37 protein-coding genes are annotated in these 47,277 nt (G+C 69.9%); 13 read left to right on the top strand and 24 right to left on the bottom strand.

Annotated elements, in window-relative coordinates; translation table 11 throughout:
* Window positions 1-971: hypothetical protein (locus BLR02_RS24660; protein ID WP_143018295.1), on the bottom strand; the 971-nt coding region annotated here is incomplete at its 3' end.
* 602 nt (window positions 972-1,573) lie between these two features.
* Here BLR02_RS24660 and BLR02_RS24655 point away from each other — a divergent pair.
* From BLR02_RS24655 to BLR02_RS24610, 11 genes are all read left to right on the top strand, one after another.
* A complete protein-coding gene (locus BLR02_RS24655; RefSeq protein ID WP_090665032.1) occupies window positions 1,574-2,092 on the top strand; it encodes a hypothetical protein in 519 nt (172 codons plus the stop codon).
* A gap of 68 nt (window positions 2,093-2,160) precedes the next feature.
* Window positions 2,161-2,730, top strand: a complete 570-nt coding sequence (locus tag BLR02_RS24650) for a hypothetical protein (RefSeq protein ID WP_090665031.1) — start codon at window positions 2,161-2,163, stop codon at window positions 2,728-2,730.
* Window positions 2,731-2,866: 136 nt separating this feature from the next.
* A complete protein-coding gene (locus BLR02_RS24645; protein ID WP_090665030.1) occupies window positions 2,867-3,430 on the top strand; it encodes a hypothetical protein in 564 nt (187 codons plus the stop codon).
* 81 nt (window positions 3,431-3,511) lie between these two features.
* Window positions 3,512-4,465: a DNA N-6-adenine-methyltransferase gene (locus BLR02_RS24640; RefSeq protein WP_090665029.1), complete on the top strand. Its 954-nt coding sequence runs from the start codon at window positions 3,512-3,514 to the stop codon at window positions 4,463-4,465.
* Between the two features lie 246 nt (window positions 4,466-4,711).
* Window positions 4,712-6,769 carry an AAA family ATPase gene (locus BLR02_RS24635; protein ID WP_143018294.1) on the top strand — a complete coding sequence of 686 codons (2,058 nt, stop codon included), beginning with the start codon at window positions 4,712-4,714 and terminating at the stop codon, window positions 6,767-6,769.
* A gap of 333 nt (window positions 6,770-7,102) precedes the next feature.
* Window positions 7,103-7,801 carry a hypothetical protein gene (locus tag BLR02_RS24630; RefSeq protein WP_090665027.1) on the top strand — a complete coding sequence of 233 codons (699 nt, stop codon included), beginning with the start codon at window positions 7,103-7,105 and terminating at the stop codon, window positions 7,799-7,801.
* Window positions 7,801-10,017: a Mu transposase C-terminal domain-containing protein gene (locus BLR02_RS24625; protein WP_090665026.1), complete on the top strand. Its 2,217-nt coding sequence runs from the start codon at window positions 7,801-7,803 to the stop codon at window positions 10,015-10,017. Before BLR02_RS24630 ends, BLR02_RS24625 begins: the two co-directional genes overlap by 1 nt.
* Window positions 10,017-10,823 (top strand): ATP-binding protein, encoded by an 807-nt coding sequence (locus BLR02_RS24620; protein WP_090665025.1) that lies wholly within the window; start codon window positions 10,017-10,019, stop codon window positions 10,821-10,823. Before BLR02_RS24625 ends, BLR02_RS24620 begins: the two co-directional genes overlap by 1 nt.
* Before the next feature lie 16 nt (window positions 10,824-10,839).
* The gene (locus BLR02_RS29785) at window positions 10,840-11,001 is read left to right on the top strand and encodes a hypothetical protein (protein WP_176849803.1); all 162 of its coding nucleotides are present in this window, start codon (window positions 10,840-10,842) and stop codon (window positions 10,999-11,001) included.
* A gap of 1 nt (window position 11,002) precedes the next feature.
* Window positions 11,003-13,318, top strand: a complete 2,316-nt coding sequence (locus tag BLR02_RS24615) for a TniQ family protein (RefSeq protein ID WP_176849802.1) — start codon at window positions 11,003-11,005, stop codon at window positions 13,316-13,318.
* Window positions 13,318-13,533: a hypothetical protein gene (locus tag BLR02_RS24610; RefSeq protein WP_090665023.1), complete on the top strand. Its 216-nt coding sequence runs from the start codon at window positions 13,318-13,320 to the stop codon at window positions 13,531-13,533. The genes BLR02_RS24615 and BLR02_RS24610 overlap by 1 nt, the downstream gene beginning before the upstream one ends.
* Before the next feature lie 65 nt (window positions 13,534-13,598).
* On the opposite strand, the gene BLR02_RS24605 is transcribed toward BLR02_RS24610, so the two are convergent.
* The 5 genes from BLR02_RS24605 to BLR02_RS24585 form a co-directional block, all read right to left on the bottom strand.
* Window positions 13,599-14,048: a hypothetical protein gene (locus BLR02_RS24605; protein ID WP_090665022.1), complete on the bottom strand. Its 450-nt coding sequence runs from the start codon at window positions 14,046-14,048 to the stop codon at window positions 13,599-13,601.
* Between the two features lie 86 nt (window positions 14,049-14,134).
* Window positions 14,135-14,359, bottom strand: a complete 225-nt coding sequence (locus BLR02_RS24600; RefSeq protein WP_143018293.1) for a hypothetical protein — start codon at window positions 14,357-14,359, stop codon at window positions 14,135-14,137.
* Between the two features lie 484 nt (window positions 14,360-14,843).
* Window positions 14,844-17,507, bottom strand: coding sequence for an RNaseH domain-containing protein (locus BLR02_RS24595; RefSeq protein ID WP_090665020.1), 2,664 nt, complete (start codon window positions 17,505-17,507; stop codon window positions 14,844-14,846).
* Entirely contained in the window at window positions 17,504-21,019 is a 3,516-nt protein-coding gene (locus BLR02_RS24590) for a pPIWI_RE_Z domain-containing protein (protein ID WP_176849801.1), read from the bottom strand. Before BLR02_RS24590 ends, BLR02_RS24595 begins: the two co-directional genes overlap by 4 nt.
* The gene (locus BLR02_RS24585; RefSeq protein WP_090665019.1) at window positions 21,016-22,299 is read right to left on the bottom strand and encodes a restriction endonuclease-related protein; all 1,284 of its coding nucleotides are present in this window, start codon (window positions 22,297-22,299) and stop codon (window positions 21,016-21,018) included. Before BLR02_RS24585 ends, BLR02_RS24590 begins: the two co-directional genes overlap by 4 nt.
* A gap of 758 nt (window positions 22,300-23,057) precedes the next feature.
* Between BLR02_RS24585 and BLR02_RS24580 the strand changes: the two genes are divergently transcribed.
* Window positions 23,058-24,428, top strand: coding sequence for an HlyD family type I secretion periplasmic adaptor subunit (locus tag BLR02_RS24580; RefSeq protein ID WP_090665018.1), 1,371 nt, complete (start codon window positions 23,058-23,060; stop codon window positions 24,426-24,428).
* A 2-nt stretch (window positions 24,429-24,430) separates the two neighbouring features.
* On the opposite strand, the gene BLR02_RS24575 is transcribed toward BLR02_RS24580, so the two are convergent.
* The 18 genes from BLR02_RS24575 to rfbC all read right to left on the bottom strand — a co-directional run bounded on the left by BLR02_RS24575 (window position 24,431) and on the right by rfbC (window position 46,268).
* Complete coding sequence (locus BLR02_RS24575) at window positions 24,431-25,312, bottom strand: NAD(P)-dependent oxidoreductase (protein WP_090665017.1); 882 nt, start codon at window positions 25,310-25,312, stop codon at window positions 24,431-24,433.
* A gap of 91 nt (window positions 25,313-25,403) precedes the next feature.
* Entirely contained in the window at window positions 25,404-26,759 is a 1,356-nt protein-coding gene (locus tag BLR02_RS24570; RefSeq protein ID WP_090571395.1) for a sensor histidine kinase, read from the bottom strand.
* Entirely contained in the window at window positions 26,756-27,952 is a 1,197-nt protein-coding gene (locus BLR02_RS24565) for an FIST signal transduction protein (RefSeq protein ID WP_176849800.1), read from the bottom strand. The genes BLR02_RS24570 and BLR02_RS24565 overlap by 4 nt, the downstream gene beginning before the upstream one ends.
* A 235-nt stretch (window positions 27,953-28,187) precedes the next feature.
* Entirely contained in the window at window positions 28,188-28,604 is a 417-nt protein-coding gene (locus tag BLR02_RS24560; protein WP_090571399.1) for a response regulator, read from the bottom strand.
* A 77-nt stretch (window positions 28,605-28,681) separates the two neighbouring features.
* Window positions 28,682-29,857 (bottom strand): fatty acid desaturase, encoded by a 1,176-nt coding sequence (locus BLR02_RS24555; protein ID WP_176849799.1) that lies wholly within the window; start codon window positions 29,855-29,857, stop codon window positions 28,682-28,684.
* Window positions 29,858-30,091: 234 nt separating this feature from the next.
* Window positions 30,092-30,616 (bottom strand): response regulator, encoded by a 525-nt coding sequence (locus BLR02_RS24550; RefSeq protein ID WP_090571403.1) that lies wholly within the window; start codon window positions 30,614-30,616, stop codon window positions 30,092-30,094.
* 19 nt (window positions 30,617-30,635) lie between these two features.
* Complete coding sequence (locus BLR02_RS24545) at window positions 30,636-32,507, bottom strand: MHYT domain-containing protein (protein ID WP_176849798.1); 1,872 nt, start codon at window positions 32,505-32,507, stop codon at window positions 30,636-30,638.
* 262 nt (window positions 32,508-32,769) lie between these two features.
* Window positions 32,770-34,113 carry a GT-D fold domain-containing protein gene (locus BLR02_RS24540; protein ID WP_143018292.1) on the bottom strand — a complete coding sequence of 448 codons (1,344 nt, stop codon included), beginning with the start codon at window positions 34,111-34,113 and terminating at the stop codon, window positions 32,770-32,772.
* Window positions 34,114-34,225: 112 nt separating this feature from the next.
* On the bottom strand, window positions 34,226-35,341 hold the full coding sequence (locus BLR02_RS29780; protein ID WP_176849797.1) for an AGE family epimerase/isomerase: 1,116 nt from the start codon (window positions 35,339-35,341) through the stop codon (window positions 34,226-34,228).
* A gap of 62 nt (window positions 35,342-35,403) precedes the next feature.
* Window positions 35,404-36,183, bottom strand: coding sequence for a hypothetical protein (locus tag BLR02_RS29775; protein ID WP_176849796.1), 780 nt, complete (start codon window positions 36,181-36,183; stop codon window positions 35,404-35,406).
* Window positions 36,173-37,333, bottom strand: a complete 1,161-nt coding sequence (locus tag BLR02_RS24530; RefSeq protein ID WP_090665012.1) for a hypothetical protein — start codon at window positions 37,331-37,333, stop codon at window positions 36,173-36,175. Before BLR02_RS24530 ends, BLR02_RS29775 begins: the two co-directional genes overlap by 11 nt.
* A gap of 19 nt (window positions 37,334-37,352) precedes the next feature.
* A complete protein-coding gene (locus BLR02_RS24525; protein WP_090665011.1) occupies window positions 37,353-40,211 on the bottom strand; it encodes a glycosyltransferase in 2,859 nt (952 codons plus the stop codon).
* A 1-nt stretch (window position 40,212) separates the two neighbouring features.
* Window positions 40,213-41,856, bottom strand: a complete 1,644-nt coding sequence (locus tag BLR02_RS24520) for a glycosyltransferase family protein (protein ID WP_090665010.1) — start codon at window positions 41,854-41,856, stop codon at window positions 40,213-40,215.
* Between the two features lie 240 nt (window positions 41,857-42,096).
* On the bottom strand, window positions 42,097-42,594 hold the full coding sequence (locus BLR02_RS24515; RefSeq protein ID WP_143018291.1) for a hypothetical protein: 498 nt from the start codon (window positions 42,592-42,594) through the stop codon (window positions 42,097-42,099).
* A gap of 269 nt (window positions 42,595-42,863) precedes the next feature.
* Window positions 42,864-43,733 carry a glucose-1-phosphate thymidylyltransferase RfbA gene (gene rfbA / locus BLR02_RS24510; RefSeq protein ID WP_090665008.1) on the bottom strand — a complete coding sequence of 290 codons (870 nt, stop codon included), beginning with the start codon at window positions 43,731-43,733 and terminating at the stop codon, window positions 42,864-42,866.
* Window positions 43,730-44,623, bottom strand: a complete 894-nt coding sequence (rfbD, locus tag BLR02_RS24505) for a dTDP-4-dehydrorhamnose reductase (protein ID WP_090665007.1) — start codon at window positions 44,621-44,623, stop codon at window positions 43,730-43,732. The genes rfbA and rfbD overlap by 4 nt, the downstream gene beginning before the upstream one ends.
* Window positions 44,623-45,684 (bottom strand): dTDP-glucose 4,6-dehydratase, encoded by a 1,062-nt coding sequence (gene rfbB, locus BLR02_RS24500; RefSeq protein ID WP_090665006.1) that lies wholly within the window; start codon window positions 45,682-45,684, stop codon window positions 44,623-44,625. The genes rfbD and rfbB overlap by 1 nt, the downstream gene beginning before the upstream one ends.
* A gap of 2 nt (window positions 45,685-45,686) precedes the next feature.
* Complete coding sequence (rfbC, locus tag BLR02_RS24495; RefSeq protein ID WP_090665005.1) at window positions 45,687-46,268, bottom strand: dTDP-4-dehydrorhamnose 3,5-epimerase; 582 nt, start codon at window positions 46,266-46,268, stop codon at window positions 45,687-45,689.
* A gap of 680 nt (window positions 46,269-46,948) precedes the next feature.
* On the opposite strand from rfbC, the gene BLR02_RS24490 reads away from it, so the two are divergent.
* The coding region (locus tag BLR02_RS24490; protein WP_143018290.1) for a 3-hydroxyacyl-CoA dehydrogenase NAD-binding domain-containing protein at window positions 46,949-47,277 on the top strand (329 nt) is incomplete at its 3' end.

Genomic DNA, 47,277 nt, shown 5'->3' with positions numbered 1-47,277 from the left:
GACGCGACAAGACACGCCGCAGTTGGATGGGCTTCGCCCATCTTGCTGCCACCATGATCAACTTGCGTACCACTGAGTTCGGTCACAGACCCTAGTTCTATCCCGAGCTCACGGAACGCCGGGCGGAAGTCCACGCGCGCGTCAGCCTCCAGCACGGCCACCAGCACAGCGTCGGGAACGCCGAAGAACCTGCTGTAAGCGAACAGCTGGCCAATGGCGGAGTAGTGGTGCGCTGGTGAGTTGCCTTTCTTGAGCTCGAACAGGACCTCGACGGGCTTCTGTATGAGCAGGTCACACTCCAGTCCGTCCTCCTGCGTCTGAGGCTTGGCATCGAAGCCCATCTCGCGCAGCCGCACGCGCAGGGCGTTCCGAACTGCCTCCTCCACCCAGGTCTTCCACCCTTCCTCTCGGGGCGGCACACGGCTCGGCTTCCTGTCAGTCGGCGGGGGTTCGTCGTCCCCAGAAATGGGGCTGGCGTCCTCGCGCAGCCGATGGCAGTACTCAGCGAAGCCGACCAGCGCATCCCTACAGGCAGAGTCTTCTAGGCAGGCGATTGGGTACCAGCGCGCGACTTTCTCATTTATGAAGAGCGGCACCCGCTCGAAACCTTGCTCCTCAAAATAGTCTGCGCGGAGGCGTTTCAGCCGGGCTGTGGCACTCGTCGAGATGGTCAGCATGCCCTTGTGGAGCAGCCAGACCCTGCCGTCTTCGTCGCTCCGGGCGAAGACACCTGCTGCGTTGCCGTCGGCCTCATCTTGGCGCATCCGAAAGTTCACGACGCTGTCCTCGCCGATGATCAACTGAGGGACAGGATCGTCGTTGAAGGCCGACGTGATGCCGAACGAGACGCCGGTGTCCCCCAGCGGCCATCGCTGCTCCCGGATCCCGGCCTCGTCCGGCGGACAACCCAGAGCAACGCACAGCCGCCTCAGCAGCGGCTCAACCTCTTTCCCATCGACGGCTCGCAGCATCTGACCTCAGCTTTCCACGACAACCAAATGTAGTTTTATTTCACAAAGCAAAGCAACCGAAGCTGCCTTGCTTAAGCAGGGGCTCGCCGGATGGCTTGCCATGTCTGAAGGCCGATACTGGGAGCAGGAGAAACCACTCCACCTGATGGAGGTTCGGCCGCTAGGGCAGCCCCGGTCCACGTTTGCCGAAGCCGCGGCCAAGTTCGAGGAGGAACGGGTCCGAAAGCTACGCTCGCTGGACGGATGATCCGTTTCGGGTTGTGCACCACCCCCGCCTCCTGGTATAGCTGCATCATCGAAAGGACCACCGCACATGGACGCTTCTCTCCGGATATAGCCCTGCGCCCCGCCTCATCGCGAGCCGCAACCCGGAGCCGTCCATGTCCTCCTTTCCGTTCTCCCCTCTCCGAATAGGGCGCTGAAGAGCGCAGTCCGCGTCGCCTGACGCGGGCGAGTTGTCTTGCGGCCGCCGTGCCGCTCGACAGCCTGCCCGCGATCGGCGCCGCGCGCCTGCCCCCCCTCAGCCAACCCTGCGCCTTCGGTCCACCCGGACCGGGGAACGCCCTCGCATGCCTGCATTCCACAGCCCGAGAGGAGAGAGCATGTCCCCCAAGCCGACCCCTGACTTCGCCGCCATCAAGGCTGCCGTCCTCGACGCCATGACCCGCGGCGGCATCCTCATGGTGCCTCCCCGCATCCGCGTGAACTTCCGCCGCACGGTGCGCGACAGCCTCGCCGCCGCCCAGCACCTCGGCACCATGACCTACGAGGAGATCGACGCCTCCGGCCTCCTCGGCGAGGGCGTCATGGACATCCAGCTCCACCAGTGGCCCGCCCACGACGTCACCTACGTGCTCGCGGACGGCCCGACCGTGAACCTCGTCTGGCTGCACGCGGTGGCCCCGGCCATGGGCCAGCTCCACGTGTTCGGGTTCAGCGAAACCCGCCGCAAGTGGACCGTCCTGCCCCCCTTCATCGTCGCACCGGGCCGCCTGCCGCGCCCGACGGTCCGCCTCAGCACGGAGCACATCCGGAGCTTGGAGCAGGCGATCAACGCCTCGGCCTGCGCGATGGACGGCCTCGTGCTGCTGCTGTCCCGCCCGACCGCCCAAGCAGCCTGACCAACCTGCGTTGGCCGCCTCCAGGCGGCCGATTCCCCCTCACGCCACCAACGCACAGGAGAGCAACCATGTTCGGATTCGGTGCGGGCCGCCTTGCCCCCAACGACCAGACCTTCAAGCGTGCGAGCCAGAGCGCCCGGCACGGGCGCCTGAGGAACGTCCCTCACCTCAGCACGTGGAAGGTGCCTCCCCACTACTTCGAGATGCTGCGCTCCCTGCCCCGCACGGAGATCGTCGGGGCGGCCGAGATGCGGGCCGCGGCGCCCATGCTTCCGGGGCCGGACCTCCACGTCGGTGGGCTTCTGCTGCCTGCCGAGGCGTTCGTCTTCGAGGCCGCTCCCCTCGACCCGGACTTCGCAACCACGCACATCGTCGAGGTTCGGCGGCACGGTACCGGCGGCGCCGCCTCCCTCAGGGCGACCGTGCTCTCCAAGGTTCGGGACTGGAATCTTTGGACCCTGACGGTGCCGGGGGTCTGCACCACCCTCTCCGACTTTGAGGTGAGCCCGCTTGCCGAAGCGAACCTCGCGGACGAGGGTGGCCTCGGCGGGCTGAAGCACGCCTACTTCTGCGCCGCCGCCGGGCTGCTCGCCATCGACGCTCGCCAGCGCGGGTTGGTGGGCGCCAGCAGCCGCTGACGACCTGCACGGCGGCGGAGCAACAGGCCGCCGTGCCTCGGGTCACCTCGCAAAGCGAGCGACCTGACGTGTTCCCCGACCGGCACCCAGCACGGCCGATCCCTTCCATCCACCACCAACAAACAGGAGAACCAGCATGTTTGGTTTCGGCGCGGGCCGCATCGGCCCCGAGGACAGCACCCTCTCGAAGCTGGAGCGCGCGTCGCAGCGCGTCCGCATCCGCAGCCTGCCCACCCTCATGCCCGTGTGCCTGGGCAGCAGCTACCTCGCCCGCATCAAGGCTCTGCCCCGCGCGGAGATCGTCACCTCCGCTGAGCTCCGGGCCATCGTCGCGGCCACCCCGCTGCCGACCGCCCATGCCTGTGACCTCGTGCTTCCGGCCAACGAGTTCCTCTTCGAGATGGGGCCCATGGAATTGGACTTCGTGTCGAGGCGCGTGGTTCACGTCCGTCGGAAGGGCGAAGGGGCGGAGGCGAAGCTGACGGTCCTCGTCTACTCGCAGACCGCAATCGCGGACTGGCTCGTCAGCGGCCCGGGCACGATGGTGACGCTCAGCGAGTGCGAGTCCGACCCGGCCCACATCCGTGTCTCGTCCCCGATCGGCTTCGACGGACTGCGGCACGACATGGCATGCGCCTCGTTCGGCCTTGCCGTGCTCGACACCCGCCAGCGGGAGATGTTCGGCGCCACCCGCCACTGAACCGTACCGCGACGGCCTGATGCCGAGCCGCCGCAGTTCTCCCGTGCAAGCGCGCAAATTCGCTCCTATTCCGGGAAACCAATGTCGCAAGAACGCTCCGATTCGCGGCTCGGCCGGACGCTCCGTCAGGCCCGCCACGATGCCCGCCTGACGCAGGGCGCCCTGGCCGCCGCCGCGGGTTGCAGCGCGCGCAGCGTCTGGCAGGCGGAGCGAGGCCAGGGCCACGCCGCCGTCTACCTCCGCCTGCTGGACACCCTCGGGATGGAACTGGCGGGCCGCTCCCTGCCGCCCGGCACCGATCCCGGCGCCCGCCTGAAGGTGCTCCGGCAACGGCTCGGCGCTTCGGCCCGCGAGGTCGCTGCAAAGGCGAACGTCAGCCCGAACACGCTGGCCGCGATGGAGAGGGGCGACCTCGGGCACCTTGCCGCCCTGGAGCGGGTCGCGGAGGTCCTCGGCGCCGGGCTGGTACTCGCCCGCACCGGGCACCCTCAGTCCTTCTACGCAGGCGCCGCGCTCTCGTCGACCTACGAGGCATGGGCGACCCCGCTCGACCTGCTGGAGCGCCTCTACAAGGCTCTGGGCAGCGGGTTCGACCTCGACCCCTGCTCCCCAGGAGCGCTGCGGTCCCGCGTCCGAGCCGCCCGGCACCTGACCGAGGCAGACGACGGGCTGGCCCACCCCTGGCACGGCCGGGTCTTCATGAACCCGCCTTACGGACGCGGCATCGGCGCCTGGACGGCCAAGGCCCGGACGGAAGCCGAGACAGGAAGGGCGGAGTTCGTCATCGGGCTGATCCCCGCGCGGACGGACACCCGGTGGTGGCATGCCGACGTGGTGGGCCACGCGGCCGCGTGGCTCCTGCGCGGCAGGCTGTCGTTTGGGGACGGCTCAACCCCGGCGCCGTTCCCCAGCGCCCTGGTCCTCTGGGCCGGTGCACCGGCGACGGCGACCACGCTGTGCCAGGTATTCCCAGATGCCCAGTATATCGCCCCAGGCGTCGGCCTCTCGGCAGCGGGGTTCCCCACTGCTGCGTGAGCGGGCCGGCCAAGGGCGACTTGACCGTTGACGAGGGCAATCGCCGTTCTCTACACGTTCCACCCCATGAGCGCCCACCTTGACCAGACCGTCGTCCTGGTCGCGCCCCGAAAGGGGCGCCTCGCCGCGCTCGTCCAGGTCACCCGCATAGCCTGACCGCGGTCGCCGGGATCACCCGGCGCTCCTTCGGTCATCGCTCCGCCATGGCCCCTGCCGGGCGGAAACCCTCATGTGCGGGTTCATCCCATGAGCAACGATTCCAACAACGCCAGCCAGCCCAGGTGCCGTTCCACGCACCGCCGCCTCGCCCGAAAGAGTCCGTCCCTTCCCCCCGACCTCGCCGAGGAGGTGGCCGCGGTGATGGTGCACCGGCTGCTGGCCGACCGCCCCGGCCTCGCGGCGGAGGCCAAGGTGCCGGGCAGCGTCACCATCGTCGCCGTCGCGGCCAAGGAGTGGGTCATGCACATCCGGCGGGCGTGGGTCGGCGCCCTGTTCCCCGGCGAGGAGCCGGAGGTCATCAGCACCTGGCCCCTTGCGACGGAGACGGATGAGGGGGAGGAGCAGAAGCCGCCTGAGCCACGCTGGTACGGCTTCGCCCGCGACGACGCGACGCGGAGGACCGACCCGTACTTCTCGGCGGACAGCCTTATCACCGCCTTCCAGTCTGGCCAGCCCGTGTTCGGATGGAGCCAGGATCCCGAGGCGCTGCTCCCCGGCGAGCTGCTGCGGATGGCCGATCGGGTGGTCCAGGTGCCCCCGCCGTCCCCGGCGGCCCTGGCGGAGGCCGTGGCCTCCATGGCTGGCGCACTGCCCACCGAGGACATCCCGGAGGCGGTCGCCCGCGCGGCCATGCCGCACCATCTGCTGATGGCCTGGCAACCAGGAGCCTCGGCCGACGAGGTGCTGCACCGCTTGGTCCGCATCGTCGGCACCGCCGCTCTCGCCGCCGATCCCCGCGAGCGCCTGGAATCCTTGCTCGGGATGGACGAGGCACGCGACTGGGGCCTCGCCGTCGCGCGCGACCTGCCGGAGTACCGAGCGGGCCGCCTCGCTTGGGCCGACATCGACAAGGCTGTCCTGCTGGCGGGCCCGCCCGGGACGGGGAAGACCTCCTTCGCCCGACGCATGGCCAATACCTGCGACGTCCCGCTTGTCATCAGCTCGCCCCAGGAATGGCAGGGCGACCGCGACGGCCACCTCGGCCACGCGCTGGGCGCCATGCAGCGGACCTTCCGAGAGGCACGCGCCTCGGCACCGTGCATCCTCTTCCTCGACGAGATCGACAGCATGGGCGACCGGGCGCGCTATGACGAGCGCCACCGGGATTACAGCACCGCCTACCTGAACGGGCTGCTCGAGCAACTCGACGGGTTGCATGGCCGCGAGGGCGTCATCGTCGTCGCGGCCTGCAACCACCCCGACCGCCTCGACCCAGCCTTGACGCGATCCGGGCGGCTGGACCGCGTGCTGCACGTCCCCCTCCCGGACGACCAGGCGCTCGCGGGCATCCTCCGGCAACGGCTGAGGGACGAGATCCCGGGCGCCGATCTCATGCGGGTCGTCCGCCTCGCCGTCGGCGCCACGGGGGCGGACGTGGAGAGGTGGGTCCGGTCGGCCCGGCGGCGTGCGCGGCACGCCGGGCGCCCCTTGGTGCTGGAGGATCTGCTGGCCGAGGTCCGGCCCAAGGTGGGCGACATGCCGACAGACATCCGCCGCCGGGCCGCGGTCCACGAGGCGGGCCATGCCCTGGTCGGGTGGCTGGAGATGCCGGGCAGCCTCGTTCGGGTGTCCCTTGCGGGCGGGCCGGACGCCGGCGGCTTCGCTGAAAACCTGCACGAGCCGGTGCTCACCCGCGAGGCGGTGGGGCGTCACCTGCGGCGCCTATTCGCGGGCCGCGCCGCCGAGCAGGTCATCCTGGGCGATGTCTCCTCCGGGGCGGGAGGGTCGGAGCGCAGCGACCTCGCCCGGGCGACCATGCTGGCTGTCAGCGCGCTCACCTCGTGGGGTTTCTCATCGGCGCCCGCCGACCAGCATCTGCTCTGGCACGGGCAGCCCGGACCGTCGGACATGCGCCTCATCCTGCCGCACCAGCCAAGCCTGGCGCGGGAGGTCGGCGCGCTGCTGGCCGACGCCTACGAGGGCGCCCGCGCTCTGATCGAGGCCCACCGTCCCGCGCTCCAGCGCATCGCCCAGGCGCTGCTGGAGCGGGAGGTGCTCGTCGCGGAGGAGATCGCGCACCTCGTGGAGCAGCCTCGGTCGTTGGAGGAGGCGCCGGAACGCGACGCGCCTCGGCGAATGCGGTGAGGCCGCCGCGGACCAGCTTGTGCACGCAACGATTCTGGAGTAGGTATGTTGACATGAAAATCGGACTGCGCATTGCCGTCACGGCCGCGCAGCCCGCCTCTGAGGCGGGCCGCCTCTCCTTGTCCTCCCGCCGCATATAGCAGTCCGCGCAAGGCTGCTGTCGGCCCGCCCCGTCCGGGGAGGGTCGGTTTGTCGCGTCCGGAGGTTCGGGAGAGGCTGATGTCCCTCGTCGTCAACATGCTGCTGGTGGGCCGAATAGCGAGAGGCTGCTGACCTCCGCTGTCGCGGCGCCTTGCGTCGCGGCCCCCAGCACATCCAGACGAGGGCTCCCGAATGCCTTCTGAGTTCACCGGCGCCTGGCAGGCGCGCGGGCACGTCGCCGCGCGCGTCAGGCCGCTCGATTCCATCGACCTGGGCATCATCGCCCGCCACTCCGCCAAGCGGACGAACGGCGTCATCGCCAGCCTGAAGAACGGTACCCCAATGCGGTGGCGGCGCCTTGCGGAGCGCGACCTCATGCTCCTGCTCGAGGTCGACGCCGATGTCGTCGGCTACCATTCGCTCCCCGAGCGGGTGGAGTACGTCCTGGACGGCAAGCCGCGCCGCCACGTGCCCGCGGTGGGGGTTCACACCGATCACGGCCCGCTTGTGATGGATGTCTTCCCCGACACGGGCGAGCACGCCCCGTGGTACCGCGTGCTGGCAGAGGTCGTGCGGGCCATCTACGCCCGCCGGGGCGTCCGCTACGCGGTGCTGACCCCCGCCGAGGTGCGGCTGGAGCCTCGCTTCGGCAACGCGCTCCACGTCCTCGACCACCGGGCGCTCCGGCCAGGCCAGGGCGACCAGCTGCGGGTCGTCGAGGCGCTGACGCGCCGGGGCGGGTCCGCGACCGTGGCCGAACTCCGCGGGATGCTCGGGGACGGGGCGGAGGCCGTGTTCCCGATGGCGCTCCGCCGCGCCCTGAGCCTCGACCTGTCGGCACCGGAGCCCTCGCGCATCCGGGCCTTCCTGCGCGCGGGAGGGCTGACCTGATGCCGAGCGCCGACGACGGCGTGCCGCCGATCAACATCCCGGACAGGCAACTCGCCCTCTGGGACGGACGGCTGATGACCTACCGGGGCCGCACCGGAGGCAGGCGCCAGTTCCACACCTTCGTGGACGAGGAGGACGTCCCGGTCACGATGACCGACCGCCACTTCCTCGATGAGCAGATGGCCGGCCGCATCCGCCTGGTGACTGCCGAGGAGGTGGAGCGCAGGCAGAAGGGGCTGGGGCCCTCCGGCCTTGAGCTGGCGTCCCCGGATGACCTGAAGGAGGTGGAGCGCCGGCTCCGCTACGTCCGGGCCTGGGAGCGTGCCGGGCGGCCGCCCCGGACCCCTGATGGCGTCGGCGGGATCATCGCGGACGTGGCGGCCACGCCGCCCGTGGACGCCGAGCCGCCCTCGGCCCGCACCCTCGCGCGCTGGGTTGCCGACTGGCTGCTCGGCGGCGAGCGGCCTGAGGGCCTGCTGCCCGGCGTGGGCGGCTACCGCGGGGACCGCCTGTGCGACGAGGCCCGGAACCTCCTGCGGGACACGGTGGAGAAGGAGTACCTCCTGGACACCCGCCCGACCGCGACCGAGGTGTGGCGCAAGGTCAGGCAGGCGTTCGAGGACCGGAACGCCCCGCTGCCGAGCCAGGACCACCTCGCGGCGCCCGTGTTCGGCACGGTGCTGGCCGAAATCCGGAAGGTCGACCAGTTCACGCTGGACTTCTGCCGGGAGGGGCCGCGCACCGCCTCCCACCGCTTCCGGCCCAAGACCAGCGGCCCCGTCGCGGAGCGGCACAACGACGTGTGGGAGATGGACCACACGGCGGTCGATGCCGTCGTGCTGGACCCCGAAACCCGACTGCCGATCGGGAGGGCGACCCTGACGTCCATCCTCGACAGGGCCACCCGGGCGGCGATGGGCATGCGCATGGGCTTCGAGCCTCCGTCTGCGTCCTCGGCCCTGGAATGCGTGGAAGTGGGCGTTCTGCCAAAGGACGCGCTCCTCGCAGGCATTCCCGACCTCAAGCAGCCCTGGCCTTGCATGGGCCTGCCGCGCGTCCTCGTCACCGACCAGGGCAAGGAATTCAAGTCGAAGTCCTTCCTGGACGCGTGCCTCGGGCTCGGCATCGATGTGCAGTACACCCCGGTCCTGAAGGCTTGGTACAAGGGCCGCATCGAGCGCTTCTTCCGCACGCTCACGACTTCCGTCTTCCAGAGGGTTCCGGGGACCACCTTCTCGGACTTCTTCAAGCTGAACGGCGAGGTCGTGCCGGAGAAGGTGGCCGTCACCACCCTGACCGAGCTCCGCGCCTACGCCCTGCACTTCCTCGTCGGCATCTACATGCGCCGGCCGCACCGCGCGCTCGGCGGCCGCTCGCCACTGGACCTCTGGAACGAGAGCGTCGCCCGGCACGGCGTCCGCCCCCTGCCGCCCCTGGAGCACATCCGCGCCCAGACGGCCCACGTCGCGTGGCGCAAGCCCCAGCACTACGGCATCGAGTACGAGGGACTGCTCTACAACGGGGCCGAGGTGGCCAACTACCGCGTCCGGCAGGGGCGGGCGCCCAGCGTCAAGATCCGGGTGGACCGCCGCGACCTCACCCGCATCCAGTTCATCGACCCCGCCGACGGCGAGCCGCGCGAGGTGCCGATCGTCCCGTCCATGCGGGCGCTGGTGGCGGGGGTTTCCCTCCAGAAGCACAAGCTCGCCCGCGCCCTCCAGCGGAACAACTTCAACCGGCTGGCCGGGGACGAGGGCCTGAAGCGGGCCTACCGCATCCTCGACGCGGCCATGGACGCCAAGCGCACCGGGGACGGCCTCCGGAACCGGACCCGGGCGGCCCGCTACTGGGAGAGCCTGACCCGGCCGCCGGAGCCCGAGGACCCGCCCGCCTTCGACCCGGTCCGCAGCACCCGCTCCATCATCGACGAGGTAATGGACGGCGAGGCTCCCGCGGTCGCCGACGCCGCCCACGAGCACGGCGACGAGGAGGAGGGGGAGACGGGCGGCGAAGAGGGCGGCGATGTCACGCCTCCCACTCCCCCGGGCGGGGCAGCCGAGTACGCGCGGGCGCCGGAGCAGCCCCGTCCCGCGCGCAAGCCCAAGGGCAGGCGGGAGGGCAAGGCGCCCCGCCTGACGAAGGAGGACCAGGAGGACCTCGACGAGCTGGTTAAGGGCCTCGGCCTCCGCATGAGCAGCAGCAAGGGGGACGAGTGATGGGCCGTTCGAGCCGTCGGCGCCGCGCGAACGCGCTCAGCGCCGTCTTCGTGGAGACCCGCCGCGTGAGGCGGGCCTTCGAACGTGTCGACGACCTGCTGGAGTGCGGGTGGGAGGACACGTTCTGCCGAGCGCTCCTCCTGCTCGGCAACAGCCGGGCGGGCAAGACGCAGATCGTGACCCACTACGTCCGGCTCCGGGTCGAGGAGCAACCCGACCCGGCGCTGCGCCCGCGCATCGTCGCCGTGGAGGTCCCCGCCGGGTGCACCTTGAAGAGCTTCGCGGTGGAGCTCCTGGCGGCCCTGAACGATCCCGACCCGCACCACGGTTCCCAGGCAGAGCTGACCGCCCGCATCGCCCAGGCGGTCGAAGAGCAGGAGGTGGACCTCGTTGTCATCGACGAGGTGCAGCGGCTGATCGACGCCGACACCGACAAGGTGAAGCGGGACGTGGCGAACTGGCTCACGGGCCTGCTGAACAAGCGCCTGTGCCCATTGCTCCTGGTCGGCGAGCGGAAGGCGGAGCGCGTCTTCCAGGGCAACATGCACCTGGAAGGTCGGACGCTCGGGGAGGTGGTCGTCACCCCATACGACTGGAACGACCCGGAGGACCGGACCGAGTTCCGGGCCGTGCTCCACATGATTGACGCCAAACCTCGGCCTCGCGGAGCGGTCCGGCTTCGGGTCGCTCGACACGGCCCTCCGGATCTACGCCTACGCCGAGGGGCTGCTTGGCCAGGCGGCGACCCTCATCGACCAGGCCCGCGCCATCGCGGTGCGCCGCGGGCGCCCATCCGTCACCCATGACCTGCTGGCCGAGGCCGTGGACGAGCTCCGGGTCGGCGGCGCCCGCGAGAGGGTGAATCCCTTCCGTGTGGAGGTCGTGGAGGATGCCGCCCCCGCCGTGGAGGAGGTCGAGCCGGAGCCTCGTCGCCGGCGTAGCCGTCCACGGAAGCATGAGCTCGCCGGGGAGGAGGTGGGCTGACATGACCTACCGCCTCCCCACCGCCGTGCCGCCCGAGCAAGGCGAGAGCCTGCCGGGCCTGATCATGCGCAACGCGGCCCGCTACCGCTTCCAGGAGCCGGGCCGGGTGCTCCGGCGCCTCAGGCCGCCGAAGGTCATCCTGGTGACCCTGTGCCAGACGGACCCGGCGGGCCCGTTGGGCGTCGTCATGCGGGATGTCCTCGGCCTCGACGAGGCGCAGTGGGCGCGGCTCGCCATGGGCACCGCGGACGACACGACCGTGCGGCTGAACGGCCACGTCGTCTGGCGTGAGCAGGCGCGGCTGGACAGCCGCACGGTCTGCCCGGCCTGCCTCGCGGACTCGCCGCACCACCGCGCGGTGTGGTTCCTTGACGCGCTGCCCGTCTGCGCCGTCCACGGCACCCGCCTGCTGTCGGCCTGCCCGGACTGCGGCCGCCAGCTCAAGTGGCGCGGCCCCGGGGTCCACTTGTGCGGCAGCAGGGCCTGCCGATACGACCTTCGGCGCGCGGAGGCCGAGCGGGTTCCTGACGGGGAACTCGGGGGCGTGCGGGCGGTGCACCGGCTGTTCCACTGCGACGCCCCCGCGACGGGGGCGCCGCTCGGCCTCGGTTTCGGCGACACGCTCCGGCTCTCCGTCACCCTCGGCCACCTCGCGCAAGGGATGGAGAAGGTGAACCGCCTCGCCGGGTTCGTCCGGAAGCATCAGGCCGAGGTCCACCGCTACGTGGACGACGGCTGGCGGGCGCTGGACGGCTGGCCCAACGGGTTCCACCGCTTCCTCGACGGGCTGAAGGCCCGCGCCCGGGAGAGGCGGGGCAAGGGCGGCCTGGCGAAGGCATTCGGCACCTTCTCGTCCAAGGTGTCGGCATGGAGCCGGGAACCTTGGGGGGCGCCGATCGGCGAGGCGTTCGCGGCCTATGCCGCCGCCCAGGACGACCTCGCGGTGAATGCCTACGTGCTCGGCCGCTACGGGTCGGTCGACGCGCTGCGCCACCGCCACATGTCCATGTCGGAGGCGGCCAAGACGCTGGGCGTCGGGCCGGAGACGATGCAGCGCCTGGCGGAGCGGCGGAACCTCTACATCCTGCCGCCCAACGGGTCCGGCATTCCGTCGCTGGTGAAGGCGGCCGAGATCCGCCGCCTCCGTGACGAGATGGCGGACCTCCTGCTGCCCGAGGAAGCGCGCCTCACGCTGAACGTGGGCCGTAAGGTCTTCGAGAAGCTGGAGGCGGCGGGGGTCGTGTCCCGCGTCGCCGAGGGGGAGCGGGTTCTGGAAATCAGGCCGTTCCGCCGCTCGGCGGTAGAGGGCCTCGTGGCGGCCTGCCGCGGAACGGCGCCCAAGGTCAGCGACGCGGAGGCCCGGCAACGGGGCCTCTGGACCATGGCGGCGACGACCGCGCCTGGCCGCGAGCCGCCTGACGTGTGCCGGGCCCTGGCCGATGGGCGCCTGCGTGCGGCCGCTTTGGTCGAGGGGCAGCGGGGGCTGAAGGGCATCCGACTCGACCCGGCGGAGGTGGAGCAGGTTCTGCCCGTGGCCCGCGTCACGCTGTCCGCCGTCGAGGTGGGCGAGATGCTCGGCGTCCACTACCAGCATGTCCTCCATTGGGCGCGGCGGGGGCTGATGGGCACCGTGCCGTCGGGAGGCCCGGACGAGGTCGGGATGCGGTTCTCGCGGGGCACCGTGGACGCCTTCCGGGCCGAGTTCATCCTGGGCGGCGAACTCGCCCGGATGGACGCCGAGGGCGGGCGGGCGAACGGCGCGCTGACCCGGCACCTGCGGTTCATGGGCGTGCCGATGGTGTCCGGTCCCGGCGCCGGGGACGGCGGCAAGCTGGCGGTGTTCCGGCGCGCGGACATCACGCCGGAAGTGCTCGCGCGCGTGGAGCAGGTGCGCCAGCGGCGGGCCATCCCCACCCGGGAACTCCGGCAGCGGGGCTGGGAGCGGGTGGCCCTGGCCGGGGATACGATCGGCAGGGTTTGGGGCGCCCGCCTGCGGCGGGTGAACAACCGCTTCACCGACGAGGCGACGGGGCGGGTGGTGCAGGTCGTATCGGGCCGGCGGCCCGACCTGACGGGCGTCTTCGTGTTCAACGTCCAGCGGGAGTCGCTGGACCTGCTGCGCCGGGCGGCCGACGCCTGGGTGGCCCTTGTCCCAAACCAGGGGGACACCTTCTTGCTGCTGCCTCTGGCGGAGGTGCGCTGGCGCGGAACGGGCACCGCCCACCACGTCACGGTCCGCTTCGACGGCCGGGGCCAGCCGACCGAGATGGAGCGATTCGCCGTGCCGCTCGTGCTGCCCGCAGCGGAGGCGGCGTGATGGCCCGCCGCGAGTTGGAGGAGGGGGAGCGGGTCGGCAGGTTCGTCGTCTTGCGCGACGTCGAGGGGCGGATGCACGCGGTGTCCGCCACCTCAATCGGCGCCATCTGCGAGGACGACGGGGGTGCCCTGCTGCTGCTGCCCGGCGGCCGGATGATCAGGGTGGAGCGGTCGTTCGAGGTGGTGCTGGGGTGGTTGGAGTTAGGAGGACGCTGAGGGCATTTCCGCAACGTCCGGTAGCACAAGCGCGGGTTACCGCAGACTGCCCAGCCGCTCGGATCTCAAGAATCGGGCTTCTTGCCAATGCCCAGGCGCGCGCGAATGCTCGCGTTGAGCGCTTTGACTTCCTCCTCGGCACGTTGCCGCTGCTGTTCAGCGGCTGCCCGTGCCTCGTTGAGCGTCACAAGGGCGGCCACCCTCCAGCGCGCGTCGACACCACGCCCTGGGGGGTGGTCGCTGAATGGGCCGTGGTTGTTGATCTCCAAGGCAACCACGTCATCGGGAAACTGCATGAGGAAGACGAGGACATCCGACTTCTGCCCACCGAGGTGCAGGTGCATCACCCCGTACTCCTTCAGGGCTCGGTCCTCGTCCTGCCCCTTGCCTTGCCGATAGAAGCCTGGCGGGAGTGGCCTGCCTTCCAGCACGCAACGCCTGAGAGTCTTGAGATCGGTGCTGAACCTAGATTCGAGCTTGTCGATGCCGACGTAATCCACGAAGCCCTTAACCAAGTGGAAGTCCTTGGGCTTGGCCTGGATCTCTTCCAGCTTGAGGAGCTTCAGGTGACGGTCGGCTCCCCCGCTCGCCGAAGGGGAGTTCAGCTTCGGGCGCTGGCCGCAACCCTGGCCAGGAATTCCTCGTCGCTCAGGTTGCTGACATTCTCTCCGCGCAGGCGCCGGGCATTTGCCATGCTCCTCGCAAGATGATTGTCCTCCTGCAGACCCTGAATGAACGGCCGCTGACGGGGTTCGTGCTTCCCTTGCCGCGCCTGGGAGGTCGCGGGGAGCACGTAGCCCAGGGTCCGGGTGGTGCGCGTCGCCATGAGGACTATATCGCTCAGGAGCACGAGAGTTGCAACGGTGGCCTGTGCCGTCGCTCACCTCGCCCCCATCATGTGCCCGGGAGCCGGGCACCTCCCCTGCGCCGCCCTCCACAGGAAATGGTCCTTTGGACCCAACCATTTATCCCCCCTGGCGGGCAGATGCCGCCCAGTCTTCCGACATCTGACCAAAGCCGCGACCCTCCGTGGCAAGGCTCACGCCTCACCGGTCGCTCCCTGTTCAGCGTGGCTCGTCCTGGGAATGAAACTATCAGGCTCGTGCGGAAGGCTCCAAACCGGATTAAGCAAATGTAATCTTTTGCGTCCTGAAGGAGCAGAAGGTTCTGCTGGCGAGGCTATGGCGCGGAACGTAACGGCCGTGGACTGGGAACACCTCGCTCTGAGATGGGAGCACAAACGAGTATGGGGCGACCGCGACGGAGAACTCCTGGCTAGTCCACCGTCGCCCCTCCTGCTCCTGCCGCCGTCACCCCGTGATGGCGTTTTTGAGCAGCGCCAGCTCGTGCAGCGGGTAGGGCAGCGAGGTGTAGCCGTCGAACTGGGCGTGCACGCCCCGCAGGCCGTTCACCCGCTGCACCACCGCCATCGGGTCGTCGCCCGGCTGGATGAAGAAGGCGCAGGTCTCGTCGATGGCCGCGAACTTGCGATCATCATCCTCGCGGGCGGCCGCCTTCCCAGCCTCAGGGTCGGGGTGGCGCGAGGTGGTGGCGATTGCCTTGCGGGCCTTGTTGCTCTGCGGCTTCTGCTTCAGGCCGAAGGCCGTGCGCGTGCTGCCGGGCCAGGCGAAGACGCCGGAGACCCACCCCGCGTCCTCGTCGTGGAAGTATGACGGCAGCTTGGCGTCGCCATGGGTGACGCGGGCGACGCGCACCCCGGGCAGGTCCGAGGGGAAGAGCGGCGTGTTGCCGCTGCCGACCTCCAGCCGGTCGAAGGCGAGCTTGCCGTTGGCCATGCTGCCGATCCACTGGCGCCCGCTCGCGGCGTCCACCAGCACGAGGCCGCCGCCCCGGTTCGAGATGTCCCGGAGCGCCTGCTGCCAGAAGGCGGAGAAGCGGGCCTGGTTGTCGGGCTTCCGGCCGCGGTCGAAGCGCGAGTGCCCGCCCGAGGTCATGGCGAGGTAGACCTCGGCGTAGGGCCGCCAGTCCGGCAGGCCGTCGGCGCCGGGCAGGGCCGCCCAGAGCACGCCGTCCCGGACGTGCGCGGCGAGCGGCACCGCCTGGCTCTGGACGCGCATGCCAGCCTGGAGCGAGGTGTTCACCTGCGCCACCGTCAGGGCCGCCAGATCCTGGGGCGTGCCGTCGCCCACGGGGACCACGCCGAGGCTGCGGAGCAGGTCGGAGAAGGCCGCGAAGAAGCGGTGCTCGACGTCGCCTTCGTCCTCGCCCGGCGTCGGCGCCGCCTTGACCAGGACGATCTGCGGCAGGACGCGCGCCCCGGCGAGCACCTGCTTGGCCAGCAGGAAGGGGTCGTCGTAGGAGTCCCTGAATTCCTCGGGGATCTCCAGCACGGCGCAGCAGGCCCCCGTCACCTCGCCGCGGCACTCCCGGACCCAGCGCTCCATGCGTCCGCGGGCCGCCTTGTTCCCGTCCGTCTGCCGCCTCGCGCGCTCGGCCCGCCACTGGGAGTCCGTCGGGAACTTTCGGCGGTCCTCGTCGGTCGGGTCCTCCCAGGGATGCAGACCCTCTGACAGCGGCCCGGCCGCGTGGGCGTGCAGGCGGACCTGCAGGCCATCGGCCCAGCGCATGGCGTCGCCGTCGCCATCCGGCTGGCCAAGCACCTCGACGACCGCCGCCCGCAGGTTCGCCGCCGCCGCGTCCCGGCGGCCGAACATGAAGAGGTCGAGCACCGGGGCAGCGTCGGCGGCGAGGCCGTTGACCTTGCGGAGCGCCCGGGCCAGCGCGGCGCGGCGCGCCGCGAAGTCGGCCTCGCTCGCGCCGGTGAAGGGCACCTCCGGCTTGGCACCACGCACGGTTCGGCGCTGGATCGGCGGCAGGCGCTCGAGGCCGAGCGGCTCGACGGCACGCCCGACGGCATCGGCGAGTGCCAGCCGATCCGGCATGGGCACCCCCGAGGCGCCCGGCAGGAACTTGTCGCCGTGCACGCTCCCGAGCCGGGGAAGGACCCAGATGCCGTCGCCGGAAACGTGCGGGGTGAGCCCACCCTCTGTCGGCAGGCCGTCGAGACCAGTCAAGCGCGACAGCACGCCGAAGACGTTCTCGTCCTCCCTGTGCTGCCACTTCCCGGTGAAGGTCCGCGCCGCCCCGGGGCCGCCGTCGGAGACGACCTTCAGCGGGAACGCGCCGTGCCGCTGCGGCCCGAGATGCTCCAGGTCGGGCACCTGCGGCAGGAAGACATCCAGGGAGCGGTGGACCCTGCCCTTGGTGCGGCTCCGGACCTCGCCCCAGTTCCTGACCGACATGTGGGCCAGCAGGTGGATGCCGTCGCGCTCGGGGAAGTTGGCGGTGCAGATCGTCACCACCTCCGTCCAGTAGCCGCCCCCGCGCCGGGGGGACTGGTTGGGCGGGAAGGCGACGAGCTCGACCCCCTCGAAGGCGCCCGTCGTGGGCACCGTCGGCACGAGGCGCTTGGTGTGGCCGGAGGCAAAGGTCACGCGGCGGCCCGCCAGCGCCCGCACCGCCTGCGCGGTCAGCGCGTCCCAGAGCTGGTTCTCGACGGGGGCGTCGCAGGCGAGCGCGCCACGGCCACGGAGGGCCGTCGGCACGTCCTCTACCGACCAGTTCGCGTCCCGCAGCGCCGCGTCCGCGACCTCGCCGCGCTGCTGCGGCGTGGTGCCGTCCTTGTAGACCGTGCCGAGCCAGGTCGAGAGCGCGAGGCGCAGACGGGCGCGGCGGTCAGCGTCGTTGGCGACGTGGCCGGTGAAGGTCATCTCCAGGCCCTGGCCCCGGCCGATGGTCACGAAGGCCACGTCGGGGACGAACAGGGAGACCACCTCGTGCAGCCCGCGCAGGACCGCCGTAGCGGGGGCGTCCTCGCGTTTAGTCTGCACCCGCGTCCAGTCCACCAGGGTGGAGTAGGACCGCCCATCCATGCGGAAGGTGGTGAGCGGGATGACGTCGCCGCGGCTGGCAAGCGCCCAGGCGGCGAGGTCGAGCGAATTCACCATGGTCATGCGCCGGTACCCCTCAAATCCCTCGTCCGTTCGAGCGCGCCGAGGAACGGCGCGTAGAGCCGTTGGGCGACCTCGCCCTCGTGGCGGTCGCGCATGGCGAACCGCAGCTCGTCCACGATCTGCACCAGCACGCTGGAGTCGCCCGTGTCGTCGCCGTCCCTGTCGAAGGAGCGTGGCGCGAACTGGCGGTCCATGAAGCCGACCATCACCGGGCAGCCGTTGCGGATGCCGCGCCCGATGGTCTGCCAGAGCGGCGTCAGCAGGTCCCACGCGAACTGCGCCTTGTGGTGCGGCGGCAACCCGGCGTAGCCGGACCTCCGGTCCAGCCCCTCGCGCACGATGGACGAGGCCGCGTGGCGCAGGCGGCGCATGCGCGCCGGGATGTCCTCGCCGTCCCCCTCGCGCGACAGGCCGCGCAGGTGCCGCTCCATGGCGTAGCGGTTCAGGCGCCCGATGACGGGTGCCATGTCGTCGGGCCTCGGGTGGGGCCTGTGGAGGAAGTAGATGGCCGACACGGCCGCCCGCCGGGCGTCGTTCAGGATGTTGTGGCCGCGGGAGATGACCTGGAGCGGGGCGACCAGGACGGACCGTTCGGGCAGGACGCCGAAGCGCTCGACCAGCGACCGCGGGAGCGGCTGCGCCAGGCGGGGCCCGGTCGCGCCCGCCACGTCCGGGTCGTCGCCGCTGTCCCGAACGAGGCACCGCACCGACCACTCGCGGCCAAGAACCTCCGCCAGGGCGTCGGCCACGAAGGCGGCGTCGGCGTAGGAGTTGGTGACCAGCAGGGCGCGGCGCCGATCGGCGATGTCGGCCGCGCCCCACGTGCGCTCCGCCTCCGCCCAGTGGTCCTCGATGAGGTTGGTGTCGCCCCGCTTGGTTCCGAGGCGGACCGCCATTGCCCTGAGGCTACGGCGGCGGCCAGTCTCGTCGAGGCCGGAGGCCCGCACCTGCTTGCCGCTGTCGTCCTGGCAGCCGACCAGCCGGAAGATGGAACGGCCCACGGCCTCGACCTCGGTCACGGGCTGGACCAGGACGCCCTTCACGGGAACCTGGACGTCGTAGACCGGGGAGGCCACCGAACGGCGTTCCCCTCCCGACAGCCGCCGGATCCGTCCGCCCGCCCAGCTCGTGCCGGACAGCATCAGCACGTGTGGCCCTGCCTGCCCCTCGGCTGCCAGCAGGTCGTGCAGGTGGACCACGAGGTGGCGTCCGACGCCGAGGTGGTTGACCAGGGTGAGCTTGCCGCCCTTGCGCTCGTCCGCCTTGCCGGACGGCGCCTCGTAGGACAGGCCGAAGGCGGCCCCGGCCGGGTTGGCGGGCAGCAGCGTCCGGTAGTGCCGGACCAAGTTGTTGGCCTGGCTGAGGAGCTGGGTGTCGTCGATGCCGAAGTCGCCGGCGACGGCGGGCTGCGCGCGGATGAGCCAGACGTAGCGCTGGAGGACGAGGTCGGTCACGACCGCGAGCAGAAGGGCCGCCGCGTTCTCGCGGCGGGACAGGGCGAGCCGCTGCACGCCCTTGGCCACTCCGCCGCGAACCCGGACGTCGAACACGCCGAGCGGGCCGTCGAGGTCGCCCTCCATCTGGTCGAGCGCGGCCTCGTAGTAGTCGTCGAGCACCACGCGCGCGGCCACGGCGGCGAGCGCGTCGGCGGCCGCGCGGAAGGCCGGGTCGGCGGGTCCGCCGGGCAGGTCGTCCGCCGCGTCGGCGTCGCCGCTCCTCGACATCCGGGTCAGCACGGCGGCCACCCGCGTGACATCCAGGAAGCCGTCGTCGCGGGCGGCCGCGGGGTCGCCGCCGCGCATCAGCACGCCCCGGCGCCAGAGCTCGTACAGGATGCTGCCGGCGGTGAAGGGGACCTCGCCGACGAGGCCCCCCAGGTTGGCCCCCTCGTTCTGGAGCACCGCGTAGAGGGTGCCGATCAAGCCGAAGAACTCGTGGAAGCGCTTCTGCCAGCGGGTGTTCACCTCGTGCCGGAACTGGGCGCCGCTGCGGAGCCGGAGAGCCTCCGACGAGCGGACGGCGATGGAGGGGGCGTAGACGGTCCTCTCGTCGCCCATCAGCGTTTCGCGCGGGGAGAAGATGCCGTCGAGGGTCTTCTGGAAGCCGTCCACCTCGTCCACGAGCACGACGTCGAAGCCGAACTGCATCAGCTCCGGCACCGTCATCAGGTCGCCGGACACCCAGCGGTCCGGGGTCATGTGGACGAACGCCGCGGGGGTCATCACCACGACCTGGGCGTCCACGGCGGTGCGCTGCTGCACCTGTGCCGGGCAGCGCGACCAGAGCGGGCAGGACCGCTTGGTGCGGCCCGGCAGCTCGTCGTCGTCCAGCGTGTCGTCGTCATCGCCCCCCGCGGGCTGGAGCCGATGGCAGGGCTTCTCCCGGAAGCTGGGGAACCACACGTCGGAACGACGCCCGCGCACCACCTTCGGCTCGGTCTGCATGCCGTCGAGCGGGCAGGCGACGCTGAAGTTCGCGGTCAGATCGCCCGCCGACGACACCAGGGTGCCGCCATCCGACAGGGACTGCTGCCAATGGATGGAGCCGAGGTGGCCCTCGCGGTTGTAGGGGCTCGACAGCACCGTCGCCGAAACCCCGTGCCGTTGGAGCCGGGCGACCATGGCCGCCGCCTGGATGGTGTCGGAGGCAAGGACCGCGACGCGGCGGCCGCCGCCGCCCTTCGTCAGGGCGAACAGGACGCCCCAGACGAGGCTCGACTTGCCCGAGGACAGCATGCCGACGAGGTGGTTGGCGCCGTTGAGGACGAGCGAGCCGTCGCGGAACACGGCACCCTCGGGATCGTGGAAGGCGACCTTGCGCAGGCGCTCGGCCAAGCCGAGCGGCGGCAGGCTGGACGGCCAGTCGTCCTCGGCCTCGGCCCGGTCAACGTCCTCGGCGACCCGCAGCATTCCCTCCATCGGCAGGACGACCGGCGGGTTGATGGTCCGCCCGGTGCTGCGGTGCTGGCGCGGTTCCGGCAGGGCCACCGGCAGCGGGGGCACCGTGTAGGAGAGGAGCGTGTCGCCATGGTTCGTGCGGACGTGGTACTCGCCCGGCTCGGCGGGGCGGACCTGGCGCGCGACCCACGGCACGGCGGAGCCGAGCGTCTCCGTCAGGCAGCGCAGCAGCCCCTCCGACGCGGTGAGGCGCCGACGGGGCATGCCCGCCACCGCGTCGTAGCACCGCACGGTCTGCGGCGCGGCGGCGTGCCGCTGGAGGGCATCCAGCCACGCGGCGTAGGAGGCGAAGCGGGAGCACAGGTGCCGGAGCGCCGCCAGTTCGCGGAGTGCCACCTCCCGATCCTCCAGCGTGTCGAGGACCGCGGGGTAGCCGAGCAGGGTGACGGGGACCGCGTCGGTCCGCTCGCCCGGAAGCCTCGTGGCGAGGAAGTGCAGGCAGAGGTCGACGAGGCCCACCGTCCGCAGGGTGCCCGCGGACAGGTCCTCGGCGGCGGGGTCGGCGGCGACCGCCGCGGCCCGGTGACGGTTCAGGAAGGTGCGCTCGCTTCTCATGCCCGCTCCTCCGCCTCGCGCAGGAGGGCGGAGACGGTCCGCAGCGCCACGGCGGGCTTGCCGTGCGACCTCCGCAGGTTCTCGAATCGCTCCCCGAAGCGCCGATCGGCCGCCACCACGTAGTCGGGCACCACGACAAAGCACTCGTGGGTCGCCTCGTATTCCTTGAAGCCCTCGAACCTCTTGGCGAGGCCAACCGGGGAAAGGTGGTCCTTCACGTCGACGGCGATGCGCCGCCCGCCGGGGGACACCGCCTCGACATCGACGCGGTCACGCCTCGGCCACAGGGCAACCTGCCACCCCAGCGACTCCAGCCCACGCGCCAGCGCCAGCTCGGCGACCCCGGGATGGCACCAGAAGGCCCGGAAGGCGCGCTTCAGGTGCAGGGTCTGGCGGGGCCTGAAGGGCTTCGTGCCGTGGCGCCCCTCGACGGCCGCCGTGATCGCGGCCGGATCGCGGCTCTCGGTGTGGTAGCCCTTGCGCGCGCGGCGCAGCAGCGTGCCGGACACCGTGCAGGTGCGGACGTGGTCGCCGAAGGCCAGCGATTCCGGCACCACGTCGTAGAAGCGGTGGACGAACCCGGTCCAGTCCTCAAGGTCGGTCAGCCCGGGCACGGCGGTCGCCGCCTCGGAGATGGTCGAGAGGACCGGCCGCGCGACCACGCAGCGGCGCCACTCGGTGTAGAACGCGTCACCGTCCCCCATCCGGGCGCAGGCGGCCCGCAGGGCGTCGTAGCCGTCGCGCTCGATCATCTCCTGCTCGGGGTCCCGGCCGCCCGCAGCGAGCTCACGGCATTCGGGGGTGACCTCGCCGTTCTCGACCAGCAGGACCTCGGCGAACACCTCGTCATGGTCCCACGCCATATCCCCCGCCCAAAGGCCGAGCGGCAGGGCGGCGAGTTCGGCGAGCGACCGCAGGTCGGTCGGCCAGGGCTGGCTGCGCTCCTCCGCCAGGTTCCGAGCTGCGCCCACGTCGAAGGTCCGCCGGACGGCCTGCGGATACGGCGTCCGGAGGAAGCCGTGGGTGTCGATCTCTCTCTGGACGGCAACCAGCGCCGACGCGGCGAGAACCACCATCCCGTGGTCGTCCAGCACCGGGCGGACAGGAGCCGCCAGGGACGTCAGTGCGGCCAGCACGTCGTCCGGGACCCCCGAGGGGTCGTCGAGGTAGCGGTAGAGCGTCGCCCGGGAGATGCCCAGGTCGGCCGCGCAGGCGGTTTTCCAGCGCCGCCCGTACCGGGGGCGGAACACGACCTCGCATTGCTCGGGGAAGGTCGCCATCACAAACTCGACATCCGTCTCATGTGCCCACTCTGTCTCAAGTGTATCACGTCGCGCAAGCGATTCTTGTGATCGGGGTCGCCACCCCAGTCGGCTGGAACTGCGGATGCCTCGGCAGGGCGGGCTGGCCATTCTAGGAAGGGGCCCTCGGACCGCTGGTCCTCGCATTGCCGCTGCCGTTGTTCACGGTAGGTGCGCTGTTGGGGGTTATGCCGCCTTGAGGGCGTCCGCCCTCCACCCCTCGAACACCGACAGGCTCAACGTGAGCGCTTATTTGTTGCCCATGGGCGGTGTCGCGGAGGTTCGGACGGCTGGAATAGTGCCCAGGCGGGGGCCGCTGCTTCCGCCGTCTCGCGCCGAGGCTGCCCGGTTCGCCATGGCGTCCATGGCTATCGCAGGGCAGGCGGCAAACGAGGATGTGGAACGCCTTTTGGCCGAGTGGGCCTGCGGCGAGACGACGAACGGCGAAGACATGCAGCGGGCCACGAGGCCGGAGCCCTGCGGCCGGTCGGCTAATGACAGGCTATGCTACACGAACATCGGCTGATGACAGGCTTTGCTCCACGCCGATGACAAGCGATGCTCCACAGGGGCACGGTAGGTCAGTAGGTTAGACTGTGGCCGATGTCAGGGATTGGTATTCCCTACACCGGCCGCGCCCCAGGTCCCGGCCGGCAAAGAGCTGTTAAACGGGTTACACTACAGGGAGGGTTCGCCCGGCCCTGTTCCCGTGCCGCGCGCCATCGAGGAGTTGCCCGTTGCAGCAATTGGTCCAGCAACGCCGGGTGACCACCCTGCCGCCGGTCCCGCTGGAGGTGCTGCGGCAGCAGGTCGGCATCATCCCGCAGCGCCCCGGCCTCGGCCATATGCTGCGGCTGACGGCGCTGAGCTGCGTCCTCATGCTGGTCCCCTTCATCGGCTGGGCGACCATGACCCGGATGGAGCAGGCCGTCGCAGCCGGCGGCCTGCTCGTCCCCGAGGGCCGGCGGAAGACAGTGAACCTGCTGGAACCCGGCATCCTGCGGCAGATGCTGGTGCAGGAGGGCTCCGTCGTGCAGGCGGGCCAGCCCTTGCTGCGCCTCGACGTGACGCAGGCCGAGGCCACCGCGATCCAGGCCCGTGCCGCCTACTGGAGCGGCCGCGCGCGCCTGGCCCGGCTCGCCGCCGAGCAGGCCGAGCAGCGCCAGTTCACCCTCCCGCCCGATCTTGAGGCGGAGGCGGCGGCCAATCCGGCCAGCGCCATCTTCCTGCAGGCCGAGCGGGCCTTCTTCGCCGCCCGCTGGGCCAATTTCGATGGCCAGACGGGCGTGCAGGAGCGCGCCATCACCCAGTTGCAGGAGCAGGTGGCGGGTGCCCGCGCCCAGCGCGAGGGTGCCGGTCGGCAGCTCATGGCGGTGCGGGAGCAGATCGCCGGCTACAACCAGCTGCTGACCCAGGGCTATGCCTCGCGCTTCACCGTGCTGAACCTGCAGCAGCAGGAGGCCGGCTTCGTCGCCACCATCGGCCAGGCCAACGCGCAGGAGGCGCAGCTGCGCGAGGGCATCATCCAGGCGCAGCGGCAGCTCGAGGGGCTGCGCCTGACACGGCTTTCCGAGATCGCCAACGACCTGCAGGCCACCGAAGCCACGACGGCTGCGGCGCTGCAGCAGCTCCGCTCCGCGCAGGACATCCTCACCCGGCGCGAGGTGCTGGCGCCGGAGGCGGGCAAGGTCACCAACATCCAGGCCTTCACGCCAGGCGCCAGCATCCAGGCCGGCCAGCCCATCCTCGACCTCGTGCCGCTGAACGACCGGCTGGTGGTCGAGGGGCAGATCTCGCCGGATGACCTCGAGCAGGTCTCCGTCGGCCAGCGGGTGAATATCCGGCTGACCCCCTACAAGATGCGCAGCGTGCCCATGCAGCATGGGCGCATCGTCACCGTCGGCTCGGATGCGATCACGCGGGAGGGCAGCCCCCCCTACATACTCGTGCGGGCCGAGATCGACTCCGACTCCCTCGCGCAGGTGCCCGAGGTGCAGCCGGTGGCCGGAATGCCGGCCGAACTCTACATCCTCGGCTCGCCGCGCACGCCGATCAGCCTCGTCCTGGCGCCGGTCCGCAACTTCATCCGCCACGCCTTCCGCGACTGAGCTCAGCCCGCCGGCGGCTCGCGGAAATCCGCCATGCGGGTGAAGTCATCCGCATCGGCGATGCGCCCCCGCATCTCCTCCCAGATCCGCGCCACCGCAGCGCTGAGCGGCAGATCGCAGCCGACCTCCGCCGCCAGGGCTGCGGCCAGGCCGACATCCTTCCGCATCAGCCCGGCCGAGAAGCCGCTGTCGAAGCTGCCGGGCAGCACCCAGCGCGGCACCATCGCCTCGCTCACCGCGCTGCGGCCGGTCGCCGCATTCACCACCGGCAGCACGGCCTCGGCCGGCAGCCCCGCCGCCTCGGCGAGGCGCAGCGCCTCCCCCGTCGTGATCAGATGCGCGGCGACCAGCATGTTGTTCACCAGCTTGGCGATGTTGCCGGCGCCCGAGGGCCCGACATGCACCACCTTGGCCGCCATCGCCTCGAGTACCGGTCCGGCAAGGGCGAGGTCGGCCTCACCGCCGCCGATCATCATGGTGAGCGTACCCGCCGCGGCGCCGGCGGGGCCGCCGCTCACCGGCGCATCCAGCAGGCCGTGCCCGGCCTCGGCCAGGCGGGCGGCGAGGCGGCGTGAGGTGCCAGGGTCGGAGGTGGAGGTATCGATCACCACCACCTTGCGGTCGCGCCGCTCCAGCAGCCCGCCGGGTGCGGTCACCACCGCCTCCACGTCGCGGGCATAGGGCAGCGAGAAGACCAGCGCATCGGCATCGGCCAGCAGCTCGGCGAGGCCGGCGCGGAAGCGGATGCCGGCGGCCTCGGCCACGCCCTGCCGCGCCGCGCTGATGTCATGGCCATCGACCGAGAAGCCGGAGCGCGCCAGCTGCGCCGCCATGCCAAGGCCCATATTGCCGAGCCCGACCACGCCGACCGTCCTGATTGCCATCCTCTGTCACCCCTCGAAGCGGGTGCGAGGATCGGCTGCCGGCGGCCCCATCACAAGCGCCGGGCGGGCGGTTCGACGCGCCCGCCCCGGCTCAGCCGCAGGCCTGGTCGCGGACCCGCTCGGGGGGAAGCGTCACCCGGGCGGTCGTGCCCACCCCGAGGGCACTGTCCAGCATGAGGGTGCCGCCATGCGCCTCCGCCAGCCCCTTGGCGATGGGCAGGCCGAGGCCGATGCCACCGGCAGCCCGCGCATGGCCGCCATCGATCTGCTGGAACGGCTCCAAGGCCCGGGGGATGTCCTCCGCCCGCATGCCGATGCCGTGGTCCTGGACGGTGAAGCAAGCCCCGCCATCCGGCCGGCGGGCCACCGCCACCTCGACGGTGCTGCCTCCTGGGGCGAATTTGACCGCATTGCCGAGCAGGTTCTGCAGCACCTGGCGGAACCGCAGCGGATCGACGAAGACCGCCAGGGGCTCGTCCAGCCGGTTGACCTGCACCGCGACATCGCGTGTCCGCGCCACGCCGACAACCAGGCTCGCCGTCTCGTTCAGCACCTGCTCGGCCGGCAGCCATTGCGGCGAGAGGCGCGGCAACGCCTGCTCGAGGCTGGAATAGTCGAGGATGCCGTCGATCAGCGCCAGCAGGTGCTTGCCGGCATCGAAGATGTGGCCCGCATAGCGCTGCGACGCCGCCGGCGCCAGGTTGTAGCGGGATTCCGGGGCCATCATCTCGGAGAAGCCGATGATGGCGGTCAGCGGCGTCCGCAACTCATGGGTCAAGGTGGCGAGGAAGCGGCTGCGCGCCTCGCTCGCCCGCTCCGCCGTGGCCTTGGCGGCGCGCAATTCCGTCTCCGCCTGCTTGCGCAGCAGCACGTCGATATAGACCGAGAGGGCACCCTCGATGAGCTCCTGGTCACCCGGCTCGTAGGGCCGGCTCACATTGCTCTCGGACCGGTTGCCGAGGATGAGCGCATGCCCGGTCGAGCGGTCATAGGCCCAGAGGACGTAGGGCAGGCCGAGGATGCTGATCAGCTCATAGGCCGGTGGCTCGAGTGCGGTGCGGGAGGTGGTGAAGAAGAAGGCGGGCGGCGATGCGAGCCGGATGACGGGCGCGGCCGCGGTGCCGATCGCATGCACCACCCGGAAGCAGCACTCATCCTCGGCCTCCTGCCGCAGCAGGGCGGCACCGTCGCACAGCGCGTTCTCGACGATGACCTCCAGCAGGGCGGCACCGATTTCGTCCGGCGTCACCTCCCGGTCGGCCAGCCGGTAGGCCTCGCGGATCAGCTTCGCCACGGTGCGGCTGCGCCGCGCCTCACGGAAGGCCTGGCTCTGCTCCTCCTGCAGGCGCAGCAGCCGGGCGCCGAGGTCGTTGCACTCCCTCCGGTAATAGGCGAGCTCGCGCTCGATCTGTGCGAGCGAGGCCATGGGCGCGCTGGTCGCCATCATGAACGCCTCCGCAGGACCGCCAGTACCCCGGTCCAGTCCAATGACCGGCTTGGTTGATGGGCGAAAGGCGCGACCTCGACGCCGGAATAGAAGCCGAGGAAGGGCAGGTCGCGGTCGAGGCCGTTGCGCACCACCTCCGCCTCCTCGACCGGGGAGCCGCTGCGGGCGCTGGCCCGGCCGGCGCAGTCGATATAGAGGCCGAGAAGGCTGTCCGGGCCGATCAGGCGGCGATTGGCATCCGCCGTGCCGCGCTCGACGGAATCCAGCATCAAGCGGTTGTCGCGGCTCATGATCTGCACCCGGTCCCCCTGGGCAAAGTCCGGCTCGAACAGGGTGACCGAGCCGGTGGCCGGATTGGCGCGAAGGATCAGGCGGTTCACATAGGCATTCTCGTCATGCGGGGCGAAGGGGTCGCCCTGCTTCTGGCCGAGGGTCGCGACCAGCGAGAGCTCCTGCCCGCGCGAGCCGCCGAGGGGCAGGCCGAGCATGGTCTCGATCACCTCGAGCGCCGGGCGGCCGTCCAGCTCATAGACCTCGGCACCCTGGATGCGGGTGATCTCCATGAAGGCGCTGACCGGCCGGCAGCCATGCATGATGACGGTCTCGGCCACGATGCCGGGCGGGAAGACCAGCGCCACCGCCGCATGCTTGGCGATGCCGGCGCCGTCGAAGACCCAGCCGTCGGAGAGGTTCATGTCGGTCAGCAGACCGCCGCCGAACAGGCAGACCGGCTTGTCGCCCAGCCCGATATGGAAGCCCTCCAGGATCCTGCTCGCATGATGCAGCCGGGGTGGGGAGCCGCTGGCGACGCTGTCGAACAGCAGCAGCACGGCGGCATCCTTCGCCGCCACGGCGGCCACGGCCTGGCCCAACTCGGCACCGGCCGCGCGGGCATCGGCGAGCAAGCCCCGCGTCGTCACCGCCTGCGGCATGAGGCTGGGGTCATCGAAGGCGATGAGGCCCAGTTCGAAGCCGCCATAGCCGAAGCCGTCGCGTGCGATCGCCCCGGCGGCCGAGCCGCCGAAGATCGGCACGTTGCCGAATTCCTGGTGCAACGCCGCCTGCATCGCCGCCGGTGCATGGCGGCCGCCGCAGAAGGCCAGCAACAGGCCGGGGGCCACGCTGCCCATCGCCGCGGCGCATTGGCGGACCGCCATATGCGGGTCGGCATGCCGTCCGTAGCCGATCCTCACCAGCCCTTCCGCCTGACTGTGTTTTGCCGGATGCGCCATGGTGGGGCTCTCAAGCATCGCGCCACACCTGGGACAGTCCTGGCTTCATGGCCATCCCAAATGCTCGCGGCAGCTGTTGAAGGCGAGAAAGTTGCACCAGAATGAAGATCCGCCCCATGAGATTGCAATGCCCCTATAAGGCATACATCATAAGTAGAGCAGGATCACAATTCTGTCGTGCGCAGCCCACCATTCCTCACGATTCTGTCATGGCCGGCATGCAGGTCGGGAGTATACCATCCCGTAGCCGCCGTCGCTGGTCCATGACCTGGGTAACGGCCGTGACCAAATCCTCAGGATGGAACGGCTTCAGGAATACCCGCTCCGAGGCAGGCGGCGGACGGCCGATCAACCGTTCCGGACTGCCTGTGACATAGAAGATCTGTACGCCAGGAAGGCGTCGGCGCACCTCCCCCGCCAGGGTAAGGCCATCATCTCCAGGGCCGAGATTGATGTCTGTCACCATCACGTCGATGCGTTGCGTCGGATCAGCCAGGATGACCAGGGCGGCCGAGGAATTATCGGCCTCCTGCAGCGGGCAACCAGCAGCTTCCAGGAAATCCGCAAGTGTCGAGCGAACGATCGGATCATCCTCGACCAGCAACACTGTCATCGGATCCTCCCAGGGGGGATGGGTACGAGTTGTGTACCCCCTGGAGAGAATGCGCCCGACTGAGCAGCTTGCGAGTCTTATGAGACGCGTCCCACGGACAATTTACCCGCATAGGTTGTAGCGTCACTCAACACGCAACTCGCCTCCTTGGCAGTCGGGACGCATGGCTGCGCCGCGAGGCTGGCGAGGTTCTCGTCGATGGCCGCGAACAGGCCCCAATTCTCCACATAGCCGCTCGGGAAGCCGGGGGAGCCCGCCTCCAGGTCGTTCTGGCGGGCATGGATATAGTCGGTCCACCGGCGGGTGGCCGGGCGGCGGTGATGGAAGTCATGGCAGGGTGCATCGCCGACCAGCACGAAGAGGCGGACAGGCAGGTGCAGGGCCAGCATCTCCAGCCACCAGCCAGCCCAGCGCAGCAGCCCCGCGGGGCTCGTCGCCGGCTCCGCCGGGGGCATGGACCCCGGGAAGACACCGGCCGTCGCATGGCACACGAAGGCACGGTCGCGCACCGCCATCACCGCGGGCTCCGGGAAGCGGTGCTCGCAGAGGATGCGGAGCACGGTCGCCGCCTGCAGCAGCACCGTCACCGGCAGCACCCAGGCGAGGAAGAAGGCCACGCCCTGGCCAATGGCGAGGGCGCCGAGGATGGCTCCGCCCCAGGCAAGCCGCCCCGTCCAGTCATGCGCCCGGTCGCCGGTGAACAGGCTGGCGCGGATGCGACGCTGCAGGAAGCGGCCATGAAAGGCAGGCGAGACGAGGCTGAACGCGACCTGCCGCCAGAGCTGGCGCTTCGGCCGGCCCGCCTCCAGCTCGCAGAGGCCAAGCACGAAATTGGCGAACTCATCCTCCTCGGTCAGCAGCTTCTTCGGGCTGTGATGCAGCATGTGCTCGTGCTGGTAGTCCTCGAAGCGCTTGAACAGCAGCAATGCGGAGACGAGGCGGCCAACCCGCCGGTTGGCCTCGCGCTCGCGGAACACGGTGCCATGCGCACAGTGATGGAAGACGACCACCTGGAAGAGGCCCAGCCCGCAGCTCGTGGCCAGCCAGCCGAGCGGCATCAGCAGCCAGGCGAGGACCGACGCATCGCCGAGCAGCAGCGGCACGAGGCTCAGGCCGCAGCCGCCGAAGGTCCAGAGAAGGGCGCGGATGACGAAGGCCGTACCGGGCCTGTCGATGCTCGCCTCGCCCGGGGCGGGGCGGGCCGTGAGCCAGGTCAGGAATGGCTGCAGCGGGGCGGGCAGGCGTTCCGCCATGGCCGTCCGGGGATCATTCAGGCGGGAAACCTGGAGACAGGCCGAGTCAGGCAGCGGAGACGAGCTGGTAAAAATCATTCGTTGCACTCCTTGTAGGCGAAGTAGCTATAGCGTGCTTCGCGCATAAGGAATGAAGCGGCCATGACATGCGGCCGCTCAACCGGCCCGCGGACGGGCCAGCAACAAATACGATTTCGTTACGTGGTATTCAGGCGTTACTGTGCCCTGACGGGCTCAGCCTGCACTGCCGTCATTTCCCAGCAGGGCCTGACACAGTGCGGCGTCGAGGTCGTCGAGGTCGAATGGCTTGCGCAGCGTCGGCCAGGTCACGCTCTGATACGAGGTGTAGCCCGTCACGAAGATGACCTTCAGGGACGGACGCATCACCAGCGCCTGCTCCGCCAGGGCCGGGCCATCCAGACCCGGCATGCGGACATCGGTAACCAGGACCTCGATCTCAGGATGCCGCTCGATCTGCCGGATAGCCGGCTCGCCACCCAGGGCCTCGCGCACCGCCATCCCGAGCGAGGCGCAATACTCGGACAGGATCTCGAGGATCAGCGGCTCGTCATCGACGACGAGGACGCAGCGTCCGGTCAGCGGGGCTTCGGCTCCCTGCCGGAAGGCCGGAGCCGGCGCCCCGGTCCCGGCTCCCGGCCCCGGGGGAGATCCAGGCCCGGCTATCGGGCCGAGCCGGCTCAGGGCGTAAGTGATAGCCATTCTCATATTGTAGGAAGGCCGCCCGGGTTCGGCCAGCACTGCACGCTGCCGCTGGCCATCACGCCACCCGCTCCCCCGGGGGTACCGCCTCGGCGGCGGAGGGCCGCGCCCGCGGCAGCCAGAGGGTTACCCGCGTGCCTTGCCCGAGGCGGCTGCTCAGTTGCGCCGTCCCGCCGGATTGCCGGGCGAAGCCATAGACCTGCGACAGGCCGAGCCCCGACCCGCGGCCAACATCCTTGGTGGTGAAGAAAGGCTCGAAGGCGCGGGCCAGCACATCCTCGGGCATCCCGGTTCCGGTATCCGACAGGCTCAGGGCAACATAGTCGCCGGGCACCAGCCCGGCCCGCAGGCGCTCCGGCAGCGTATCGGACGCCACATTGGCGGCGCCAATGGTCAGCGTGCCCCCGTCGGGCATGGCATCCCTGGCGTTGATGGCGAGGTTCAGCAGCGCGACCTGCAACTCGGACAGATCCGCCAGCACCGGCCAGACCCCCGGCGCGATCCGCACCTCGATGCGGATGCGGCCGCCCAGGGTCCGGGACAGCATGGTCTCCACGACATCAGGCAGCATCGCCGCCAGGTCCACCGTCTCCGGCCGCAAGGGCTGCTCCCGCGAGAAAGCCAGGAGGCGGCGGGTAATGTCGGAGCCGCGCCGCACCGCCTCCGCCGCGCTGCGCGCGAGCCGCAGCAGCACCTCATCCCCGGTCCGGCGGATGAGAAGCTGGAGATTGCCGGAGATGACCATCAGCAGGTTATTGAAATCATGGGCGACGCCGCCGGTGAGCTGACCCATCGCCTCCAGCCGCTGCCCGCGCCGCAGCACCTGCTCCGCCTGGACGCGGGCGGTGACGTCCTGCAGGGTGGCGATGGCGAGGCCCGCCAGCCCATCGCGGTCCTCGACCGGGGCGGCGCTCAATTCGAGATGCAGCGCCACGCCATCGGCCCGGCGGTGGAGCAGCGCCTCGCGCTCCAGCCGCTCGCCCCCGCGGAGGGCGCCGGCAAGGGCATCCCCGGTGGCCGCCAGGGCATCGAGCGCCGCATCGTCGAGGCGCTGGCCAAGGATGCGCTCCGCCTCGGGATTGACGAGGAGGACGCGTCCGGACAGCAGCTCGGTGACGACGACGCCGACCGGCATCCGCTCGAGCACGGCCCGCAGCCGCTCCTCGCTGCGGCGCAGGGCCTCCGCCTCGCGCAGCGCCATCGCCTCGATGCGCCGGTCCACCATGGCGGCGGCCAGCGCCATGGCCAGCAGCAGGAGGGTGCAGGCGGCGATGCCGATCGCCAGCGCATGGGCGGGGATCTCGGCCGGCCGGGCAGGCGGCCCCTCCATCGGCAGGAAGGTAACGGCGGCCATGGCGATGTAGTGCATCCCGGCGATCGCCAGGCCGAGCGCCAGGGCTCCGAGCGCCAGGGCCGGTGCGGCCCGGTCATTGAGGGCGAGGAACAGCGCCAGGGCCGAGGCGCCGACCGCCACGGCGACCGAGCCCGCCACCAGCAGCGGGTCATAGCTCGGCATGGCGGCCATGCGCATCGCGGCCATGCCGAGGTAATGCATGAGGCAGATGCCGAGCCCCATGGCGAGGGCGGCGCAGGCGATGCGCCCGCGCCCGGGCGCGATCACCGCAGGCCCCGCCACCAGCGCGTAGCCAACCCCCGTCGCGCCGATGGCGAGCAGCAGGGAGACGACCGTCAGCCGCACCTCGTACCGCACGGGCAGGCCAAGGTCATAGGCGAGCATGGCGACGAAATGCATCGACCAGATCGACCCGCCCGTCGCCACCGCCGCCCCGGCCAGCCACCAGAGGCGCACCGGGCCCCGGTTCGCCCGCACCCGGTGGAACAGGTCCAGCGCGGTCCAGGAGCCGAGAATGGCGATGAGGATCGATACCGCGACCAGGACCGGCTCATGCGCGCTGTGCAGTGGGTGCATCGCAAAAGGGACCGGATCTCTCACCTGATATGCTACCGCCGATGTAGCCACAGGGTGGCGCAGGCGCGCAAGCCAGCCTGACCGCCCAAGGCTTCCGTTACGCCCGGCGGAGGCTCCGGCAGACCTGGCACCCGTCCGGTCAACGGCCGCAGGCGATCGCATACGGCACGGTGCGAGGCGGAGGATGCCCGGACTTTCCGTCCTTGGGCCCTAAGCTCGCTGCCGGACGGCACCTGATGCCGAACAATGCCGCTCGGCGTCATCAGTGGGGCTGGAATGAGGGCAGGCGCATCGCGGCGCTGACATCGGTACGGCCCAGACCCGTCCATTCATCCAGCACCGAGCCCACATCCAGGGCGATGCCTCCGCGCGCCTTGATCACGTCGCAATAGACCTTCCCCAGATATCCGGCGCCGACCAGAAACACCGAGCCTTGCGATGGCACGGTTATGCTTTTCACCATGTCCCGGTAGGCTTCCGGGAAATGGGAAACACCGCCCTCGCCGTCACCAACCTTGAAGGAGTGGTGCGATGGTATCTTAAAGAAGGACGTACGCCTGATATCGAAGGTCTTACGGAGCGCATCGCCGACATCCGTGTGATAAACGATGCCCAGAAACGGAAGCCCTTTCAGTATCTCGTTGAAGCCTCCCTTGCGGCTGACGCCACGGAAGGCAAAGGTATCGAAAAAGTCCTCCGCCTTGAGGTGATGAGCGATCCTGGCGCCGTTGACCAACGCACTCGCAAATCCCACATAGCCATTCAGCTTTTCAGTCGTCGCTTCCTGGCTGAAATGGATTGCCGTCGGCAGCCCCACGCCATCCGCATTCCTGAGCGATGCCTCGAGCAGGCGCCGCAATTCGGTCATGACACCCTGGAACGCCATGCCAGGCTCATCACACCCCAATATCTGCTCCGCCCTGTCCAGGACATAGGGCCCGAACTGATAGCGGATGACCTCATGCAGGATTTCCGCCCCGCTGAGCCAGTCCGGATACGCAAAAATTCGACCCTCGCCGTCACCGAACCTTATGAAGCTCGCAGGTTCCATCCGCTGGATGTGAGAGCGTATGCGGCCCACCAGATGGCCGGTGTTGTTCCAGGGATCGGTCGAAAACGGCGCCGGCCAGAATTTGGCCGCGAAACTCCGGCCCGCCTCGATAAAGGAGATTTTCGGTGCGGCATTCGCCGGCCGGACCGATAATGTCACCTCAGCCAAATATATGCCGATCCGGCGGACATCGGGCGATTCACCGGCTTCCGCGGGAGAAGGCGCATCATCGGTCAGGATGTGGATACGCAGCCCTTCCGGCCGAACCACATCCAAGGGGATGCCTATCTTGTAGGTCCGGACCTTCTGCAAATACGCGTAATGCGTAGAGGCAACCACCCCATCCACCACGAAGACGAAGCGCCGGCATCCCTTCGACTTCGGGACAAATGCACACAGGGCAAAATTCAATTCCAGCTCGGTGCCGGGGGATTGGACATGAGTTCCCTCGGCCAGCTTTATCGTCAAGGAGCATCCCGAGCCGATGGACCAGCATGGCAGGGATGTTGCGCTCTCCCAACCCTGCTCCAACCTCAAGGCTTCAATGCGCGGCATGCCCACCGATGATCCCTTCCCGCGTCGAGACTGGCAGCATTGGATTTCAAGTTTTCATGCGAACTGGGCATCCGTCTGGCGAGTTCGCCACCGGACGCAGGATCATCCCGGCTCACAGGACACGTGCCGCTTCGCTGACCGCGACGAAGATGTGATATAATGTACTGGCAGGGATCGGGCCGGGCAGCGCTCGTGCCTCCTGGTCGAGTTGGTCAACCCATCCGGCTTCGATCGGCTGCCGCAGGTAGTACCGGTCCAGCGCAGCCAATGCGGCCTGCGCCCGTTCGGCCGCGCCCAGGCCGCCGAGTTCCACCTCCGACAGCCAGGCCTTCGCCAACTCCGTCTGCAGCCAGGTCCGCCGTGTCCCGCGATGCGTGCCGCCGTCTCGCAAGGCCTCATCGACCAGCAGACCCGTGGCCGGGTCCGCCCAGCGCAGGGCGGTCTCCAGCAAGGCGCCGGCAATCGGGCTTCGTGGCAGACCGGCCAGCGCCTCGTGCCGGCGCAGCAGCCAGACCCATTCGGCATGATGCCCGGGCTCCAGGATCGCCCCCGCGAGACCCGGCGCCGGCGCCCAGTCATCGGTGAAGTACTCGCCGAGGCTTCGCGTCACCGGGTCGTACAGCCTGGTCTCGAACAGGGCCCGATGGCGGGCGGCGCGTTCGGCCGCACCGGGGAAGCCCACCTCCATCAGCGCCAGCATCGCCTCGTACCAGTGCATCTGCGGGTTCTGCCGGCGCGGCAGGCTGGCCGGCACGCCCTCCAGCAGGCTGCCATCCGCCGCGGTCATCTCCGCATCGACGAAGCCGAGCACAGCCTCCAGCGCCTGCCGGACGCGCGGCTCGCCCGTCGCCCGCAGCAGCCACGCGAAGGCCAGGACGAGGAAGGCGTGGTCATAGGCATCACGCAGCGGGTTCTCCACCCGCCCGTCCGGGCCGAAGCTGTGGATGAAGCCGCCTCGCCCGTCCGGCGCATGGGCGATCTCCACCAAGCCGTCACAGGCCCGCAGCGCCAGCCCTGCCCCGTCCGGATACCAGCCCAGCACCGAGGCATGCGCATAGACATAGATCTGCCGCGCCTGCACGCGCACCCGCCGCGTCGCCGCGTGATCGGGCGTGCCGTCGGGCAGCAGCCGCTCCTGGAACAGGCCGGTCCCGGCATCGCGCCCCTGCTCGGCCCAATAGGGCAAGGCCAGGTCACGCATCCAGGCGATCAGATTGCCGTGCCCCATCGGACCATACTCCCAAACTGCACTGAAGCCGGAGGCCGGGACGCCCCGGCCGGGAGGCGACATCATGCTGCCTGTGCGGCGAAGATGAAGTTCCCGGGCCCCAGATAGCCGAACTCCTCCGACCAGTAGAGACAAGCCTTGGCGTTGGCGAAGCCGCCATCCAGAAGCTGCGGTATCAATGACCAGTCGCACGGACGGTCGGGACCCGCAGCCTCGCCCGGCGCGGCGCGAGGATCGAAGGCAGCCGTGAACACGAACTGCCCGCCGCTGACCAGGATCCGCCTGAGCATGGCGAAGAGGTCCTTGACCGCCGTCGCCCTGGTCAACTGGTCCGCCGACAGGATCAGGTGGTAGTCCGGGTTCTTCAGGCCATCCCGCTCCCGCGCGGCCTGCAGCAGGGCGCCCGGCCCGCTGACGAGCCTTGCCGAGCAGGTCTGCAGCACGGGCTGCATGGCCGCCATGTCGCCAAGGCCAAGAACCCGCATCCAGGGCTCGAGGGCACCGGTGTCCAGGACATAATGCAGGAGCGCGCGCTGCCGGTTGATCAGCCGCCGGTCGCAGCTGCACATCATGCCCTCGCGCCAGTTGGGCACCCGCCCCGCTGCCGTGGCTTCGCCACCATCCGTATGGGAGGTGAACTCGGCCTCCTCCAGGCACAGCCCGCATGTCCCGTCCAGGACGACCCGGTCCGATCGTGACGCCAGCGACTGTTCATGGAGCCACCGGTCGGCCATCAGCCGCTCGTTCTCCTTCAAGTAGCTCTCGAATTCCTCCCTGCTGCGGAACTCGGCGGCCCGGAACGGTGCGGTGGAGCAGGCCGATAGCCGGGCATCACCGGACATGCGCAACCTCGCCCGTCCCCTGGCTCGGCTGAAACGCCATCCGAGGTGCCTGCCACCGCACGATCCTCGCATCCAGCGCGGAGGCCCGCTGCAGGAAGTCCGTCCACATGGCGCCGCCATCGAGCCCGACATCGAAGCCGCCGCAATCCTCGAACAGGGCCCGCTCGCAGAGGACCATCAACCCGTGGCGCTGCAGGGGACCAGGCTCGCCGGGAGGGCCAGCCTGGGCCGCGGCGGCATCGATATAGACGGTCCCCGCCGCGGCCTCGCTGCAAGCCTCCATCAGGCCGGCGGTGGCAAGGCGCCCGGGCCAGGCGAAGGCGAGCCATCTGCCACGGGCGGACAGGGCCGCAGCGTTGAGGGCGTCGGCATGGGACCGGGTTGCTGCCTGGATGACCCGAAGGTGGCGCAGCCGCACGGGCAGCAGCAGGTCCGATGGTTCGGCGCCGTCCCCGGTCAGCAGGAATTCAGCCCCCAACGGGCGCAGCAGGCGGGCCGCCAAGGTCAGGACCCGGTCGAGGCCGAGCCCATCCCAGGACCGGGCGGCCGGGCCACGAGGCACCAGGATGCTGACATGCGGCCGGTCGGCATGGAACAGATCGGCCAGCGGGATCTCCCGCAACGCCTCGAGCGACGAGGCCATGCCGATGCCGGACGCCGCCCCGGACGGGCGTCCTCGGCCGCGCGACAGGTGCCGGAAGGTCTGGCCCAGCCGGCACAGGGGCCCGGCGATGTCGCGGATGCCGTGCCGCGCCACATTGGCTGCCCGTCCCGAGGCCGCATCCAGCGCAGCCTCGGCCTGGAGCAGCCTCGCCTCGAGCGGCAGGGCGATGAAGGGCTGCGGGCGGAGGATGCGGCCGATGGTCTGCCGCAGGCGCCGCTCCCTGACCTCGATCACGACGCCGCCCGGATGCTCCGCGATCACCTCGCCCAGGGAGAAGATAAAGCCGCAATAGCCATCGCAACCCGTCAGCTCGCGCAGGTCGGTCCTCATCCGGGCCGCCTTCGTCGAGGCCAGGACCCCCCCATTGACCACGAGGTCGACCAGCGCACGCTCGGCCGGAGCATCCGGGTACCAGCACCACCCCTCGATGTTGCGCTCGAACAGGAGCTCGGCCTGGCCGATGCAGGCCGGCATGGGCGGCGCCATGGCAGCCGGGGGATTCCGGTCAGGCATCCAGCAGGCCCAGCCGCTTGCGATAGCCCTTCTCGATCGCCTCCGAGAGTTGCCGCTTGCCCATGGCGAGCGAGAACTGCTCGCGCACCAGGTCCTGGCCCGCGTCCGACAAGGCCTGCCAGAGCAGGCGGTCGTCATAGACCCGGAGCAAGGCTGCGGCGAGCGCCTCCGGCGTGTCGGCCACCACCACATGCCGGTCCGCCTCCAGCCCTGCCCCCTCCACGCCGATGGCGGTGGAGACAACCGGCAGGCCGTAGGAGAGCGCCGACATCACCTTCCCCTTGGCACCGGCGCCGGCGCGCAGCGGGCAGGCAAAGACGCGGGACCTGTCGAAGACATCCGCCAGGTCGTCCACCATGCCGGTCACGATGATCCGGTCGCTCGCAAGCTGCAGCAATTCCGCCGTCGGGTTGGCGCCGGCGATGATGAAGCGGATCTCCGGCCGCTCCGCATGGATGAGCGGAAGCACCTCGCGGACGAAGAAGAAGACTGCATCCACATTGGGTGGATGGCGGTAGCCGCCAAGGAAGCAGATGTCGCGCCGCGCCTCGAAGGGGGTCGTGGTGCCGGCCACCTCCGACATCAGCGGCCAGACCGTGACCGGCGCCTCCGGCACCTCCTGCGCCAGGATCTCCGCCTCGACCGTCGAATGGGTGATGGTGCAGTCGCTCTCCCGCACCATGTCGAATTCGAGGACCTTCAGGTTCTCGGCCGCCTGCAGGGCTGCCGTGTCGCCGTCCAGCCTCGCCTGCCGCTGCTGGCGCAGGTAGTGCAGGTCGGACACATGGAACAGCACCAGGGCCTGCGGGGCGAGCCGGCGGATCGCGGGCAAGGCCTTGTGCAGGACGTTGACGCGGTAGACCATGACGATGTCGAAGAGGCTGCCGTAGCGGCCCAGGTAGTTGTCCAGGCCGACATCGAAGGGCGCATAGAAGCATTCCACGCCCTCGCGCTGCATGCACGGCGTGTAGCGCGGATCGAAGAGCCAGTTATCTTCCGGAGCGAAGCAGACCTTGTACCCCACGGCCTGCGCACAGCGCTGCGCCATGACGATCTGCGCGGAACCGGCATCCTGATCCGGTGTCGGCGTCACCGCGTCGATGAACAGTATGCGCTTGCGGACATGGCGCTCCCGCTCGAGATAGGGCGCCTCCGCGTTCCGGCGGAAATTCTCGAACCGGTCGCGCCAGCGCAGGAAGAGCTTGCGCAGGTTCGTCACCTGATAGGCCTTCACGCCGCCCGAGGTGCTGGTACCGGATGTCCTGCCCTCATAGTGGACGACACGGGAGCGGGGCTGGAACCACACCTCCAGCCCGCGCGAGATCACCCGCTGGCAGAGATCGACATCCTCCGCATAGGCCGGGGCGTAATGCGGGTCGAAGCCACCAAGCTCGTCCCAGACATCCTTCCGCAGGACGACGGAGCAGCCCGAGATGTAGTCGACCTGGCGGGCGAAGCAGTAGCGCGGGTCGTTCGGATCGTCGTTGCGGCCGTAATTCCAGGCCCCGCCGTCGCGCCAGACTATGCCTCCGGCCTCCTGCAGCGAGCCATCCGGATACAGCATCTTGGAGCCGACCAGCCCGGCCCGCGGGAACAGGCTGAACCCGTCGATCAACTCGTCCAGCCACTCATCCACCACGCGGGTGTCGTTGTTGAGCATGAGGACGTAGCGGCCCTTCGCCAGCGCGCCGCCCGTGTTGCAACTCTGGATGAAGCCGCCATTCCTCTCCTGCCGGTGGAAGCGGACGCCCGCGATATGCGGCACATGCTCCTCGGTCGACCGGTCCGGCGAGCAGTCGTCGATGACGATGACCTCGGCCGAGTAGCGCGAGCGATGCATGAACAGGCTGTGCAGGCAGTTCAGCGTATAGGGAAGCTGGCCGTAGATTGGGATGACGATGGAGACGTCAGGCGCCTCCGCCTCGAGCCTCAGCGCCCGCGGCATGGCGTTGAGCGTCCCGACCGCCCGGCCGAAATCCGGCGCCTGGCCGAGCAGGCCGTGCGCCTCCATGAATTCCAGCCCGGCCTGCGCCGCGAGGATCGCCGCGTCATCCGGCCGGCGGTCATAGAGGCCGAGCGCCGCAGGGTCCCGCCCCGGCGTCTCGGCAAGCGGCCAGGAGTGCCGCGCCGCAGCGGCATCGAGATGGCTGGCAGCAGCCGGGCCCGCCCCGCCTCGCTCGGCAAGCCGCGCCTTCAGCGCCCGGATCTCGCGGCGCAATTCGAGAGTCCGGTCCTCGACCTTGAGCAGCCTGTTTGCCAGGGCGACGGCGCCCGCGACAGGCCGCTCCACCCTGTCCAGCCCCATCTCCGGCCCGGCGCCGAGGACGCTCACCTCACCAGGGCCGTTGCATTCATGGAGGCCCGAGGCCAGCGCGGGCAGCGGCTCGGACGACCACATCAGGATATGGAAATCAGGCGCCGGTGCGATGACCGGCCGCTGGGCCGTCAGGACCCGGCTCCGTGGGAAGCGGCTGTCCTGAACGATCGCGCCCCTGACCAGGCGGCAGGCGTAACGGGCCGCATGCGCCGCCTCCGGCGCCTCCGGCAATCTCGGCATGTCGCTGAGCGCCACCACCAGATCGCCCGCCGCCAGGGCGGCGGCCGTGATCGGCAGCCGGCAGAACTCCGTCGCACGCCCTGGATCGAGGCAGATCAGCACCTCCCCCTTGGTCCAGCGCCGCCGCGGCGCGCGCCGGATACCGGCAGCGGTGCATAGCGCCTCGCGGCATCCTTCAGCGTCGCCGCCCCAGACCGCCACGGCCTTCCCGTCCAGGATCGGCTGCAGGCAGTTCAGGACGTCTCCGGCCGGGGCCGTATCGATGACGCCAGGGGCGGCGGAGAATCCGTCCATGTCAGCCGGCCCGCTCGAGCGGCTGCGGGGCGTGAACCACCCGCTTCAGCGCCCTCATCCCGATGACCAGGGTGCTGTCCTTCGCGCGTTTCCGCAGCACGGGCGCGCGTTCGGCGGCGAAGATCAGGATGCCTGGTGCGGCCATCAGGGCAGCGGCCACCTCGCCGCCTCTGATGATGGAGACCCCGATCCGCCGAAACATGGAAAGGTCATAGACGTCGTGATCGACGGAGGTGACGTAGACAACCCTGTAGCCCGCATGCTGCAGGTGCAGGGCGGCGGCAAGGTCGTCCTGGGTGTTGCCGGGATGGCCGAGGACAACGGCCTGGGTGCCGTGCCGCAGCGGTACCGTAGCCCCCTCATGGGCGAACCAGCGGCTTCGCAGCAAATCCCCCGCCCGGGAGGGCATCTGCAAGGCCCGCGTCATCCAGCCTTCGCCGGTAAAGCTCGGCTGCAGGGACAGGCTCGCCAGGGGCTGGCTCAATACGGTCCAGCCCTGCCCCCGCATGCGGAAGCAGAGATCGACGATGGCAGCGCCGAGTTCATCGCCATACACGTCATCGAGGCCACCGGCATGGCGCAGGGCAGCGCTGCGGAAACACACCGCCTGATGCGACAGCGCGTGCATCGGCTGCAGCACGGCAAGGTCCGCCCCGGGCTCAGGATGGCCGGACTGCACACAGTCCAGGAGGGTTCCGTCCTGCAGGGTCAGGCCGCCATGCCGCAGCGCGCCATCGGCCTTCACGGCACAGCCGCCGACCGCGCCGGCATTGTCGAAGATCCGCAAGGTGCCGGTTATCTCGTCGATGAAGGTCTCACCGACGATCGCCCGGCCGCTCAGCAGCATCACGAACTCCGCGCGATCCGCCCGCAGCAGCGTCGCCCATTCGGAGCAGAGATCCGCGGCAGCCCGCACATAGCCGACACCCCGCGCGATACCCGGGATCAGGGCGACCTCGTCCACCAGGCCGGTGTCGATGACGAATATGCGGGCAACCGAATCGGCATTCGCGGCCTTGAGCCGCGCGAGGCAGGCATGCAGCTGCCGCAACGGGACGGACGCCTCGATCAGGATGGTCAGCTCGTGCCGCTCCGGCTCGGCGAAGTGGAGCGGCGGGAAGGTGCTCGCGGCCCCCTTCAGGATGGCATCCAGCGTCTGGCCTGCACCCAGATGCCGTCCCTGCGCGATGTTCTGCGACAGACCAGAGAAGAAGTGGCCGATGACCGAGAACAGCTCGGCGTAGGCTGCGTCACCGTTGGGCGCCACCTCCTCCTTCAGCCGCTCCTCGAGAAGGCGGCTGCGGAGTTCCAGCTGCTCGAGCCTTCCATCGAAATCGGCGGTGACCTTGCTCCGCAGGATGAAGGGCGGACAGATGATGGTCCGGGTCGCGGTGTCGATCAGCGTGACCCGCTGCTCCCGCCTGTTGGCGAAAGGGAATTGGCTGAGCGTGAGCTGGAAGGCGTGGTGCCCGTCGCCGATCCCGACCTGCTTCAGGTCGCCCCGGTACAGGCAGGCCAGGGTGCTGCCCATATCCACGCCGTCCACGACGATGGTGACATGGACCCTGGCGCCAGGCGATGTCTCGTCCCAGCACCAGCCTGACACCAGCCCTTCAGGCGTGACCAGGTCGATATGACCCTTCATGGCGCATTCCTCCTCTGACCCGTATCAGTGCAGGACGACTTCGGAACCCCGCGGCAAGGCCGCAGCGCGACATGCCTGGCCCCGGGCAGCCAAAGCCTGAGCCTCCTCAAGGACGGCTCCGGGGGTGGTCTTCATCCGGGTGCCTGGACGCGGGCGCCCCACCCGCCCTCCACACCGGAGAACAGTGGCCACCTGTTGTGCGGAGAGCAGACAAGGGCGGCCGACCGGCAGCAGCAGGCCCTACGGCACGTCCCGAAGCAGGATCGAACGGAAGCAGAAGGCCAGCTGGCGCGTATCGGTGCTATCCCGGATCTCGGAAAGCCGGACGCTGTTCGGCATGACCCAGACGCATTTGATGTAGCCAAGCTTGCCGCGCCAGAACACCTGCTCGGGCTCGATCCGCGCGGTCAGCCGCTGGGGACCACCCTCGTTCAGGCACCAGAAGCCCACCCGGAAGCCATTCGCGTAGAGCGTGATATTCTGGCTCGGGCATGTCTCGCCGGTCAGGGGCACACCCTCGACCACCAGCTCGAGAGCCCCGCCGCCGGCCTTCACGGCGAGTACGAAGGAGGCCTCGATACCGTCATTCCAGTTGTGGTTGTCCTCGGGCACCGCCCAGCCCGACACCATGCCCTCATCGCCCAGGTCGCCATGGCCGAACAGGCGGCTGACCCCGAGGTCGAACACCGCTCCTGGAGCCGGCTTCTGCCCAGGCCCCGCCGGCAGGGTGCTGGACATCAAGGAAGCACTCATATCGATTTCCCAACAAGATCGACGATGAGCCTCTTTACGCATTCCCGGGCGGACACGGAAGTCGTTTTGATGTCGTACCACAAATTAGGGTCGCTGCCGTAGGCGGCAGCCAGGCTCCAGTCCATGCCGGGCCGTTCATGCTCTCCTGGTCCCGACGCCGAGATGACACGCCCATTAAATCACGATTCGTCCCATTCTCGGGACGCGCCGGCACTCCGAAGCCCCGGCTGCCGCAATGCCTGTCGGGAGCAGGCCTACCGCTCTTGTTCCCGCATATGCATCAGGTACTGGCCGTAGCCGCTTTTGATCAGCGGCTTGGCGATGGTGAGCAGCTGCTCGTCGGTGATGAAGCCGCGGCGCCAGGCGATTTCCTCCGGCGAGGCCACCTTCTGCCCGGTGCGCTTCTCGATGGCGCGGACGAACTCGCCCGCCTCCAGCATGCTGTCGTGCGTGCCGGTGTCGAGCCAGGCATAGCCCCGCCCGAGGCGGGCCACGCGCAGCGTGCCCTCCTCGAGATAGACCCGGTTCAGGTCGGTGATCTCGAGCTCGCCCCGCGGCGAGGGCGAGAGCTTGCGCGCAATGGCCGGCGCCCGGCCGTCGTAGAAGTAGAGCCCGGTTACCGCCCAGTCCGACTTCGGCTGCGCCGGCTTCTCCTCGATCGACAGCGCCCGGCCGTCCGCGTCGAAGGCCACCACGCCGTAGCGCTCGGGGTCCGCCACGCGATAGGCAAACACCGCCGCGCCATGCGCCGCCTGGGCCTCCGCCATCCGCAGGTCGAGCTCATGGCCGTGGAAGATGTTGTCGCCGAGCACCAGCGCCGAGGGCTCGCCGGCCAGGAACTCCTCCGCCAGCACCAGCGCCATGGCGATGCCGTTCGGTTTGTCCTGCACCTGGTAGGTCAGGCGGATGCCCCACTGGCTGCCATCGCCCAGCAGCCGCTCGAAGAGCGGCATGTCATGCGGCGTCGAGATCACCATGATCTCGCGGATCCCGGCCAGCATCAGCACCGAGAGCGGGTAGTAGACCATCGGCTTGTCATAGACCGGCAGCAGCTGCTTCGAGACGGCGAGCGTTGCCGGGTAGAGCCGGGTCCCGCTGCCGCCGGCCAGCACGATGCCCTTCATGGGGTGGTCTCCTTGAGCAGCGCGTCGAGGCAGCGGTCGAGGCCCCGCCGCCAGTCGGCGGCCTGGATGCCGAGGCGCTCCGCCGCGCGGCTGCAGTCGAGGCGCGAGTTGGCCGGCCGTGTGGCCCGGGTTGGGTAGTCGGCGGTGGTGATCGCCGTGAGCTTCGGTGCCGCCTGCCCGCGCGCGGCGGCGCCGGCGAAGATCGCCTCGGCGAAGCCGTGCCAAGTGGTGTAGGGCTGCCCGGTCAGGTGGAACACGCCGAAGCAGTCCTCGCCCGCCGGCGCCGCCGCCAGCCGCGGCAGCAGCGCGATGGCGGCATCAGCGAGGTCGTCGGCGAAGGTCGGCGCGCCGTGCTGGTCGGCGACGACGCGCAGCTCCGGCCGCTCCCGCCCAGAGCGCAGCATGGTCTTGACGAAGTTGTTGCCATGCGCCGAGCAGACCCAGGCGGTGCGGAAGGTCACGCTGCGCGGCTGCGCCAGGTGCAGCAGCAGCTCGCCGGCCAGCTTGGAGGCGCCATAGGCCCCGACGGGGGCCGGCGCGTCGGCCTCGGTGTAGGGGCTGCCCTTGACCCCGTCGAAGACATAGTCGGTCGAGTAGTGGATCACCGGCACCCCGGCCCGCGCCGCCGCCTCGCCGAGCAGCCGCGGCCCGGTGGCGTTCACCGCGAAGGCGGGTGCCCGGTCATCCTCGGCGCGGTCGACGGCGGTATAGGCGGCGGCGTTGATCACCGCCTCCGGCCGGTACCGGGCGAAGGCCGCCTCGACCTGCGCCGCATCCGTCAGGTCGAACCCGGGCGGCTCCAGCCCGGTTGCCTCGTGGCCGGCCGCCGGCAGCCGCGCCAGCAGCTCGGTCGAGACCTGGCCGGTGCGGCCGATGACGAGGACGCGCATCAGCCGGCCGCCCCGGCCATGAGGCCGAGCCGCTCGCCGCTGTACCGCCCCTCGCGCAGCGGCCGCCACCACCACTCATTGGCCAGGTACCAGTCGATGGTCGCCGCGATCCCGGTCTCGAAGCTCTGTTGCTGCCGCCAGCCGAGCTCGCGCTCGATCTTGCTGCAGTCGATGGCGTAGCGCTGGTCATGCCCCGGCCGGTCGGTGACGAACTGGATCAGCCCCCGCCGCGGCGCCGCGCCGGGCCGGCGCTCGTCGAGCAGGTCGCAGATGGTCTGCACCACATCGAGGTTGCGCCGCTCCGCCCGGCCGCCGATGCAGTAGGTCTCGCCGACCTGGCCCTGCTCGACGACCGCGACCAGGGCGCGGGCATGGTCCTCGACATGCAGCCAGTCGCGGATGTTGCTGCCATCGCCATAGACCGGCAGCGGCTTGCCATCGAGCGCGTTGAGGATGATGAGCGGGATCAGCTTCTCGGGGAAGTGGTACGGCCCGTAGTTGTTCGAGCAGTTCGTCACCAGCACCGGCAGCCCATAGGTCTCGTGCCAGGCGCGGACCAGGTGGTCGGAGGCTGCCTTGCTCGCCGAGTAGGGCGAGCGCGGGTCATAGGCCGTGGTCTCGCTGAAGGCCCCGGTCTCACCCAGCGAGCCGAAGACCTCGTCGGTCGAGATGTGGTGGAAGCGGAAGCGCGCCCGCGCCTCGCCCTCCAGCCCGGCATGGTAGCCGCGCGCCGCCTCCAGCATGGAGAAGGTGCCGTTGATGTTGGTCTCGATGAAGTCCGCCGCGCCGGTGATGGAGCGGTCGACATGGCTCTCGGCGGCGAGGTGCATCACCGCATCCGGCCGGAACTCCGCCATGGCGGCGCGCATCCGCGCCGTGTCGCAGATATCCGCCTCGAGGAAGGCGAAGCCGGGCCGCCCCTCGCAGTCGCGGATCGAGCGCCGGTCGCCGGCATAGGTCAGCTTGTCGACCACGAGCACGGTCGCGCCGCGCTCCAGCACCAGGAGCCGGGTGACGGCCGAGCCGATGAAGCCGGCCCCGCCGGTGACGAGGATGCGCATGCCTAGATCCCCCACTCGAAGGCGGGCGGAATGTCGCGCAGCCGCGGCGCGCGGCGGTCCTTGTCGGAGAGCTGCACCGCCTCAGCGTCGAAGGGCCAGGGCAGGGCAAGGTCCGGGTCGTTCCAGGCGATGCCGCGGTCGCACTCCGGGGCGTAGTAGTCGGTGACCTTGTAGGCCACCTCGGTCTCCGGCACGAGCGTGCAGAAGCCATGCGCGAAGCCCACCGGCACATAGAGCTGGTGCCCGTTCTCCGCCGTCAGCTCCGCCGCCACATGCCGGCCATAGGTCGGCGAGCCGCGGCGGATGTCGACGGCCACGTCGAGGATCGCGCCCCGCAGCACCCGCACCAGCTTGGCCTGGCCGTGCGGCGCCAGCTGGAAGTGCAGCCCGCGCACCGTCCCCGCCTGCTCCGAGCGCGAGTGGTTGTCCTGCACGAAGACATCGGCGATGCCGATCGCGGCGAAGTCGCGCGCGCTGTAGCTCTCGACGAAGAAGCCGCGATGGTCACCAAACCGCCGCGACGCCACCAGCACCGGGCCCGCCACCGCGAACCGCGTCGCCGTCTGGTTGCCGCTGCTCGTCATGGGCTGCGGGCCATCCTGCCTGAGGGACACTGACACCGACCTCGCCTCCATGCACCGCCACGCCGCAGCGCGGCGAGTTGTAGCACACGAAAACGCGATCGCAATCCTGAATTACGGCATCCCGCAGGAATATCGTCTATTAATATGTTAGTAAAAATCATAGATGAGAATGTTCCCGACAACTGATTTTAGCAAGATCACCACGAAGTATCCTGCAGACTGCCCGCCCCTATCCATTAATGACTGAGGAAGAGCTTTGTGGCAGCGGCATGTTCTATCTCCATTTTACGCTCGGCTGCCGAGCATGAAAGACTTCGCGGTTTTATAAAATCGGCCTCTCCAGAAGGCCAGCCTTTAGCGATCAACCGGGTTCGGACCGGTAGTGTGTTCTTCCCTGAGGACCAGCCGCCGTCACAGCCCGCCTCCACGCCCAACCCAGACGCCGCCGCATGTTCCAGCCCAGATCCAGGGGCGGAGAAGTCCTCCCGCCGCTTGGCTCCTCACCAAGAGAGGGTGCGCAACGTGGTTTGATCGCGCCCGCTGACCTAATATTCCCTCGCAACCATGCGGCGTTGTATGGACCAGCCCAGCACCACCGCAATTCCTGAAGTCCGGCCTGATGCCGGCATGCTTGGCTGGCACTTCAGCCCTGCAACAGGTTTGCAACAGGAGTATGCGCGATGAGGATTGCAGTTCTCGGGGCTGGCTATGTTGGGCTGGTGTCTGGTGCCTGCTTTGCCGAGTTCGGCATCAATGTCTGCATCGTGGACACTGATCCGGCGAAGGTGGAGGCGCTGCACCGCGGCGTGATCCCGATCTATGAGCCGGGTCTCGACAAGCTGGTGATCGACAACCAGAAGGACGGCCGGCTGAGCTTCACCACCAGCCTCGAGGAGGCGATGGAGGGGGCGGACTGCGTCTTCCTCGCCGTCGGCACCCCGTCGCGCCGCGGCGATGGCCATGCCGACCTGCAATATGTCTTTGCCGCCGCTGAGGGCGTCGCCCGGGC

Origin of the sequence: Belnapia rosea, from assembly GCF_900101615.1 — a bacterium.
Classification (GTDB): Bacteria; Pseudomonadota; Alphaproteobacteria; order Acetobacterales; family Acetobacteraceae; genus Belnapia; species Belnapia rosea.
This window is presented reverse-complemented; position numbering and strand designations above follow the sequence as displayed.

Bases quoted from the DNA above. Each gene is read 5' to 3' on its own strand.
- BLR02_RS24655 (WP_090665032.1), top strand. From the start codon at position 1,574: ATGTCCCCCAAGCCGACCCCTGACTTCGCCGCCATCAAGGCTGCCGTC.
- BLR02_RS24650 (WP_090665031.1), top strand. From the start codon at position 2,161: ATGTTCGGATTCGGTGCGGGCCGCCTTGCCCCCAACGACCAGACCTTC.
- BLR02_RS24645 (WP_090665030.1), top strand. From the start codon at position 2,867: ATGTTTGGTTTCGGCGCGGGCCGCATCGGCCCCGAGGACAGCACCCTC.
- BLR02_RS24640 (WP_090665029.1), top strand. From the start codon at position 3,512: ATGTCGCAAGAACGCTCCGATTCGCGGCTCGGCCGGACGCTCCGTCAG.
- BLR02_RS24635 (WP_143018294.1), top strand. From the start codon at position 4,712: ATGAGCAACGATTCCAACAACGCCAGCCAGCCCAGGTGCCGTTCCACG.
- BLR02_RS24630 (WP_090665027.1), top strand. From the start codon at position 7,103: ATGCCTTCTGAGTTCACCGGCGCCTGGCAGGCGCGCGGGCACGTCGCC.
- BLR02_RS24625 (WP_090665026.1), top strand. From the start codon at position 7,801: ATGCCGAGCGCCGACGACGGCGTGCCGCCGATCAACATCCCGGACAGG.
- BLR02_RS24620 (WP_090665025.1), top strand. From the start codon at position 10,017: ATGGGCCGTTCGAGCCGTCGGCGCCGCGCGAACGCGCTCAGCGCCGTC.
- BLR02_RS24615 (WP_176849802.1), top strand. From the start codon at position 11,003: ATGACCTACCGCCTCCCCACCGCCGTGCCGCCCGAGCAAGGCGAGAGC.
- BLR02_RS24610 (WP_090665023.1), top strand. From the start codon at position 13,318: ATGGCCCGCCGCGAGTTGGAGGAGGGGGAGCGGGTCGGCAGGTTCGTC.
- BLR02_RS24600 (WP_143018293.1), bottom strand. From the start codon at position 14,359: ATGGCGACGCGCACCACCCGGACCCTGGGCTACGTGCTCCCCGCGACC.
- BLR02_RS24595 (WP_090665020.1), bottom strand. From the start codon at position 17,507: ATGACCATGGTGAATTCGCTCGACCTCGCCGCCTGGGCGCTTGCCAGC.
- BLR02_RS24590 (WP_176849801.1), bottom strand. From the start codon at position 21,019: ATGAGAAGCGAGCGCACCTTCCTGAACCGTCACCGGGCCGCGGCGGTC.
- BLR02_RS24585 (WP_090665019.1), bottom strand. From the start codon at position 22,299: ATGGCGACCTTCCCCGAGCAATGCGAGGTCGTGTTCCGCCCCCGGTAC.
- BLR02_RS24575 (WP_090665017.1), bottom strand. From the start codon at position 25,312: ATGGCAATCAGGACGGTCGGCGTGGTCGGGCTCGGCAATATGGGCCTT.
- BLR02_RS24570 (WP_090571395.1), bottom strand. From the start codon at position 26,759: ATGATGGCGACCAGCGCGCCCATGGCCTCGCTCGCACAGATCGAGCGC.
- BLR02_RS24560 (WP_090571399.1), bottom strand. From the start codon at position 28,604: ATGACAGTGTTGCTGGTCGAGGATGATCCGATCGTTCGCTCGACACTT.
- BLR02_RS24555 (WP_176849799.1), bottom strand. From the start codon at position 29,857: ATGGCGGAACGCCTGCCCGCCCCGCTGCAGCCATTCCTGACCTGGCTC.
- BLR02_RS24545 (WP_176849798.1), bottom strand. From the start codon at position 32,507: ATGCACCCACTGCACAGCGCGCATGAGCCGGTCCTGGTCGCGGTATCG.
- BLR02_RS24540 (WP_143018292.1), bottom strand. From the start codon at position 34,113: ATGCCGCGCATTGAAGCCTTGAGGTTGGAGCAGGGTTGGGAGAGCGCA.
- BLR02_RS29780 (WP_176849797.1), bottom strand. From the start codon at position 35,341: ATGGGGCACGGCAATCTGATCGCCTGGATGCGTGACCTGGCCTTGCCC.
- BLR02_RS29775 (WP_176849796.1), bottom strand. From the start codon at position 36,183: ATGTCCGGTGATGCCCGGCTATCGGCCTGCTCCACCGCACCGTTCCGG.
- BLR02_RS24530 (WP_090665012.1), bottom strand. From the start codon at position 37,333: ATGGCGCCGCCCATGCCGGCCTGCATCGGCCAGGCCGAGCTCCTGTTC.
- BLR02_RS24525 (WP_090665011.1), bottom strand. From the start codon at position 40,211: ATGGACGGATTCTCCGCCGCCCCTGGCGTCATCGATACGGCCCCGGCC.
- BLR02_RS24520 (WP_090665010.1), bottom strand. From the start codon at position 41,856: ATGAAGGGTCATATCGACCTGGTCACGCCTGAAGGGCTGGTGTCAGGC.
- BLR02_RS24515 (WP_143018291.1), bottom strand. From the start codon at position 42,594: ATGTCCAGCACCCTGCCGGCGGGGCCTGGGCAGAAGCCGGCTCCAGGA.
- rfbA (WP_090665008.1), bottom strand. From the start codon at position 43,733: ATGAAGGGCATCGTGCTGGCCGGCGGCAGCGGGACCCGGCTCTACCCG.
- rfbD (WP_090665007.1), bottom strand. From the start codon at position 44,623: ATGCGCGTCCTCGTCATCGGCCGCACCGGCCAGGTCTCGACCGAGCTG.
- rfbB (WP_090665006.1), bottom strand. From the start codon at position 45,684: ATGCGCATCCTCGTCACCGGCGGGGCCGGCTTCATCGGCTCGGCCGTC.
- rfbC (WP_090665005.1), bottom strand. From the start codon at position 46,268: ATGACGAGCAGCGGCAACCAGACGGCGACGCGGTTCGCGGTGGCGGGC.